This window comes from bacterium (genome assembly GCA_036524115.1).
In the GTDB taxonomy this organism is placed as follows: Bacteria; JAUVQV01; JAUVQV01; order JAUVQV01; family DATDCY01; genus DATDCY01.
In genome coordinates, this window is record DATDCY010000335.1 from 1 (window position 1) to 49938 (window position 49938).

The 49938-nt window shown below is 70.1% G+C and carries 45 protein-coding genes and 1 pseudogene; 24 read left to right on the forward strand and 22 right to left on the reverse strand.

All coding sequences use genetic code 11. From position 1 onward, the window contains the following. From VI078_16410 to VI078_16420, 3 genes are all read right to left on the reverse strand, one after another. Positions 1–1424 (reverse strand): hypothetical protein (locus VI078_16410; protein ID HEY6000871.1); only part of this gene is annotated, 1424 nt, incomplete at its 3' end. A 284-nt stretch (positions 1425–1708) separates the two neighbouring features. Next, the gene (locus VI078_16415; protein HEY6000872.1) at positions 1709–3118 is read right to left on the reverse strand and encodes an FAD-dependent oxidoreductase; all 1410 of its coding nucleotides are present in this window, start codon (positions 3116–3118) and stop codon (positions 1709–1711) included. 37 nt (positions 3119–3155) lie between these two features. Continuing rightward, complete coding sequence (locus VI078_16420; protein HEY6000873.1) at positions 3156–4034, reverse strand: GTP-binding protein; 879 nt, start codon at positions 4032–4034, stop codon at positions 3156–3158. A 387-nt stretch (positions 4035–4421) separates the two neighbouring features. Between VI078_16420 and VI078_16425 the strand changes: the two genes are divergently transcribed. The 14 genes from VI078_16425 to VI078_16490 all read left to right on the forward strand — a co-directional run bounded on the left by VI078_16425 (position 4422) and on the right by VI078_16490 (position 17901). Then, the gene (locus tag VI078_16425; protein HEY6000874.1) at positions 4422–4757 is read left to right on the forward strand and encodes a hypothetical protein; all 336 of its coding nucleotides are present in this window, start codon (positions 4422–4424) and stop codon (positions 4755–4757) included. Positions 4758–4801: 44 nt separating this feature from the next. Further along, entirely contained in the window at positions 4802–5845 is a 1044-nt protein-coding gene (locus tag VI078_16430; GenBank protein ID HEY6000875.1) for a uroporphyrinogen decarboxylase family protein, read from the forward strand. A 227-nt stretch (positions 5846–6072) separates the two neighbouring features. Then, positions 6073–6510: a carboxymuconolactone decarboxylase family protein gene (locus VI078_16435; GenBank protein ID HEY6000876.1), complete on the forward strand. Its 438-nt coding sequence runs from the start codon at positions 6073–6075 to the stop codon at positions 6508–6510. Between the two features lie 116 nt (positions 6511–6626). Then, on the forward strand, positions 6627–7574 hold the full coding sequence (locus tag VI078_16440) for a tetrahydromethanopterin S-methyltransferase subunit H (protein HEY6000877.1): 948 nt from the start codon (positions 6627–6629) through the stop codon (positions 7572–7574). 40 nt (positions 7575–7614) lie between these two features. After that, positions 7615–8646, forward strand: coding sequence for an MtaA/CmuA family methyltransferase (locus VI078_16445; protein ID HEY6000878.1), 1032 nt, complete (start codon positions 7615–7617; stop codon positions 8644–8646). A gap of 43 nt (positions 8647–8689) precedes the next feature. Then, positions 8690–9385 (forward strand): cobalamin-dependent protein, encoded by a 696-nt coding sequence (locus VI078_16450; protein HEY6000879.1) that lies wholly within the window; start codon positions 8690–8692, stop codon positions 9383–9385. A 7-nt stretch (positions 9386–9392) separates the two neighbouring features. Beyond that, a complete protein-coding gene (locus VI078_16455) occupies positions 9393–10085 on the forward strand; it encodes a 4Fe-4S double cluster binding domain-containing protein (protein HEY6000880.1) in 693 nt (230 codons plus the stop codon). 90 nt (positions 10086–10175) lie between these two features. Continuing rightward, the gene (locus VI078_16460; protein HEY6000881.1) at positions 10176–12152 is read left to right on the forward strand and encodes an ASKHA domain-containing protein; all 1977 of its coding nucleotides are present in this window, start codon (positions 10176–10178) and stop codon (positions 12150–12152) included. A 49-nt stretch (positions 12153–12201) separates the two neighbouring features. Continuing rightward, on the forward strand, positions 12202–13164 hold the full coding sequence (locus VI078_16465) for an ABC transporter substrate-binding protein (GenBank protein HEY6000882.1): 963 nt from the start codon (positions 12202–12204) through the stop codon (positions 13162–13164). Between the two features lie 25 nt (positions 13165–13189). Then, positions 13190–13969 carry an ABC transporter permease gene (locus tag VI078_16470; protein HEY6000883.1) on the forward strand — a complete coding sequence of 260 codons (780 nt, stop codon included), beginning with the start codon at positions 13190–13192 and terminating at the stop codon, positions 13967–13969. A gap of 2 nt (positions 13970–13971) precedes the next feature. Next, entirely contained in the window at positions 13972–14757 is a 786-nt protein-coding gene (locus tag VI078_16475; GenBank protein HEY6000884.1) for an ABC transporter ATP-binding protein, read from the forward strand. Positions 14758–15000: 243 nt separating this feature from the next. Next, complete coding sequence (locus VI078_16480) at positions 15001–15318, forward strand: hypothetical protein (GenBank protein HEY6000885.1); 318 nt, start codon at positions 15001–15003, stop codon at positions 15316–15318. 707 nt (positions 15319–16025) lie between these two features. Further along, positions 16026–16709 (forward strand): hypothetical protein, encoded by a 684-nt coding sequence (locus VI078_16485; protein ID HEY6000886.1) that lies wholly within the window; start codon positions 16026–16028, stop codon positions 16707–16709. Continuing rightward, positions 16702–17901: a (Fe-S)-binding protein gene (locus tag VI078_16490; protein ID HEY6000887.1), complete on the forward strand. Its 1200-nt coding sequence runs from the start codon at positions 16702–16704 to the stop codon at positions 17899–17901. Before VI078_16485 ends, VI078_16490 begins: the two co-directional genes overlap by 8 nt. A 12-nt stretch (positions 17902–17913) precedes the next feature. Here VI078_16490 and VI078_16495 read toward each other — a convergent pair whose 3' ends face one another. The 5 genes from VI078_16495 to VI078_16515 all read right to left on the reverse strand — a co-directional run bounded on the left by VI078_16495 (position 17914) and on the right by VI078_16515 (position 22276). Beyond that, entirely contained in the window at positions 17914–18609 is a 696-nt protein-coding gene (locus VI078_16495; protein ID HEY6000888.1) for a hypothetical protein, read from the reverse strand. A gap of 82 nt (positions 18610–18691) precedes the next feature. Next, the gene (locus VI078_16500) at positions 18692–19288 is read right to left on the reverse strand and encodes an ABC-type transport auxiliary lipoprotein family protein (protein ID HEY6000889.1); all 597 of its coding nucleotides are present in this window, start codon (positions 19286–19288) and stop codon (positions 18692–18694) included. Further along, on the reverse strand, positions 19285–20379 hold the full coding sequence (locus VI078_16505; GenBank protein ID HEY6000890.1) for an MlaD family protein: 1095 nt from the start codon (positions 20377–20379) through the stop codon (positions 19285–19287). The genes VI078_16500 and VI078_16505 overlap by 4 nt, the downstream gene beginning before the upstream one ends. Before the next feature lie 9 nt (positions 20380–20388). Beyond that, the gene (locus VI078_16510; protein ID HEY6000891.1) at positions 20389–21138 is read right to left on the reverse strand and encodes an ATP-binding cassette domain-containing protein; all 750 of its coding nucleotides are present in this window, start codon (positions 21136–21138) and stop codon (positions 20389–20391) included. 13 nt (positions 21139–21151) lie between these two features. Further along, positions 21152–22276, reverse strand: coding sequence for an ABC transporter permease (locus tag VI078_16515; GenBank protein HEY6000892.1), 1125 nt, complete (start codon positions 22274–22276; stop codon positions 21152–21154). Between the two features lie 277 nt (positions 22277–22553). Here VI078_16515 and VI078_16520 point away from each other — a divergent pair, with 277 nt between their 5' ends. The 8 genes and pseudogenes from VI078_16520 to VI078_16555 all read left to right on the forward strand — a co-directional run bounded on the left by VI078_16520 (position 22554) and on the right by VI078_16555 (position 31177). Next, positions 22554–25925, forward strand: a complete 3372-nt coding sequence (locus VI078_16520; GenBank protein HEY6000893.1) for a ribonucleotide reductase N-terminal alpha domain-containing protein — start codon at positions 22554–22556, stop codon at positions 25923–25925. 26 nt (positions 25926–25951) lie between these two features. Continuing rightward, positions 25952–26941 carry an ATP-dependent Clp protease proteolytic subunit gene (locus VI078_16525; protein ID HEY6000894.1) on the forward strand — a complete coding sequence of 330 codons (990 nt, stop codon included), beginning with the start codon at positions 25952–25954 and terminating at the stop codon, positions 26939–26941. A 40-nt stretch (positions 26942–26981) separates the two neighbouring features. After that, positions 26982–27257, forward strand: a pseudogene (locus VI078_16530) (type I restriction-modification system subunit M N-terminal domain-containing protein). Between the two features lie 122 nt (positions 27258–27379). Continuing rightward, a complete protein-coding gene (locus tag VI078_16535) occupies positions 27380–28309 on the forward strand; it encodes a DUF91 domain-containing protein (GenBank protein HEY6000895.1) in 930 nt (309 codons plus the stop codon). A gap of 21 nt (positions 28310–28330) precedes the next feature. Then, positions 28331–28996, forward strand: a complete 666-nt coding sequence (locus tag VI078_16540; GenBank protein ID HEY6000896.1) for a nucleotidyltransferase domain-containing protein — start codon at positions 28331–28333, stop codon at positions 28994–28996. After that, positions 28974–29402, forward strand: coding sequence for a hypothetical protein (locus VI078_16545; GenBank protein ID HEY6000897.1), 429 nt, complete (start codon positions 28974–28976; stop codon positions 29400–29402). The genes VI078_16540 and VI078_16545 overlap by 23 nt, the downstream gene beginning before the upstream one ends. A gap of 3 nt (positions 29403–29405) precedes the next feature. Then, a complete protein-coding gene (gene rsgA, locus VI078_16550) occupies positions 29406–30497 on the forward strand; it encodes a ribosome small subunit-dependent GTPase A (protein ID HEY6000898.1) in 1092 nt (363 codons plus the stop codon). Continuing rightward, the gene (locus tag VI078_16555) at positions 30494–31177 is read left to right on the forward strand and encodes an ATP-binding protein (GenBank protein HEY6000899.1); all 684 of its coding nucleotides are present in this window, start codon (positions 30494–30496) and stop codon (positions 31175–31177) included. Before rsgA ends, VI078_16555 begins: the two co-directional genes overlap by 4 nt. Here VI078_16555 and VI078_16560 read toward each other — a convergent pair. Both VI078_16560 and VI078_16565 read right to left on the reverse strand, forming a co-directional pair. Next, positions 31174–32082 carry a DUF362 domain-containing protein gene (locus VI078_16560; GenBank protein HEY6000900.1) on the reverse strand — a complete coding sequence of 303 codons (909 nt, stop codon included), beginning with the start codon at positions 32080–32082 and terminating at the stop codon, positions 31174–31176. The genes VI078_16555 and VI078_16560 overlap by 4 nt on opposite strands. A 10-nt stretch (positions 32083–32092) precedes the next feature. Further along, positions 32093–32410: a carboxymuconolactone decarboxylase family protein gene (locus VI078_16565; GenBank protein HEY6000901.1), complete on the reverse strand. Its 318-nt coding sequence runs from the start codon at positions 32408–32410 to the stop codon at positions 32093–32095. Between the two features lie 149 nt (positions 32411–32559). On the opposite strand from VI078_16565, the gene VI078_16570 reads away from it, so the two are divergent. Further along, positions 32560–33345, forward strand: coding sequence for an aldo/keto reductase (locus VI078_16570; protein HEY6000902.1), 786 nt, complete (start codon positions 32560–32562; stop codon positions 33343–33345). Between the two features lie 18 nt (positions 33346–33363). On the opposite strand, the gene VI078_16575 is transcribed toward VI078_16570, so the two are convergent. The 11 genes from VI078_16575 to VI078_16625 all read right to left on the reverse strand — a co-directional run bounded on the left by VI078_16575 (position 33364) and on the right by VI078_16625 (position 47417). Further along, entirely contained in the window at positions 33364–35058 is a 1695-nt protein-coding gene (locus tag VI078_16575) for a hypothetical protein (protein HEY6000903.1), read from the reverse strand. 51 nt (positions 35059–35109) lie between these two features. Beyond that, a complete protein-coding gene (locus VI078_16580; protein ID HEY6000904.1) occupies positions 35110–36318 on the reverse strand; it encodes an MFS transporter in 1209 nt (402 codons plus the stop codon). Next, positions 36315–37751, reverse strand: coding sequence for an efflux transporter outer membrane subunit (locus VI078_16585; protein HEY6000905.1), 1437 nt, complete (start codon positions 37749–37751; stop codon positions 36315–36317). The genes VI078_16580 and VI078_16585 overlap by 4 nt, the downstream gene beginning before the upstream one ends. Next, positions 37748–40909: an efflux RND transporter permease subunit gene (locus VI078_16590; GenBank protein ID HEY6000906.1), complete on the reverse strand. Its 3162-nt coding sequence runs from the start codon at positions 40907–40909 to the stop codon at positions 37748–37750. Before VI078_16590 ends, VI078_16585 begins: the two co-directional genes overlap by 4 nt. A 12-nt stretch (positions 40910–40921) precedes the next feature. Continuing rightward, entirely contained in the window at positions 40922–42370 is a 1449-nt protein-coding gene (locus VI078_16595) for an efflux RND transporter periplasmic adaptor subunit (GenBank protein HEY6000907.1), read from the reverse strand. 38 nt (positions 42371–42408) lie between these two features. After that, positions 42409–43020 (reverse strand): TetR/AcrR family transcriptional regulator, encoded by a 612-nt coding sequence (locus VI078_16600; GenBank protein HEY6000908.1) that lies wholly within the window; start codon positions 43018–43020, stop codon positions 42409–42411. Between the two features lie 128 nt (positions 43021–43148). Beyond that, complete coding sequence (locus VI078_16605; protein HEY6000909.1) at positions 43149–43592, reverse strand: hypothetical protein; 444 nt, start codon at positions 43590–43592, stop codon at positions 43149–43151. 190 nt (positions 43593–43782) lie between these two features. Beyond that, the gene (locus VI078_16610) at positions 43783–44922 is read right to left on the reverse strand and encodes an ABC transporter ATP-binding protein (GenBank protein HEY6000910.1); all 1140 of its coding nucleotides are present in this window, start codon (positions 44920–44922) and stop codon (positions 43783–43785) included. Next, complete coding sequence (locus tag VI078_16615) at positions 44919–45617, reverse strand: ABC transporter permease (GenBank protein ID HEY6000911.1); 699 nt, start codon at positions 45615–45617, stop codon at positions 44919–44921. The genes VI078_16610 and VI078_16615 overlap by 4 nt, the downstream gene beginning before the upstream one ends. 3 nt (positions 45618–45620) lie before the next feature. After that, positions 45621–46451: a substrate-binding domain-containing protein gene (locus VI078_16620; protein HEY6000912.1), complete on the reverse strand. Its 831-nt coding sequence runs from the start codon at positions 46449–46451 to the stop codon at positions 45621–45623. A 48-nt stretch (positions 46452–46499) separates the two neighbouring features. After that, positions 46500–47417, reverse strand: coding sequence for a helix-turn-helix transcriptional regulator (locus VI078_16625; protein HEY6000913.1), 918 nt, complete (start codon positions 47415–47417; stop codon positions 46500–46502). A gap of 148 nt (positions 47418–47565) precedes the next feature. Here VI078_16625 and VI078_16630 point away from each other — a divergent pair, with 148 nt between their 5' ends. Then, positions 47566–49626, forward strand: coding sequence for an LTA synthase family protein (locus VI078_16630; protein HEY6000914.1), 2061 nt, complete (start codon positions 47566–47568; stop codon positions 49624–49626). Positions 49627–49668: 42 nt separating this feature from the next. Here VI078_16630 and VI078_16635 read toward each other — a convergent pair. Beyond that, positions 49669–49938, reverse strand: a 270-nt coding sequence (locus tag VI078_16635; GenBank protein HEY6000915.1) for a glycosyltransferase family 9 protein, incomplete at its 5' end; no start/stop codon positions are given.

Consider the following 49938-nt stretch of genomic DNA (forward strand, 5'->3'; position numbering starts at 1 on the left):
GCGCCTCGGAGGTCTCCAACACCAAGGTAGTACCAAGCAAGCGAAGTATACGGAGGCACATAGTCAGGCTTGATGCTGATGGCCCGCTCGAGTGCGGCAACGCCTTCGGGCCGTTTCATGCCGACAAGCGCATTGCCGAGATTGGCCCACCCCATCCAGAAGTCAGGACGGATATTGACGGACTCCTCAAAGTACTTCGCCGCCTTCTCATAGTCTCGTTGCTGAGCAAGCACCAGTCCGACTCCGTTGACGGCGATCCAGTTCCCCTGCGTCGCCGCCATCATATGGGTAAAGAATGTCGCATCGTCCCTCCAATAGCCAACTTGCTGGCGAGTGAGAGGCGCGAAGACCAACACGCTCGTCAGTGCCGCAGCGCCTGCCGCCACACGGACTGCTCGATGGCTGGCAACGGCCTGTACTTCCCAGGCGATTATCAAAGAAGTGCCAGCCAAAGCCAGGTAGGCATAGCGATCAGCGTAACCCTGGTTCCCGACCTGAATGATGCCAAGAACGGGTGCTAAGCATGTCAGGAACCACACCCATCCCGTGAATAGCCAAGGCCGCCGTACCATCAGGACAACGACTACCCCAGATACGATTGACAGAACGACCGCCGCGCTCAAGACCGTGGTCAGATCAAGTGTCCCCTCGGGGTGCGGGTAGAAGGCGGTCAGGTCATGCGGCCACATCGTCTTTGCGAGATAACTGGGCACGGAATTCACGGCATTCGAAAGACGCCACGACAATGGGAGAGAATACATCATCTCACCACGGCTTTGAGCGATTACAGTGACTGCGCTCGATGCCCCTGCCACCGCCAAGAAGGGGATCTTCTCAACAAGAAGCTTGAGGGTGCCCGCTCGCCGACAGGACGACGTTCCCCGAGGCACCCTTCCAAGAGGCCAATAGTCCAAGACCAACAACAAGAGGGGGAGCGTTACGATCATTGGCTTCGCCATGGTGCCGGCAATGAAGGCAGCCAGACTCGAGTACAGTCTCGATGAACGGTTGGTTCTCAGCCAAGAGAGGTAACTACGCATGCTCAGAAGGCAGAATAGTGCCGCTAGAACGTCTTTTCGCTCACTCGCCCACGCGACCGACTCTACGTGCAGCGGATGAACTGCAAGGAGCGCCGCAACCAGAGCGCTAGGCAGCACGACACCCGTTGCGGCGTGCAGTAACGCGAACAACAACAGTGTATTCGCCAGGTGGAGTCCCAAGTTGACCAAGTGGTGTCCGGTTGGATTCATTCCGAACAGCGACACATCTATTTCGTGGCTGATCCAGGTCAAGGGGTGCCAGTTCCCGGCGTAGAAGGTCGTGAACGCCCAGCGCAAACCGGATGCACTCACTCCGGCGGCCAGGGCGGGATTTTCTGTAATGTAAGTATTGTCGTCAAAACTGACGAACTTGTTCTTGAGCATTGGAGCATATGCTGAAATAAGCAGCAGACTTAGGAAGATGAACATTGATCGGACGAGTCCCCTCGGTTGGCCAATTCGCGGCCTGTTTCCCTTTGACTCGGCGACACGGTGACTCGATGCGGGTGTCAACCGTTCCCCGAGGTCGGGCCGGGACGTTTCGCTCCTCGGAGTCTTCATGCGCCTCTTGTCGCCCAGGCGACGACGTCACGAGGGCGCCGTGAAGGGGACCCAACAATCCCCTTCACGGTTGCCCCAGTCGCTAAGCCCGTCTCGTCATGGGCACGTTACGGGCTGACATCCCTGATTGTAGTTTCTCCGCCGGCCGCCCTTCGCAGGATCCCCTCGGCGGCGAGCCCGCCGTTGAGCGCCGCGCCGACGATGCCGCGCGACTTGCCCACGCCATCCCCGGCGACGAACAGGCCGGGGACGTTCGTCTCGAGCCAGCGGTCCGTCCCGTACTTGGTGTCGTAGAACTTGATCTCCGGCACGTAGATCGTCGTCGAGGGGTGCGCGACGCCGGGGATCACGCGCGAGAGCAGCAGCAGGCTCTCACGCAGGTTGTCCACGATGCGCCCCGGGTACGCGAACGAGAGGTCTCCCGGCGTCACCCCCGGCCCCGGCGGCAGCGTCGGCGTCATCTTGTCGTAGCCGCGCTCGCCGGAAAAGAACGTTTCGCGCTTCGAGCGCCGCCCCGCCACCAGGTCGCCCCAGCGCTGCACCACCAGGCAATCGCCGCCGCCCCAGAAGTTGGCGAACTCCATGACCCGCCGCCCCATCTCGGCGGTGTCCTGCAGCGGCTCGGTCATCGACACCGTGTTGAGGATCGCGAAGTTCGTGCACCCGGTCTTGCGCATCTTGAGCGCGTCGCCGTTGACGAGCCGGCAGCCGTCGCGCGCCTCGGTGCGCACGCGCCCGCCGGGGTTCGTGCAGAAGGTGCGCGTGCGGTCCCCGTGCGTCGGCGTCACGAAGAGGAACTTCGGGTCGTAGAGCACGCGGGTGATCTCGTCGTAGACGGGCGCGGCGACCTCGACGCGGCAGCCGATGTCGATGGCGCCCCAGCGCGTCACGGCGCCGAGCGCGCGGGCGGTGTCGCGGAACCAGCGCGCGCCCCAGCGTCCCGGGGCGGCCAGCACGAAGCGCGCCTCGTGCCGCGCGCCCCCCTGGGTCTGCACGAGAAACCCGCCGCCGGGCGCGCGCTCGATCGACGCGACCCGCGTGCGCAGCTGGAACGTCACCCCGGCTCCGGCGAGTTCCGCCGTGATCCCGTCCACGACCGCGTGCGCCAGGTCGGTCCCCATGTGGCGCTGGCGCGCGGGCACGAGCGTGATGTCCCAGCGGCCGTCCCTCGTCCGCGAGCGCACCCAGGAGACGCGGTCCAGCCAGCCGCGGATGCCCTCCTCGTCCACGCCGTAGAGCGTCGGGTCGGCGCCGTTCGCGAGGAAGACCCCGTCGATGGCGCCGATGCGCTCGAGCGCCTCCTCCTCGGTCAGGCCAAGCTCCGCCAGGTCCAGGCCGATGTGCGGCGAGAGGTTGAGCTTGCCGTCGGTGTTGGCCCCGGCGCCGCCGGTGCGCGGCCGCTCGTCGAGGACGAGCACGGAGAGCCGCCCCGCCAGGCCGCGAGCCGCGAAAAGCCCCGCGGGCCCGGCGCCGACGATGACGACGTCCCACTCCCGGCATTCGGAAGGCGTCACCATCTCTGCCCCGAGGGGATAGCGCACTCCCGCCGCGCGGTCAACCCGCGATGCCCAGCGCCCGCTGGAGCGCCGCCGCGTCGAGCGCTTCGCCGATCACCACCAAGCGGCTCTCCGCGACCGGGTGCGGCCACGGCTCGTCCGCGACCTGGCTGAAGGAGAGGTCGAAGCGCCAGGGCCCGCGGTCGGTGTCGGCCAGCGCCTTGGCGCGCACCGCCTTCCCATGGCGGCCGGCGGCCAGTTCGCGCAACAGCTCCCGCATTGTCTCGACCGGCGTCCCGGGGGCCATGCGCAGCGAGAGCGTCTCGAAGCGGAAGTGTGCGTGGCCCGCGTGCACCACCCCCGCGGTGCGCCTTCCATCCGGCAGCGGCGCGTCGAGCGCGGCGCACACGGTCCGCAGGATCACGGCGCGCGGGTTCAGCCCCTCGATCACCGCCGCCGTCTCGCGCGTCGCTTCCTCGCCCGCGAGGTCGGTCTTGTTGACGAGGATCACGTCGGCGTTGACGACCTGGTCGAGGAAGAACGTCCCGTACATCTCGGCGCGGTACAGCTCGAGGAACTCGGAGGCGTCGATGAGCCCCACGACCGTCGCCGGCCCGACCTCCGCGCTCTCGAGGGCCTCGAGCACCCCCGAGGGCGAGGCGACGCCGCTGGGCTCGATGAGCAGGTGCGCCGGGTCGTACGCGGCGCGCACCCGCTGGATCGTCGTGATCAGGTCGAGCTTGAGCGTGCAGCAGACGCAGCCGCTCGGCAGTTCGACGGCCTCGACGCCACCGGCCGACACGATCTCGCCGTCGATGCCGAGCGCGCCGAAGTCGTTGACGAGCACGACTGCCCGCTCGCGCGCGTTGCGCAGCAGGTTGCCGATGAACGTGGTCTTCCCGGCACCGAGCATGCCGGAGACGACGGTGGTCCGCATGCGTCCTCCTTCAGCCATGATTCCGGCTTCCGAGCCTAGCACCGTTCGTGCCGACGCCGGAAGCCTGACAAATCCCGAAGTAGGGACGAAGTCGGGATCGCAGCCAATGGGGAATACTGCCCCGTCAGGCTGCGGCATTATGCCTCACGGCGGACACCACCAGCGGCCCGGATCCAGCGGTCGGCGGTGGCGATCGCATCGGCCTCAGAGACTCCCACGTCCAGCCACCCGCCGCGCACCTCGTGCCGAAATATCCAACCATGACAGCCGGTTGTGGCGCGAGCCGTGGAGCCTTCGTCGCCATGCCGGCCTGAGCGCCACGCGACCGCCCCCGGCCCGCGGACGGGGGATGGCGCTTGGCATCTTCCATGCAAGCACATACTCCTCATGAAGAGGATCCTCCTCTGCTCCTCAAACCCGCTGCTGGTCAAGTCCCTCTACGCGACGCTCCGGGACGAGGGGTACGCCGTCGAGGAGGTCGAGCATCCCTCGCTGGCGGTGCAGAAGGTCCTCGGCGGCTCCTACGACCTGACGATCATGGACGCGGAGCCGTTCGGGATGTCGGCCGAGGAGGCCGCGCGCGTCCTCGCGGCGATCGCCCCGGGGATGCCGATCCTCTGCACCGGCGGCGAGGGCTGCTGCGGCGCCGAGGGCCGTCAGCTGATCACGGTCCCCGCGGACCTGGACGCCATCAAGGAGATGATCCACCACGTCGCGGCCTGAAGGCTGCCGCGAGAGACCCCCAGACGACAGGAGGGAGCGCAGACATGGCATTGACACCGAAGCAAGGGATCCTCAAGGCGTTCGCACTCGAGAAGGCTGAGCGGGTCCCCGTGACCCTCTTCGGCGCCGGGATGTGGTCGATCAAGGACTTCGGCACGAGCTTCGAGGCGCTCGCGAACGACCCGAAGAAGATGGCGGAGATGTGCGTGACGGAGGCCGCGCGCATCCGCAGCGACGTCGTGTACGTCGGCTCCGGGTACAACAACTTCCACGCCGCGGCGCTCGGCAAGAAGTTCGGCGTGGGCATGAAGTACCGCGAGATGGGCGCCCCGGACATGACGGCGCACTTCGTGCACTCCGAGGAGGACCTCGCCAAGCTCGACATCACGGACCTCGACCGCGAGCCGGTCATCCAGACGGTGCTCGAGGCGACGCGCCTCGTGAACAAGCAGATCGGCGACACCTACCTCGTGACGATGACCTGCTGGGGTCCCTTCACGCTGGCGGCGCGCTTCGTCGGCGAGGAGACCTTCATGAAGGCGACGTTCAAGAAGCCGGCCTTCGTCGAGAAGATGGTGGACTTCTGCGCGGACCTGCTCATCCACCTCTACGAGCCGCTCGTGCGCGACGGCATCCAGTGCCTGAGCATCGCCGACCCGACCGCCTCCGGCGACCTGATCAACAAGAAGCAGATGGAGCGCTTCGCGGTGCCCGGCCTCAAGAAGCTCACCGACTGGGCCAGGAGCAAGGGCGCCTATTCGATCCTGCACATCTGCGGCGACACGAGCGACCGCCTCGACCTGTTCCCGCTGACCGGCGCGAGCACGATCTTCTTCGACCAGAAGGTGGACATGGCCAAGGCCACGGCGGCGCTGTCCGGGAAGATGAGCTTCGGCGGCAACGTCGCCCCGGTGCACGTGCTGCTCAACAAGGACGTCGCGGGCGTCGAGCAGGCCTGCCGCGAGGTGATCGAGGTCGCGGGCAAGGCCCCCGGCTTCATCCTCGTGCCGGGCTGCGACATCCCGCCGACGATCGCGTACGAGAACCTCAAGGCGTTCCACGACGTGGCGCTCGGCTGGAAGCTGTAGGTCGCTGACGATTGCGCCTGGAGCAGGACAGCGATTGGTCGCGGTGTAATGCCGGGGCTGGGGAAGCTCTAGCACCGGAGGTCGAGACTCCAGCCGGGAGGGGGTGAGCGTGACGCTGCCGCGGGAGCGGCGGGCAAGACGGTCGCAAGGCGGGAAGGCGACGGGAGGCAGGACAACCAGCGGCCGAACCGGGGCGTGAGGCGCCGGGGAGGCAAAAGGAGAGAGCGATGGCCCAGATGACGGTGGAGCAGGTCAACGAGTACATGAAGAAGCAGTGCGGGTTCGTCCCGCGCATGTTCCAGATCATCAACACCGTGACCCCGGAGCCCGGCCGGACGTTCGCGGACTTCTACGCGAGCATCTTCGGCGACGGCGCCCTCTCGCGCAAGCACAAGGAGCTGATGTTCATGTCCGGCGGCGTGGCCTACTGCTCCCCGCGCTGCATCATCCACGTGATCCCGGCGGTCAACGCCGGCGCCACGGACGCCGAGGTCTTCGAGGCGGCCGCGGTCGGCATGATCCTCGGCGGCTTCGTGCCGGGCGGCCCCGGCATCCCGTACGCCTTCGAGTACGCCCTCAAGTGCGTCGACATCGCCGCCAAGTACCGCAAGGGCGAGAAGTGGGAGTATCTGCCGGCGCCGCGCTTCGACCACGGCGTCTTCTAGACAGAGCCCGGGCGCGCCGGGAGGGCGGGGCGAGGCGCCCCGGCCCTCCCGGCGCTTGATCCAGCGTTCACGACGGCGCCCGGGGTCTGCCCCGGGGACGAGGAGAGGCGAGAACGATGTTCCGACTGGGTAAAGAGCAGAAGGTCAACGACTTCGCCGGCGCGAAGATCGGCGGCCAGCCGGGGGCGAACCCGCCCCTGCTGATCGCGTCGATGTTCCACAACAAGGACCGCATCCTCGCGGACCGCAAGGGCACCTTCGACCGCGCCAAGGCCACGGAGCTGATCCGCCAGCAGGAGGCGCTCTCGGCCTCCACCGGCATCCCGGGCATGGTGGCGATGGTCGCCAACTCCGCGGAGGAGGCGCAGATCTACATCGACTTCTTCCGCGAGACCACCTCCATGCCCTTCGGCATCGACATGTGGGTCGCGGAGAAGCGCGCGGCGGCCACCGAGTACGTCGCGAAGCTCGGCCTGCAGGACAAGTTCCTCTACAACAGCATCACCCCCTGGGACAAGGACATCCGCGGACAGGTCAACAAGCTCAAGGACCTCGGGATCAAGCACGTCGTGGTCCAGGCCTTCGACGACCAGGACCAGACGCCCGCGGGCCGGCTCTCCTCGCTGCAGAAGCTGCTCGACCAGGGCGCCGGGGAGTTCGAGACGGTGATCGTCGACACCTCGGTCATGAACCTGCCGTCGACGTCGTTCTCGCTGCTGGCCAACAAGCTGATCAAGGAGACCCTCGGCCTGCCCTGCGGCGGCGCCTACTCCAACGGCACGCACATGTGGCAGGAGGCCAAGACGCTCTGGAGCCTGGACGGCTTCAAGGCGATGGACGCCGTCGTCCAGGGGATGGCGAGCGTCCTCTGGTCGGATTTCAACTTCTACGGCCCGATCGTCACCGCGCCGCGCATCTTCCCGGCGGTGGCGGCGGCGCACATCATGCTGAGCACGCTCGTCTACAGCGAGAGCGGGCAGGTGCCCGAGAACGAGAACCTGCCGATCCGCCGCTACTACGGCGAGTTCCTCGGCAAGCTGGCCGCGGGCGGCAAGCGCAAGTGACCGCGGCGGGCGCCGCGCACCAACACGAGAAGGGGGAGGCATGGCACAGGAGATGACGGCAAAGCAGCGCGTGGCGAAGCTCTTCGCCGGGGAGGCGGTGGACCGGATCCCCTGCTTCAGCGGCATGGGCAACGTCACCACCGAGGGGCTCAAGTCCCTCGGCTACCGCTTCGCGGCGATCCACCTCGACGCGAAGATGATGGCTGCCTCGGCGGCGACGAGCTACAAGCTCCTCGGCATCGAGTGCGGCGTGGTCCCGTTCGACCTCTGCGTCGAGGCCGAGGCCATGGGGTGCGAGATCAACGTCTACGCGCACTCCGAGGACCTGCTCTACCCGACGATCAAGCAGAAGCTCATCCACAACGAGGCCGAGATGGAGGTCTCGTTCCCGACGGACATCGCCGGGCGCGGCCGGGTGCCGTTGATGGCCGACGCGATCGGGCTGCTCAAGAAGGAGCTGGGCGACGAGGCGCCGGTGGGCTCGTACGTGCTCGGGCCCTTCACGCTCGCCGGCCAGATCATGGAGCTCAACGACCTGCTCAAGCTCTCGTTCAAGAAGCCGGACAAGGTCGGCGCGCTCCTCGACAAGCTCGCGGGGGTGGCGATCCAGGTGGCGAAGGTCTACCAGAAGGCCGGCGTCGACTACCTGACGGTGCGCGAGATGGGGGCGACCTCCGACGTACTGAGCCCGCGCGTCTTCAAGAACCTGATCCTCCCGTATCTCCAGCGGATCTTCAAGGAGATCACGGTGCCGAGCGCGCTGCACATCTGCGGCAAGACCAACGACATCGTGCCCTTCATGGTCGAGAGCGGCGCCAGGGCGATCTCGGTCGACCAGAAGAACGACGTCGCCGAGACGCGCGCCAAGCTCGGGCCGAAGGCGCTGATCTTCGGCAATTACGACCCGTACAACGTGCTCGTCGCCGGCACCCCGGAGCTGGTGCGCACGACGGTGGGCAAGTGCATCGACGACGGGGTGAGCGCCGTCTGGCCGGGCTGCGACATCTGGCCGACCGTGCCGCCGGAGAACGTCAAGGCGATGCTCGACGAGGTCAAGAGCCATAAAAAATAGCCGCGGCCGCGCACGCGCGCGGACGTGAGGAGGGTGTGACGCGATGGTGACTGAAGAAAAGAAGGCCGAGTTGCTCGAGAAGCTCAAGAATTCCGTCATTCAGTACGACGAGGACGCCTCCAAGGAGGCCGCCAACGAGGTGCTCGCCGTCGGCATGAACGCCAACGACGCGATCTTCAACGGGCTGGTCGCGGGGATGGTCGAGGTCGGCGCGATGTTCGAGCGCCAGGAGTACTTCGTGCCCGAGCTGCTGATGTGCGCCGACGCGCTGTATGCCGGCCTCGACATCCTCAAGCCGCACGTCCAGCAGATGGACCTCGGCGTGAGGGGGTCGGTCGTCATCGGCACGGTCGAAGGCGACGTCCACGACATCGGCAAGAACATCGTCAAGATGATGTTCGACGTCGCCGGCTTCACCGTCTACGACCTGGGCCGCGACGTGCCGCTCGACAAGTTCGTCGAGGAGCAGCTGCGCACGGACTCCGACCTCGTCTGCCTCTCGGCGATGATGACCACGACGATGACCGGCATGAAGAAGGTCATCGACGATCTGCACAAGAAGAACCCCAACGTCAAGATCATGATCGGCGGCGCGCCGGTCTCCGCCGACGTCGCCGACAAGTACGGCGCCGACGGCTACGCCAAGGACGCGACCAACGCGCTCAAGGACGCCATCAACATGGTGGCCTCGCTCAAGAAGCTCAAGGACGAGGCCGAGGCCAAGAAGGCGGGGAAGTAGCGGCGCCATGCGGGAGGAGCTCCGGGGCGAGCTGCTCGGGCAGGGGGCGGCGGTCGTCGGGTTCGCCGCCCTCGCCGGGCACCTCGACGGCCAGATCGCGCACCTGGACCGCGCGGTCTCGATCGGCGTCGCGCGCAGGCTGACCGAGGACACCCTCGGCATCCTCGTGCGGCTCCAGAAGCGGGCGGTGCGCCACCTCAAGGTGCGGGGCTGGCGCACGCTCGCCATCCCCCCGGACTCCGACCGGCGCAAGGACACGTTCGTCTCGAGGCTCTACGCGCTATTCAACCACAAGATGGCCGCGACCTCGGCGGGGATCGGCTGGGTCGGCCGCAGCGGGCTGCTCATCAGCCCGGAGCACGGGCCGCGGCTGACGCTGGCGACCGTGCTCACGGACGCGCCGCTGGCGCCCGACGCGCCGGTCGAGGCCAGCCGCTGCGGCGCCTGCACGCTCTGCCGCGACCACTGCCCTTCCGGCGCGATCACCGGCACGGAGTGGTCCCGGAGCAACCCGTTCGCCGAGCTCGTGCGCCTCGGCGCCTGCCGCAACTACCAGGCGGCCGGGCGCCGGACGCCGGGCAAGCCCACCTGCGGGCTCTGCATCACGGTCTGCCCGTACGGGCGCGCCGGCGTGGGTACGCTCCGGCACAGCGGCGGGGTGGCGCGGAGCGGGGGGCCCCCGGCAGCGCGGAGCGCCTAGCGAAGCGGTGACGGGGGTGCGCAGTGACAGGACCCCGAAGCGCGCCCGGACACTGTTCACAATCATGCAACGTCCAAGGAGAGGTACGGAATGACCAAGAAGTTCAAGGTGATCTTTCAGCCCTCGGGCCGCCGCGGCGAGATCGAGGAGGGCAAGACGCTGCTCGAGGCCGGCCAGGCCCTCGGCGTCGACATCGAGGGGCTCTGCGGCAACAAGAAGGTCTGCGGCAAGTGCAAGGTCCGGATCGAGGAGGGCTACTTCGAGAAGGACAACATCGAGTCCGGCATGGCGCACCTCTCGCCGGTGACCGCGACCGAGAAGAAGCACATCAAGCCCGAGGACGGGCCGGGCATCCGGCTGGCCTGCAACGCCGAGATCCACGGCGACGTGAAGGTCTTCGTCCCCGAGCGCTCGCGCGCCGGCAAGCAGGTCGTGCGCAAGGCGGCCAAGGAGCTCTCGATCGCGCTCGACCCGGCGGTCAAGAAGTACAACGTGGCCCTGACGCCCCCGACGCTGCACGACATGACCGTCGGCGACTACGAGCGGGTGCTCCAGTCGCTGGAGGAGAACTACGGGCTCAAGAACCTCACCTTCGACTTCCTGGTCCTGCGCGACCTCCAGGACGTCCTGCGCCGCGGCGAGTGGAACGCCACGGCGACCGTCTGGATGGACCGCGAGATCATCAAGATGGAACCCGGCTTCGTCGACGCCACCTACGGCCTCGCGGTCGACATCGGCACCACGACCTGCGTCGGCTACCTGACCGACCTGTCCACCGGGAAGGTCGTGGCGACCGAGTCGATCATGAACCCGCAGGTCCCCTACGGCGAGGACGTGATGAGCCGCATCACGTACGCGATGAGCAACCCCGAGGGGCTCCCGACGATGCAGCAGGCGATCATCGCGGGCCTCAACGAGATCATCGAGCGCTCGGTCGCGGAGATTCGCAAGGACGGCCCGCACCCCGGTCACGTCATCGACGACCTGACGATCGTCTTCAACACGGCGATGCACCACATCTTCCTCGGCTTCAACCCCGCCTACATCGGCCGCTCGCCCTTCATCCCCGCGGTCCAGAACTCGCTCGACATCAAGGCGCGCGACCTCGGGCTGCGGATCAACCCGGGCTCGTACATCCACGTGCTGCCGATCGAGGCCGGCTTCGTCGGCGCCGACAACGTCGGCGTGCTCATCGCCGAGGAGCCCTACAACCAGGACGAGATGGTGCTGATCATCGACATCGGCACCAACGGCGAGCTGCTCCTCGGCAACCGGAACAAGGTCTGCTCGACCTCCTGCGCCACGGGACCGGCCTTCGAGGGGGCGCAGATCAAGTTCGGCATGCGGGCCGCCCCGGGCGCGATCGAGACCGTCAACATCGACCCGGAGACGCGCGAGCCGCGCTACAAGGTCATCGGCAAGGCCGACTGGCACACGAACATCGAGAAGGTCAACGCCAAGGGCCTGTGCGGCTCGGGGATCATCGAGGTCGTCGCCGAGATGTTCAAGGCCGGGATCATCGACAAGTCCGGGCGCTTCGTGATGGACCTCGGCACCAACCGCGTGCGCAAGGACGTCGAGGGCAAGCCGGAGTACGTCCTGGCGTGGTCGGACGAGACCTCCATCGGCACGGACATCACGATTACGCAGGCCGACGTGCGCGCGCTCCAGCTGGCCAAGGGCGCGCTCTACACCGGCGCGAAGCTGATGATGCAGCGGCTCGGGATCAAGCAGCTCGACCGCGTCGTGCTCGCCGGCGCCTTCGGCAGCCACATCAACAAGGAGGCCTCCATGGTCCTCGGCATGTTCCCGGACTGCGACCTCGACAAGGTCTACGCGGTCGGCAACGCCGCCGGGGACGGCTCGCGCATGGCGCTGCTCAACCGCCACAAGCGCACCGAGGCCAACGAGCGCGCCCGGTGGGTGGAGTTCGTCGAGATCGCGACCGACCCGAAGTTCGAGAAGGAGTTCATGATGGCGATGCACATCCCGCACATGAAGGACCCCTTCCCGAACGTCAAGAAGCTCCTGGCCGGGACCAAGAGCAAGGTCGTGATCAAGGGCTGATCTGGGCGTATATTGGGGTGGTGCGGGAACGGCCGCGAAAGGAGAACCCATGAAGAGGATCGTCGCTCTCCTGTCGTGTTGTGCGGTGCTCGGGGCATGGCTCGCCCCCGGCGCCGCCGCTGCGGAGAAGCTCCGGCTGGGCTATCTGCGCAGCGACCTGCACCACCTCGCCGCCTGGGTGGCGCTCGAGAAGGGCTACTTCAGGGACGAGGGGCTCGACGTCGAGGTCGCCGGCATCTTCAACGCCGGCGCCGAGGAGATGGGCGCCTTCGCGGCCAACTCGCTGGACGTCGGCTACCTCGGGATGGCCCCGAGCGTCACGGGGGTCGCGAACAAGGCGGCCAGCGTCAAGGCCGAGGCGCTGGCCAACGCCGAGGGATCCGCGATCGTCGTCAGGGCCGGCTCCCCCGCGCGCTCCCTCAAGGACCTCGAGGGCAAGACCATCGCCATACCGGGCTTCGCCAGCGTCCAGGACTTCCTCCTCCACCGCGCCCTGGAGAGCGCGAAGATGGCGCCGGGCGCGGTGAAGATCATCGTCATCAAGCCGCCGGAGATGATCGGGGCGCTCGAGACGGGCCAGATCGACGCCTTCATCGCCTGGGAGCCCCACGCGACCAAGGCCGTGACCAAGGGCGTGGGCCGCGTCCTGCTGCGCTCGGCCGACATCTGGCCGAACCACCCGTGCTGCGTCGTGGCCTTCCAGGGCGACGTCGCGCGGCAGCGCCCTGCCGTGGTCCAGGCGTTCCTCAGGGCGCACGCGCGCGCGACCGCGTTCATCCTCGCCAACCCGGCGCAAGCGGTCGCCGTCGGCGTGAAGTACAGCGGCATGGACGAGACGACAGTCCGCGCCGCCCTCGGGAACATCATCTACCGCACCGAGCTCGAGCGCGCGCCGATCCTCGAGTACGCGTCCTACCTGGCGCGCCTCGGGTACATCAAGGAGACCGATCCGGACGCGCTGCTGCGCGAGTACCTCGATCCGGCGGGGTCCCTCAAGGGACAGCGTCCCTGACCCGCACGCCCGCCGGAGGCCTTCCGTGAGCGCTGGCGCGCGCGACAACCGACGACTCCTGCAGCTGCTGCCCGTTATCGCCGTCGCGGCGCTCTGGGAGGGGCTCGGCGCCGCCGGGATCATCCCCGCCAACCGCCTGCCGCCGCCCTCGAGCGTCCTCGCCGGCGTCGCCGAGCTGCTCTCCCGCGGCCTGCCGCCCGGCGCCGGCCTGCTCGGCCACTGCGCCGCCAGCCTGCGCCGCGTCGCCGGGGGCGTCGGCGTCGCCCTCGTCCTGGCCATCCCGCTCGGGCTTCTCGCCGGCCGCTCCGCGCGGCTGCGCGCGCTCATCCAGCCTTTCGTCGAGCTGGTCCGCCCGGTCCCGCCGCTGGCCTGGGTGCCGCTGGCCATTCTCTGGTTCGGCATCGGCGATCTCTCGGCGGTCTTCATCATCTTCCTGGGGGCCTTCTTCCCGATCCTGCTCAACACCGTCTCCGGGGTGCTGTCGATCGAGCGCGGGCTGCTCGAGGCGGCGATCCTCCTCGGGGCCACCCGGCGCGACCTCTTCCTGAAGGTCCTCGCGCCCGGGGCGACGCCCGCGATCATGACGGGCGTGCGCATCGCGCTGGGGGTCGGCTGGATGACGCTCGTCGCGGCCGAGTTCACGGGCGTCAAGAGCGGGTACGGGCTCGGGTACCTCATCATGACGGCGCGCGACATCCAGCGCGCGGACCTCATCGTCGCCGGCATGCTCGTCATCGGCCTCGTCGGCTTCGCGATGGATGCGCTGATCCGCGTCCTCGAGCGGCGCCTGCTGCAGTGGCGGTGAGCATGGATCTTCGCGTCGAGGGGATCGAGAAGGGCTTCGCCGGCGTCGGCAACGGCGGGCGGCGCCAGGTCCTCGGCGGGGTCTCGTTCACCGCGGCCGCCGGCTCCATCGTCAGCGTGCTCGGGCCCAGCGGCTGCGGCAAGACCACCCTGCTGCGCATCATCGCGGGCCTGGAGACCCCCGACCGCGGGCGCGTGGTGGTCGGCGAGCGGACGGTCGGCGGCCCGCTGCGGGAGATCGGCTACATCACCCAGGAGGCCACCCTGCTGCCCTGGCGCACCGTGCTCCACAACGTCGAGCTCGGGCTCGAGATCGCCGGCGTCACGCCGGAGGAGCGACGGCAGACCGCGCGGCGTCACCTGGACCTCGTGGAGCTGGCCGGCTTCGACGACTACTTCCCCAAGCAGATCTCGGGCGGGATGAAACAGAAGGCGGCGCTGGCGCGCGCCCTCGCGGTCGGGCCGCGCGTGCTGCTGCTGGACGAACCGTTCGCCGCCCTCGATGCCCAGACCCGCAACTCGCTCCAGGAGGTGCTCCTGCACGTGCAGGCGCAGACGCGCACGACGATGGTCTTCGTGACGCACAACGTCGACGAGGCCGTCTTCCTGGGCGACGCCGTGGTCTGCCTGACGGCGCACCCGGCGCAGGTGGGGAAGTCGGTCGCCGTCGAGGCGCCCCACCCGCGCGACCGGACGGGCACCGAGCTCAACGCGCTGCGCAAGGAGCTGCTGGGCTTCCTCGCCGAGGAGCGGCTGCGGGCGCGCCCAGGCGGGCCGAGTCAGCCCTGAGCGTCGGGAGGCCCTTGCGCGCCCTGGCGGCGTTGCGCGGAGGGCTGCTTGTGCGGCGGGCACCAGCCCGCCTCCGCGCGCCCATCCTTGCTGCCTTGCCAGGACCCGCAATGACGCTCCCGCCGCGGCAGGGCAGCTGAGGCGGCACGAAGTCACGACACACGAATCGATCGGCAGAAACGGCCTGCGGGTCACTGGCGCTGCTGCTCATTGTTAGAATGGCGCGGAGAAGGGAGGGCGGGGATGACGAAAGTGACGGTGAACTCGGGCGCGTGCGGCTTCACGTCGGTGATCCGCGCCACGAAGGGCCCGGAACGCACGGTCGACATCACGATCGAGAGCGGCTGCGCGATGGTCCAGAAGCTGGCAGCGGAGGTCACGCGCCTGGCGCGGCGCGACGCCCTGACGGGAATCCTGCAGAACCCGGTCTACCTCGCCGCGGCGCGGCACCTCAAGCACGCGGCCTGCCCGGTGCCGGCGGCGGTGCTCAAGGCGCTGGAGGTGGAGGCGGGGATGAACGTGAGGAAGGATGCGGCGATCACCTTCGAGAAGGACGGGTGAGATCGCAGGCCCTGTGACAGCGCCCAGGGGCGGGACGGCGCCGTGATCAGTGCCGGGCCCCGACCCGGGGGCGCCTGTTCACTTCCGTCTCGCCCTGTTGCCCTCAGCACGTGGACTCCCTCAGCAGCCCGCTCGACTGTCAATGCGCCGGCCACACTCAGCCGCCACAGCAGGCGGCCGGCGCATTATGACCGTTCACAGGCGCCCCCGGGCCGGAGCCCTCAGGGCAAGACCGTACCGAAACAGCGTACCCGCTAAGCTCGGTATGGCCAGCAGGGGCGCACGATCACGGTCTTCAGCAGCCCGCGGGCCGGAGCCCCGAAGACGAGGTTGGAATGGGCCAGAGCGGGGGCGGGGCGCTGTCGGGCGCGCGCATTGTGGAGCGCGGACGCTGCTCGGGGGGTGACAGCAGCGAAGCTGCGCCAGAGGGGGGCGAAGCCACCCTATGGAAGCGCCCGCTGGGTGCCCAGCAGACATGCCGCGTTTCGGGCGCTGCGCCAGTGGCCGGACGAGCTGCGGTCGAGCGCGCAACTCAGCGCACGCCCGACAGCGCCCCGCCCCCGCGGGCACGTGAACGATTGGCGAGACGGAAGTGAACAGGCGCCCCCGGGCCGGGGCCCGGCACTGGAATGGCGAGCGACGTGTACGGGGCGCCAACGGCGCAGGTCGTGTGACATACTGACGATGGTGGATCGGGATGAGCGACCATGGGGTGGCTGATCGTCGTCGCGACGTACCTCGCCGTCGCCGCGCTCTACCTGCGGCTGGCGGCGCACGCCCTGCGGTGGGCGGAAGCCGCGTGGCGCGCGCCGGCCGCACCGCGACGCGGCGCGGCGAGCACGCTCCGTGCCGCCGCCGGCGCGGCGCTGGACATCGCGCTCCTGCGCCGCCTCTTCCTGGTCAACCCCGCCCTCTGGCTGGGCGAATGGGTCTTCCATGTCTCCCTGCTCCTCGTCCTCACGCGGCACCTGCGCTACTTCCTCGAACCGGTGCCCGCCTGGGTCGCCGGAACCCAGACCCTGGGCTGGATGGCGGGCTTCGTCCTCCCGGCCGCGCTCCTCTACGTCCTCGCGTGGCGGCTGATCCCGGGGCGCGAACCGTTCTCCTCGCGGGCGAACCTGCTCGTCCTGCTCGACCTCCTCGGGCTGGCTGCCACCGGCCTGCTCCTGGCAACGCGTCACCGCGTGGACCTCGTGCAGGTGAAGGCTTACGCGCTTGGGATCGTGACGTTCCGGCCCGCACCGCCCCCCGCGGACTGGCTGCTCGCCACGCACCTGGCCCTGGTGCTCGCGCTGGCGCTCTACGTTCCGAGCCACGTGCTCACGGCGCCGTTGACGCTGCTGGACGCCCGCCGGCGCGACCGCGAGCGGGAGGGGATTCTCCATGACTGAGCGGCGCCTCGGCGCCGGGCTCTCGCCCGCGCAGCTCATCGAGATCGACGCCTGCACGCAGTGCGGCGAGTGTCTCAAGCGCTGCCCGGTGCAGGACGTGACCGGGAACCCCTCGATCTCGCCGCCGGAGAAGATCCGCATGTTCCGCGAGTTCCTGCGCGCCAGCGGCGGGCTCAAGGCGCGGCTGTTCGGGCCGGGAGCCATGGACCCGCGCCTGCTGCAGGACTTCGTCCGCGCCGTCTACGAGTGCACCACCTGCGGCGCCTGCGGCCAGGCCTGCCCCGTGGGCATCTTCACCCAGCGGCTCTGGCCCATGCTGCGCGCCGAGATGGTCGCCAGCGGCCTCGGGCCGATCGGGCCGCAGACGGAGCTGCCGGGCGCCATCGCCCGGACCGGCAACCCGTACGACAAGCCGGCGGCCGAGCGCTTCGCGCCCTGGTTCCCGCCGCACGTGCGCGTCGCGGAGCGCGCGGAGATCGGCTACTACGCCGGCTGCACCGGCTCCTACGAGGCGCAGCCGATGGTTCGCGGGGATGCGCTGGTGCTCGGCGCGATCGGCGAGCCGTTCACGATGCTCCCCGCCGAGGAGGAGGTCTGCTGCGGCTTCCCGCTGTTCATCACCGGCCAGTTCGGGCCGCTCGCCGACCTCGTGCGCCGCCTCGTGGAAGGCTACCGCGCCCGCGGCGTGAAGACCCTCGTCTGCTCCTGTCCCTGCTGCGTGAACATCATGGCGCGCGATTGGCCCGCGCTCTACGGTGCGGAACTGCCCTTCCGGATCCGGCACATCACGCAGTTCGCAGTCGAAGCCCTGCGGGCCGGGAAGCTGCGCGTCCCCCGGCGCCTCGAGGAACGGGTGATCTACCACGACCCGTGCTACCTCAGCCGGGGTGTCGGCGTGATCGAGGAGCCGCGGGAGGTGCTGCGCGCGATCCCCGGCCTCGAACTGGTGGAGTTCGAGCGCCACGGCCTGGAGTCGCGCTGCTGCGGCTCGGGCGGGGCGGCGCGGAAGGTCTTCCACGAGAACGCGATCGCGATGGGCCGGCTCACGATCGACGAAGCGGTGGCGAAGCGCGCCGATCGGCTGATCCTCGCCTGTCCGGCCTGCCACGCGAAGGTCAACGAGGCGATGCGCGGCTACGAGCGCCAGGTGAAGATCTCGGACATCATGGAGCTGCTGGCGTCGCTGCTTTGAGGGGGAGGCCTGCTACAGGCGCCCCGTCCTCCGGTACTCCTCGACGTAGAGCTTCACCGCCCGCAGCAGCAGCCAGTCAACCGTGACCTGGTTGTCGGCGGCGACGCGGATCAACTCGTCGATCAGCGCCTGATCGATGCCAGGCTGAGCGCGGTCCGCCGCGGACGGCGCCGTGAGGACCGGGGCGCCCTCGTCCGCCGACGCAACCGGCGGGACCGGCGCGGACGTCTCGCTTGGCGGCGCGCAGACCCCGCCGCGCCGCTCGTGCTCCGCCCTCAGCAGCGACATGAGCCCCGCGATGTCCGCCTGCATCGTCGCGGCCAGCACCTCGGGCGGCAGGGCTGCGGCCGGCGCGCCTGTGGCGTCGGCACCGGGCGCATCGAGAAAGCCCGGGACCTCCGGCGGTCCATCCGCCGGCGCGCCCGCCGTCCCGGCGAGTGCGGCCATCCCCTCGACGCCGGGCATCCCCGCCGGCCCCGCAGCCCCCGGCGGCATCATCCCGCTCATACCCAGCATCATCATGGCGAGCGTGCGGGCGTGCTCGCCCTCCGGGATCTCGTGCTGCAGGACCTCGTCGAGCCGCCCCTCGGCGGCGGCCTGGGCCAGCCGGTCGGCGGTCAGGTCCGCCCCGCCCTGCTCCTGCCCTGGGATCTGCCTTCCGAACCGCGAGCGCGGCGGGTTCGGCAGCGGACGATCGTGCTCAGCCATCGCATCTCCTCCCGGCGGCTTTCTCCAGCCTCGTGCGCACCATGATGCCACGCCATCGCAACCCCGGCCAGCCGCAGCCGGGCTAGGGCGCCGTCGCCGCGATCGCGCCCGCGACGTCCCTGCCGACGTCCCCCGTGAGTTGCGCGAGGCCCTTCGAGGCGGCCGCCAGGTAGTCCTCCACTCCATCACCGCCCACCGGCATCGCGACGCGGCGCACCCAGAACCCCAGCAGCCGGGACTGCGCCCCCACCAGCGAGACCTCGACCTCGATGACCGCCGAGCGCGCCGCGCGGTCCCACCAGAGGCCCCGCACGGTGCCGCAGAGGCGATAGTCGGCGTCGATGGGCGCCGGCGCGACGAAGACGGCCCCGAACAGGTCCAGGCGCCCGAGCGCCTCCCGCAACCGTGCAGCCACCATGTCCCCGGGCGGCGCCGCCCAGCGGTGATACGCGGCGAACGCCCAGCGCGACGCCGCCTCCCGCGTCGCGACGCGGTCGCTGTCGAACGGCGCCACGCCGGCGAACCTCGCGACCTCGATCGTCGGCCCCCCCGCGCGCAACCCCCCGCTCGGCAAGGCCGGCTCGAACGCAAACCACACCGTGGGACGCGTTTCCTGTGACAGGCCGGCGCAGCCCGCGAGCAGCGCGGCGGCGGCCAACGCCACGATCCGTTCCTTCATCGGAAGTCCTCCTTCGGCGGCTTGCCGAGCAATTTCGCCGGATTGGCCTCGATCGACGTTGCCAGGCTCTCGAGCCGGCCGGCCGCCCTGTCGAGCCGGGACACCGCCTCCCCCAGCGAACGATTGAGGTCCGTCGCCAGCCGCTCCCAACGCTCCGCCGTCCTCGTCGCAGCCGCACCGGTATCTCCCACGCTCGCGGCCGCCGACTGCGCGGCCCCGCTGACGCCGGCCATCGCGTCCTCGATCTTGCGCTGCATGCTGTCGAGGCGCGCCCCGGCGTGCACCGCGGCGACCTCGGCCCTGATGTCCTCGGCGCCGCGTCGCAGGACCGCGGCGGCCGCCCGGGCGTCCTCGAGCGTCTGCGCGACCCGCGGGTCGCCGGCGACCGCCTCGACCGCGCGCGCGGCGCCCCCCACGCGCTCCGCGGCCCCGACGACGCCGTCGAGCGCGCGAGAGAGACGGGGGTCCTCGACAAGCGCGGCGGCCCGGCGGGTCAGGACCTCCAGCGAGTCCGCCGCCGCGGCCACCTTTGCCAGCGCCCGGTCGACCTCGGGCGCCTCGAAGCGCTGGCGGACGGCCGCGGCCGCGGCGCGGAATTCGGCGACGAGGCCGCCGACGTCGGTCCCGCGAAGGCTCTCCGCGATGCTGCCCAGCGCCTCCGTGAGACCGGAGAGGAACGAGGGCTGCGAGGGGATGTAGCGCTCCGGCGGCGCAAACGCGAGCTTCAGCGGGGCCGCGCCCGGCCGCGCGAAGTCGATGTCGATGACGCTCACGCCGGTGAGCCCCGAGGTCGTGACGCTCGCGCGCACCTGCTCCCCGGCGCGAAAATCCTGCTCGATGTCCATGCCCACCTCGACGAGCCTGCCGTCGGGGGCGATCCCGATCGCGGCGACGCGCCCGATCGGCACCCCCCGGAACTTCACCGCCGAGCCGACGTTCAGGCCGTGCACGCTCTCGTCGAAGTAGCTCACGTAGCGCAGGCGCCGCTCGAGGACGTGCGAGGCCCCGATCCAGACGAGCGCCGCGCAGAAGACCAGGAGCCCCCCGAGCAGGAAGGCCCCGACCTTGAGTTTGTCGGCCTCGGTGGCCATGCGTCCCTCCTAGACCGTCCGCTCGAAGAAGGCGCGGACCTTCGGGTTCGGGTGCCTGGCGCGCAGCTCGGCGGGCGGCCCCGCCGCGACGATGCCGCCGGCGCGCGCGTCGACCAGGATGCAGCGGCCGGCCACGGCGAAGGTGCTCGCCAGGTCGTGGGTGACCATCAGCACGGTGATGCCGAGGCCGCGGTTGAGCGTGAGAATCAGCCGGTCCAGGTCCGCCGCCGTCAGCGGGTCGAGGCCGGAGGTGGGCTCATCGAGCACGAGGATCTTCGGGTCCAGCGCCATGGCGCGCGCGATGCCCGCCCGCTTGCGCATCCCGCCGGAGATCTGCGCCGGCAGCAGGTCCGCCGCGTCCGCGAGGCCGACGGTGGCGAGGGTCACGCGCGCGAGCAGGGCCGCCGTCGACGCCGGCAGGTCGGTGCGCGCCCGGATCGGGACGAGGACGTTCTCGGCAAGCGTCAGCGAGTCGAAGAGCGCGCCGGACTGGAACGCCACGCCAATGTCGCCAAGGACCGCATCGCGCGCGTCCTCGCCGGCGCCGACCAGCTCCCGCCCGGCCACGCGGAGGCTGCCGCCGAGCGCGGGCAGCAGGCCGAGGAGCGTCCGCACGAGCGTCGTCTTGCCGGCGCCGCTCTCGCCGAGGATGGCGAAGACCTCGCCCGCTGCGACATCGAAGGTGACCTCGCCCAGCAGCGGGGAGCCGGCGTAGCCCACCGCCAGCTGCTGCGCCTCGATCGCCGCGATCGCCCCCATCCGCTCCCCCGTTCTAGAACGGCAGGTACGCCAGGATCACCGCGAACAGGGCGTCCGCCAGCACGATCAGGAAGATGCCGGCCACGACGGAACCGGTCGCGGCGCGCCCCACCTGCTCGGCGCCGCCGCGGACGCCGAGGCCCCGGTAGCAGCCGACGGCGCTCACCAGCAGGCCGAACGTCAGGGACTTGACGATGCCGATCATCAGGTGGCGCACGGTGAGGATGGAGCGCGTCTCGGCGAGGTACTGGGGGATCGTGAGGTCCAGCTGCAGCACGCCCACGACCAGGCCGCCGGTGATGCCCGTCAGGTCCGAGAGCATGGCCAGGCACGGCATGGCGAGCACGACGGCCATCACGCGCGGCACCGCCAGGTGCGACACCGGCTCGAGGCCCATGGTCACCAGGGCGTCCACCTGGTCGTCGACGGCCATCGAGCCGAGCTCCGCGGCGAAGCCGCTGCCGGAGCGCCCGGCGACCAGCACCGCCGTCATGATCGGCCCGAGCTCGCGCACCATCGCGAGGGCCACGCCGTCGGCGACGTAGATGTTGGCGCCGTACTGCCGCAGCTGCAGCGCCCCCAGGAAGGCCATGATGAGCCCCATCAGCGTCGAGATGAGCGCCACGATCGGCGCCGCGTCGACGCCCGAGGTCTCGATCAGGCGGAAGGTCTCCGCCCAGCGCAGGCGGCGGCGCGCCAGATCGCGCGCGAAGGCGAGTGCCAGCGCGCCGGTGAAGGCGATGAGCCCCCGCGCATCGGCGGCGACCGCAAGGATGCCGCCGCCGACCTGCGCCACCACGTTCTGCCGGCGGACGGGCGCCCGCCCGGGCGCACCGACCAGCGCCTCCCAGTCGACCAGCGAGAGGATGCCGGCGGCGGTTCCCGCCCCCGTGATCTCGAGCCTGCCTCCGGATGGCCGCAGCGCGCGGTCGACCTCCAGGAGCACGGCCGCCCCCGCGCCGTCGAGGTACGCCACGGACGAGAGGTCCACGGACGCCGGCCGCGGCGCGCCCGCGAACCCCGACAGCAGGGCGCCGCGGGCGGTGGCCGCCGTCCGGTGCGAGAGGACGCCGGAGACGACGGCCCTCGTGCCGGCCGCCCCCCGCTCCCACGAAACAAGAAATCCGCTCTCTTCCACCGACAGGCACCACCATCCAGGGTTGTCCACGCGGAGTCAGCAGAGCCACCGCGGCCGATCAAGCGCATTTCCCGCGGCGCGCCGCGCTTGCCGCCGCGGTCCGCCGGGGCTTACAACGCAATATATATCGCCCCGGGAGCGGCCGCCGCGGGGCCCCTTGACATGTCCATATCTTGTGATTACAGTTCGCCCGTCCACAACATATGGTAGGGGGCAGGGGCCCCTCACGATATCGGATTCGGGTAGCGAAGAGCGGTCTTCGAAGGAGAGTCACGCAATGTCGACGCAGGCAGCCAGTGCAGTGGTCCCGTCTCTCACCAGCAACGCCCTCACGGTGCTCAAGAAGCGCTACCTGAAGAAGAGCCCCCAGGGCGAGCCCCTGGAGAGCCCGGCCGACATGTTCCGCCGGGTGGCACGCGTCATCGCGGGCGCCGAGACGCTCTTCAACCCGGCCGCAGATGCCGAGGCCCTGGCGGAGACCTTCTACGCCCTGATGACGAACCTCGAGTTCCTCCCCAACTCGCCGACGCTGATGAACGCCGGCCGCGAGCTCGGCCAGCTCTCGGCGTGCTTCGTGCTGCCGGTCGGCGACTCGATCGAGGACATCTTCGACGCGGTGAAGTTCACGGCGCTGATTCACAAATCAGGGGGCGGTACTGGCTTCTCCTTCTCGCGGCTGCGGCCGGCCAACGACGTCGTGATGAGCACCACCGGCATCTCCAGCGGCCCGATCTCGTTCATGCGCGTCTTCGACCTCGCGACCGAGACCATCAAGCAGGGCGGCACGCGGCGCGGCGCGAACATGGGCATCCTGCGCGTCGACCACCCGGACATCATGAACTTCATCCGCAGCAAGTCCGACCTCAAGTGCTTCAACAACTTCAACATCTCGGTGGGGCTGACCGAGGCCTTCATGCAGGCGGTCGCCGCCGACGGCGAGTACGACCTGGTCAACCCGCGCAGCCGGGAGATCGCCGGGCGGCTCAAGGCGCGCGAGGTCTTCGCGAGCATCGTGCACCACGCCTGGGCGACCGGCGAGCCGGGGATCGTCTTCCTCGACCGCCTCAACCGCGACAACCCGACGCCGCAGGTCGGCGAGATCGAGAGCACGAACCCGTGCGTCACGGCGGAGACCTTCGTGCAGACGGCGGAGGGGCCGCGGCAGGTGCGGCAGCTGATCGGGCGGCCGTTCACGGCGCTGGTGAACGGCGCCGCGTTCGCCTCCGGGCCGCAGGGCTTCTTCGCGACCGGCACGAAGCCGGTCTTCCGGCTGCGCACCCGCGAGGGGCACTCGCTGCGGCTGACCGGCGATCATCCGGTGCGCCGCGCCGCGAGCGTGACGCGCGCCCGCGTCCTCGAGGAGTGGGTGCCGGCGGCGCAGCTCGAGCCCGGCGACCGCATCGTGCTGCACCGCCACGAGAGCCTCTGCTGGCCGGGGAAATACGGCGAGGCCGAGGGGTACCTGCTCGGCCTGCTGGTCGGCGACGGCACGCTCAAGGCCGACAAGGCGGTCCTCTCCGTGTGGCCGATGCGCAGCGCCGTCAACGGCGACACGACGGCCGACGGCATCGCCGGGGTGATGCGCGCGGCCGCGGGGTACGCCGAGGCGCTGCCCCACCGCAGCGACTTCGCCGGCTGGACCGAGGTCGCTGGGCGCGGCGAGCACCGGCTGGCGCTCGGCCACGTGAAGCGCGTCGGGGAGGACCTGGGCCTGGTCCCGGGCGCCAAGGCGATCACGCCGGCGCTCGAGCAGTGCTCCTCGGACTTCTGCCGCGCCTTCCTGCGCGGGCTCTTCGACGCCGACGGCTCGGTGCAGGGCTCGACGGCCAAGGGTGTGAGCGTCCGTCTCGCCCAGAGCGACCTCGCCACGCTCGAGGCCGCGCAGCGCATGCTGCTGCGCCTCGGGATCGCGAGCACGATCTACCGCGACCGGCGGCCCGCAGGGACCTCGGTGCTGCCGGACGGTCGCGGCGGGAGCGCCGCCTGCGCTGTCCGCGCGCAGCACGAATTGGTCGTCGCGCGCGAGAATCTCGCGGTCTTCGCCGAGCGCGTCGGCTTCCACGACACGGCGAAGGCGGCGCGACTGACCGCGGCGCTCGGCAGCTACCGCCGCACCCCCAACCGCGAGCGCTTCCTCGCGACGGTCGAAGCCCTGGAGGCGGACGGCACGGAGACCGTCTACGACGTGCAGGTCCCGGGTGCGAACGCCTTCGACGCCAACGGCCTGTTCGTCCACAACTGCGGCGAGCAGCCGCTGCTCCCGTACGAGTCCTGCAACCTCGGCTCGATCAACCTCGGGCGGATGGTGCGCGACGGCCGGGTCGACTGGGCGCGCCTCGCGGAGGTCACGCGCCTCGCCGTGCGCTTCCTCGACAACGTCATCGAGGTCAACAACTACCCGCTGGACAAGATCCAGGAGATGACGCACGCCAACCGCAAGATCGGCCTCGGCGTCATGGGCTGGGCGGACATGCTGATCGCCCTCGGCGTCCCCTACGACTCGCCCGAGGCGGTGGCCCTGGCCGAGCAGGTGATGCGCGCGGTGCGCGAGGAGGGGCACGCGGCCTCGCGGGGGCTGGCGCGCGAGCGCGGCGCGTTCCCGAACTTCAGGGGCTCGATCTTCGACCGTCCCGGCGCCGAACCGATGCGCAACGCGACGATCACGACGATCGCGCCGACGGGCACGATCTCGATCATCGCCAACAGCTCCTCGGGCATCGAGCCGCTGTTTGCGGTCTCGTACGTGCGCACCGTGCTCGACAAGAACCGGCTGATCGAGGTCAACCCCGCCTTCGAGTGCATCGCCCGCGAGCGCGGCTTCTACAGCGTGGAGCTGATGGAGCGCATCGCCGAGGCCGGCACCGTCCGCGGCATGGAAGGCGTGCCCGAGGACGTGCAGCGGGTCTTCGCGACGGCGCACGACATCACCCCCGAGGTGCACGTGCGCATGCAGGCCGCGTTCCAGAAGCACACGGACAACGCGGTCAGCAAGACCGTGAACTTCTCCACCGAGGCCACCGAGGCCGACGTCGAGAAGGTCTTCCGGCTGGCGTACGAGCTGGACTGCAAGGGCGTCACGATCTACCGCGACGGCTCGCGCGAGGACCAGGTGCTCTCGACCGCGAAGAAGCACGAGGCGCCGCCGCTGCCCGGCATGACCGCGCCGGGCGCCGCGCCGGAGGCGCCGCGCGCGCCGGTGATCCGCCGCCGTCCCAAGGCGCTGCGCGGCTCGACCTACCAGATGGACACCGGCTGCGGGCCGCTGTACGTGACGATCAACGAGGACGACGAGGGCATCTTCGAGCTGTTCACCACCATGGGCAAGGCCGGCGGCTGCGCCTCCAGCCAGTGCGAGGCCATCGGCCGCATGGTCTCGCTCGCCTGGCGCAGCGGCGTCGAGGCCGCGCCCGTCATCAAGCAGCTCGTCGGCATCTCCTGCCACCAGCCGGCCGGCTTCGGCGTCGAGAAGGTCCTCTCCTGCGCCGACGCGGTCGCCAAGGCGATCGAGCGGCATCTCTGCGAGGACGGCGGCACCGCCAACCGCAAGCGCGCGCTGGACCGCGGCGCCTGCCCGGACTGCGGCGGCACCGTCGAGCACCTCGAGGGCTGCGTCGTCTGCCGCGGCTGCGGGTATTCGGAGTGCGCGTAGGCGGGGCCCCCCAGCGAGCCAAGACGATGGCTAAGAAGAAGTCGACCACTGACAACGCGGCTCCCGAGGTTGAGACACCTTCAGGCGAACAACCCACCAACCCCAGAGGATCCGACTCCCAGAGCCCCCCCAAGGCTCCATTCTATGAGCTCTTCGCGCTCAGTCCGGAGAATGCCACCCAGCAGGTCATCAAGGATGTCGCCAGTAGGCAGATCGTCTCAATTCTTGAAGAGTCGCCAATATCAGCCGGCTACAACGTCCTGTTTCTGTACGACGAGAACTCAATTACTCGAGGCGACTCGAACAGAATCTACGAGTCACTTTCGAAAGCAGACGCCGAGAAGCCGATCTTGTTGATCATTAGTTCCCCCGGGGGAGAGATACCCGCCGCTTACTTCATCGCCAAGCTCTGCCGGGACGCAACAAAGCACGAACTTCATGTTTCCGTCCCGCGACAGGCCAAGTCTGCCGCGACGCTGATTTGTTGCGGGGCGGACAAGATCCACATGGGAAGCCTGAGTGAACTTGGCCCGATCGATCCGCAGATTCGCCGCATGCCTGCACTGGCGGTCAAGCACTCTGTCGAACACTTGGCGCAACTTGCTGCGCAGTACCCTGGTGCTAGAGACATGCTCAGCGACTACCTTACAAAGTCTCTTCCAATTGAGACGCTTGGCTACTACGAGCGAGCAGCTGAATCGGCTGTTCAATACGCTGAGCGGCTGCTGTCAGCGCGGATTGCTGTTCGATCTTCGAAGGAAGCCAACGCCGAAATTGCGAAGAGACTCGTCTACTTCTACAAGGATCACGGTTTCGCAATCGACGCGGCGGAAGCCACGACCATTTTTGGGGCAACTGTGATCCAGCGCAATACGGGCGAATACCTTCTCAGTAACCGACTCTATTCGTCTCTCGATCTGATGTCGTGGATCCTTCGAGATCGATTCAAGAAGGTCCTTAGCGTCGCCGGCAACTGCAGCGATGGGATATGGACCTACAGTGCGCAGACTGGGTGACGCCAGCCTTTGGGCTCATGCCGGCGGCTCGTGACTGTAGATGCCCCTGAAGAAGTCTGAACTCTACTCCTCCCTCTGGAGCAGCTGCGACAAGCTGCGCGGGGGAATGGACTCTTCGCAGTACAAGGACTACGTCCTCGTGCTGCTGTTCATGAAGTACGTCTCCGACAAGTGCGCCGGGCGGAAGAACGCGCTGATCGATGTCCCCAAGGGCGCCGGCTTTGCCGACATGGTGGCCCTCAAGGGCGATAATGAGATCGGCGACAAGGTCAACAAGATCATCGGCAGGCTCACCGAGGCCAACGACCTCAGGGGAGGTGCCGTCGCGGCATACTTGTTCGCGACGGCATCCGACACTCTTGAACATCCTCCTGCGTCTGTCCCGGTCCGAGGAGGCAGGACCTGGGTGCCGCGTCGCGTTGGCCGAGGAGATGACACATGAAGAACTATGTCCGGCTCATGCTCGGCAAGAAGAGCGTCCATGCCGCCGAGTGCTTCGCCGGCGGCTTCGTCGGCGTCGATTTTGGCATCGCCCAGGATCTGACAGGCAGGCTGCCCGAGGGTTTTCGCACCTTCAACCGGGAGTTCATCCCGATCTACCTTGCGACGCACCCGGACGTCACCTCCAAGATCGCCGCGGGCCTCTCGTGCGGCTTTCTCTGGACGGTTGCCAAGTGGATCAAGATCGGCGACGTCATCCTCTCCCCGGACGGCGGCGGCCGCTACCGCGTGGGAGAGGTGACGGGCAACTACGCTTATCAGCCCGGAGGCGTATTGCCGCACCGGCGCCCCGTCCGCTGGTCCGACACGTACATCGACCGCGCCGACATGAGCGAGTCCCTGCAGAAATCGACCGGCTCCATTGGCACCGTCTCCGATGTGACGCGATACCGCGAAGAGATTGAGAAGTTGATGGGCGGCATAGTGGTACACCCCGTCGGCCCTGACGCTGAGGTCATTGAGGACCCAGCGGCTTTCGCCATGGAGAAACACCTCGAGGACTTCCTGGTGCAGAACTGGGCCCAGACCGACCTCGGCAAGGAATACGACATCTTCGAGGAGGACGGCGAGCGAGTCGGTCAGCAGTATCCCTCCGACACAGGGCCGATCGACATCCTCGCCGTCAGCAAGGACAAGAAGCGGCTCCTGGTCGTGGAACTGAAGAAGGGCCGGGCCAGCGATGCAGTCGTGGGCCAGACGCTGCGCTACATGGGCTTCGTGCAGGAAGTGCTCGCCGAGAACGGGCAGCTCGTACAGGGGGCGATCATCGCGCTTGAAGACGATCAACGCATCCGCCGGGCGCTGGCCATGGCACCGAGCATCATCTTCTACCGCTATCAGATCAGCTTCAAGCTGCTGCGGGCATAGAGGGTCACTGAAGAATTTGGCTTGAACATTCCCATATTGGGGTTTATCGTACCCAATATGGGAATGGAGAAACGTACTTCGGAGAGCACTGCATCCTCCCCGTTGGGTCTCGGGGATGCGCTCTTCACCAAGGTACAGCAGCGCGTGCTGGGCGTGCTCTTCGGCAATCCGGCCCGGAGCTTCTTCGCCAACGAGATCATCGCTCTCGCTGAGTCCGGCGTCGGAGCGGTCCAGCGAGAACTTGCGCGGCTCGCCGCTGCGGGGCTGGTGACGGTCACGCGGGTCGGCAAGCAGAAGCACTACCAGGCCAATGCAACGTCTGCCGTCTTCAGCGAACTGCGCGGGCTCGTGCTCAAGACCTCCGGCCTCGCCGACGTCGTGAGGAGCGCCCTTGCGCCCTTGCGATCGCAGATCCGGTGTGCGTTCGTCTACGGCTCCGTGGCCACGGGCCAGGACACGGCCGCCAGCGACGTCGACCTGATGGTCGTGAGCGACAGCCTGACCCATTCCGATCTCTTCTCGACTCTCGAGGCAGCGTCGGCAAGACTTGGCAGGCGTGTCAATCCCACGGTTTACTCGCACCAGGAGATCGGAAGGCGCATCCAGGAAAGGAACGCCTTCGTCACGCGAGTGCTCCAGCAACCCAGAATCTGGTTGATCGGCAATGACAACGACCTCGCCACTTGAGAATCTGTGCGGGCCCGGGAAGCCGCTGCGGGCAGAACCGGCCGATGCACGGGAGTTCGAAGGTCTCAAGCGCTCGGGCCTCGCGCGACTTGCTGACGCCGGGAATCCCTCGAATTCGCTGGAGAGCAGATTTGACCTCGCGTATAACGCCGCGCACGCGCTCTGTCTCGCAGCGCTGCGTCGGCTCGGATATCGACCGCCCAACCGCTACGCGGTCTTTCTGGTGCTTCCGCACACCCTCGGCCTCGGGCCCGAGGTATGGCGCGTGCTCGCCAAGTGTCATGACATCCGCAACCGCGCCGAATACGAAGGGGACCTGGAGGTCAGCGAGCGCATTGTCGCCGATCTGATCGTCGCCTGCCGCGCAGTCTCCACGGCCCTTGGCAATATGTCCCCACCGACCTGACCAATGCCCTCCCTGCACGCTCCTGCGCTCCAGGCCCTCGGCCTCTCCCCGCGCTGGGAGGCGCTGTTTGCGCCGCACGCCCGCGACGGCGTCGTGCTGGCGCGCGTGGTGCGCGGCGACCGGGGGAGCGCGCTCATCGCCTTTGAACGCGGCATCGCGCGCGCCAAGCCGGCAACGCGTTTGCTCAAGCAGGCCGGGGGGGCGGCCGATCTGCCCGCCGTCGGCGACTGGGTCGCGGCGCTGGCGCGCGAGGACCTCGACGTCCCCCTCATCGAGGCGGTGCTCGAGCGCGCAAGCGCCATCACCCGCGGCGACGCGGGACGGGGTTCGGACCTGCAGGTGCTCGCGGCGAACGTCGACACCGTCTTCGTCGTGCACCCGATCGCGGACGGGCCGAACCTGCGGCGGCTCGAGCGCGAGCTGTCGCTGGCCTGGGTCTCGGGCGCCGTGCCGGTCGTCGTGCTCACGAAGGCCGACCTCGCGGCGGATCCGGCAGGGGCGCGCATCGCAGTCGAGGCGGCCGCCCCTGGCGCGGACGTCCTGCTCGTCAACGCGCTGGCCGGCGACGGCGTCGAGCCGCTCTTCGGGTATCTCGCCCCCAACCGCACGGCAGTCCTCATCGGCCCCTCGGGCGCCGGCAAGTCCACGCTCATCAACGCGCTGCTCGGCGAGGAGCGCCAGGCAACGCGCAGCGTGAGCGTGCACGACGGCCGGGGGCGGCACACGACGGTGGCGCGCGAACTGGTCCAGGTGCCGCGCGGCGGCGTGCTCATCGACACCCCGGGGCTGCGCGCCGTCGGGCTGACCGGCTCCGAGGAGGGGATCGCCTCGGCCTTCCCGGAGATCGACGAGGCGGCCGCCTCCTGCCGCTACCGCGACTGCACGCACCGCGACGAGCCGGGCTGCGCCGTCGCGGCAGCCGTGGCCGCCGGGACACTGCCCGCCGAGCGCCTCGCCAGCTACCACAAGCTGCGGCGCGAGGCGCAGGTCGTGGCGGCGAAGACCGACGCCCGGGCCCGTGCCGAGGAGGAACGCAAGTGGAAGATCATCCACAAGGCGGCGCGGGAGTTCTACAAGCGCGGAGGCCGCGGGTGACGCGGGCGGCCGCGCCGCGCAGGACGCTGCTGAGCTGGAGCAGCGGGAAGGACGCCGCCTGGGCGCTGCACGTGCTCCGCGACGACCCGGCGATCGAGGTTGCGGGACTCTTCACCGTCGTGAACGAGCGGCACGGGCGCGCGGCGATGCACGCCACGCGGGTGGAGCTGCTCGAGCGGCAGGCCGGCGCCGTCGGCCTCCCGCTGCGGACGATCCCCATCCCGGACCCCTGCACCGACGAGCAGTACCGGGCGGCGATGGGCGGCTTCGTGGCAACCTGCGTCGCCGAGGGGGTCGCCTGCATGGCGTTCGGCGACCTCTTCCTGCAGGACGTGCGCACCTACCGCGAGACGCAGCTCGCGGGCACCGGGATCGAGCCGATCTTCCCGCTCTGGGGGATTCCCACGGCCGAGCTGGCGCAGCGCATGCTCGACGCGGGGCTCGCGGCCTACGTGAGCTGCGTCGACCTCGCGAAGCTTCCCGCGGACTTCGCCGGGAGAAGGTGGTCGCGCGAGCTGCTCTCCGCGCTGCCGCCGGGGTGCGACCCCTGCGGCGAGAACGGCGAGCTGCACACGGTGGTCGTAGACGGACCGATGTTCCGGCACGCCGTGCCGGTCGCGATCGGCGAGCGCCTGGAACGCGCCGGCTTCGCCTTCGCCGACATCGTCCCCGCGAGCTAGCCCTTTTCCAGCGCCTCCCGCACGCGATCCGCCACTTCACGGCTCACGGGATCGTCGGTCACCAGCTCGATCTGCTCGGGCCCGGTCGCCCCGAGGCCGAGCTGCGCGGCGCGCGCGATCTGCTCCTGCCCGAAGACGCGCCCCGCGGAGATCGTCCGGTTGCCGCCGTGCAGCCGCAGCAGCGCCACGCCCACCGCGTCGATGGCGACGCGGTCCGCGCCGAGGAGCAGCACCCCCGGCTTCACGAGCGTCCCGCGGTCCGGGCCGCCGTCGCTGAAGCCCTCCAGCCCGTCGAGGACGACGAGGGCCGGCCGGTAGAGCTGGTTGATCTCCGCGATCATGAGGCGCTGGTGCCGCGAGCCGTGCAGCTCGTGCATGTAGTCGTAGCCGTCGCGCGGCGACTCCTTGGCGACCATGCCGACGGAGTTCTTGAGCGAGAGCGTGAAGTGGCCGCCGAAGCGGTGCGTCTTGAGGCAACAGGTCTGGGCGATCAGGTCCGCGTCGCGAAACAGCCGCGGGAAGAGCACCCCGCGCTTCCAGTGGCCGCCGGTGAGCGGCTCCTCGACCCAGCCCGCCGCCGGCGTCTCGTCCAGGACGGCGACCTCGCAACCCGTCTCCTTCGCCAGGGCAGACACACCCAGGTGCTCGAGGACCCGGCGGGTGTCCCCCATGCCGCTGCGCTCGGCGATCGTCACCGACGCGGCCCCGGCAGCCTGGAAGGCGGCAATCAGCGCACGCAGCGTGTCCAGGTGCGTCGACGCGGGATACGGGTCGGCGCTGTTGAAGTTGGCCTTGACGGCGATACGCCGGCCGCGCGCGGCGGGCGCACCGAGGGCCGCCAGACCGCGCCGGATCCCGGCGGCGCGATCGTCGGTGCGGACGAGGAAGACGGGCGAGGCGCCCATCCGAACGCCCCTACTTCTTCTTCTCGATGGTCTCCCGGGCCCAGGAGAGCGCGGCCGACACCGCCGGGAAACCGATCGTGCTCACCACGAGCACGAGGGCGTGGTAGATCTCCTCCGGCTTGGCGCCGGCGTCGAGCGCGCGCCGCACGTGCGAGTGCACCGCCCCCTCCGAGCGCGTGGCCGCGGCGGCCGCCAGCTGCACGAGGTGCGCGTGCTTCTTCTTCAGCGGGCCCGCGGCGAGGACCTCCTCGCCCAGCTTCTGGTGCGCCTTCATGACCTTGCCGAACCGCGCCGTGATCCAGCGATAGTTCTTCGGGTAATTCGCCATCGTGCGCCTCCTTGGATTCCGGGGAAATTGCCCGGGATCATCGTCGCAGCCGGCCGGCGCGCCGTCAAGCGGGCGAACGCCCCTGCCCGCCGCCAGACCCGCCCGGACCGCGGCTTCCCGTCACCGGGCTTCCATGGTAAGGATGGTCCATGCCTGCGGACGATTTCCTCGTGCGCGAGGTGCCGCGCTTCGGCCGGCCCCTCTTCCGGCTCGGGCTCTCCGGGTCGTTCAAGCTGGACGAGCACGGCTGCCGCGAGGCGCTCGAGCGCATGCAGTACGTCTTCTGGGCGCCGCTGATGAAGGGGCTCACGCCCGCGCTGCGCGATGCCCTGGCGCGCGACCGCCAGCGCTACGTCGTCGCCACCGGCCCCATGTTCGGCTTCTTCCCGGGGTCCCTGCGAAAGGCCGTGGAGCACGCGCGGCGCACCCTCGGGACCGACGTCATCGACGTCTTTCAGCTCTTCTGGCTCGGGAAGATGTCGGCGTTCACCGGCGCGGTCCAGCGCGAGATGGCCGCGCTGCGCGACGCCGGAACGGTGCGCTGGCTCTGTGTCTCCATCCACGACCGGCCGCGCGCCGGGCGCCTGGCGGCCGACTCCATCCTCGACGCCCTGATGATCCGCTACAACGCGGCGCACCCGGGCGCGGAGCGGGACATCTTCCCGCACCTGGCCGCGCGCCGGCCCGCGGTCATCGCGTACACGGCGACCGCCTGGCGCAAGCTGCTGGCCGCGCCGAAGGGGTGGGCCGGCCGCGTGCCGACGGCGGGCGACTGCTACCGCTTCTGCCTCTCCTCGCCGCACGTCGACGTCGTGCTCACCGGCCCGCGCACGATCGGGCAGCTGCGCGAGAACCTCGCGGCGCTCGAGCGCGGGCCGCTGCTGCCCGAGGAGGACGCCTGGATACGCGAGATCGGCCGGGCGGTGCACGGCTGACGCGCCCCGGCTTCGGCGTCACTCCGGGACGCCGAGGATGAGACGGCCCGGCTCCGCGCCGACCCGGAAGATCCTCTCGGGCAGCCGCGTGTAGGCGCCGCCTGCGGTCAGGAGCACCAGGCCGATGCGGTGGTCGCCGAGACCGAAATCGCGCAGCGGGACCTCCCGTTCGAAGCGCAGCGGCCCCTCGTCGTCGCGGCCGCTGCGCGTCAGGCCCGCCCGCCACGGACCGACCGTGGCCGGATAGGGGCGCCCGTCGATCGCGATCCACGCCCCTTCGATCCTCCGGCCGCCGATCGCGTTCGCCGCCCAGGCAGTGAAGCGCACGATCGACGGGTTTCGCGGGTCGGTGAAGACGGGCCGCTGAAACGCGTGGTGGACGTCGCCGGGGAGCTCCCGGCGGCCGTGCAGGGGTGCGTCCCCACGCGGCGGCGTCTTCTTGCGCAGGGTCATCGCGGGATAGCGATACGGCGGCAGCGGGATCGAGAAGCTCTCCCCCTGCGCCAGCGTCTCGAAGACGGCCATCTGGTCGCGCCAGCGGGTGTCGGGCATCAGCGCGTAGTGTCTGAAGTCCACCGGTATGCCCACGACCAGCAGCGCCAGTGCCGCGGGCATGCCGGCCCAGCGCCAGCGCCCCCCGCGCACGACGACGAACAGGAGCGCGTATGCGACGAACAGCGAAGCCAGGTAGTAGTAGCGCGGCCCGAAGGAGGGCTTGAGCCACTCGGTGCGTGTGTTCAGCGGGAAGAGCAGCGAGAGCAGGATCACCGCCGACGCAAGGTAGAGGAGGGAGAGCAGCGCGCGGTGGCGCCAACGCACGGCGACGGCCACCAGGAAGGCGATCCCGCCCCAGCCCGCGAGCAGCGCCGCCGCTTTCCCGGCCCAGCCGGCGTCGAACATGTATTCGATCCCGAGCACCGTGTTGAAGAAGACGTGGGTCGAGACGATCTGCAGGATCTCCCGCAGGGTCAGCCCGCCGGGCGGGGCCGCGGCGGACGTGAGACGCTCGGTACTGAGCACGACGAAGGCCTGCACAGCGGCCCCCAGGACGCACACCCCGGCCTGGACGAGCCGCCAGCGCCTGGCCTCGGCGCCGTCCTTGCTTTGCCAGGCGTTGAGTGCGGCGCACGGGAGCAGCAGGATGCTGAACGGCCCCGTCAGCATGGCGAGGCCGAGCAGCGCACCCTCGGCGACCCGCAGGATGACGGCGCCAGGGCGCTCCGCGAACAGGATGAGCAGGGCGAGGAAGCAGAGGTGCCACTGGCTGTTGCTGACGTTCGCGAACGTCTCGTAGGAGTTGGGGACGAGCACGTAGAGCGCCGCAGCGAGCGCGCGCAGGCGCGGATCGGGAAGCAGGCCGTGCAGGCGCGCGCTGAGCAGGTAGAGCACCGGCAGCAACTGGATCGCGAAGGCGGCGAGCGCGAACACCAGCGGGACCGTCTCCAGGGGGAAGAGCTGCGCCAGGCCGGCGACGAGCCGGGGGAAGGTGTGCAGGTACCCCGACGCAGGCGTGAGCAGCGGCCGCAACGCGCCCTGCTCATAGGCCTGCTTGAAGAACACCGAGCCGTCCTCGGCCCAGAGCTGGGCGTTGAGGAAGCGCTGCGGTTCCCTCAGGAACAGGACCAGGGCCAGGAGGACGAAGACGCCAGCGACTGCCCGCCACGACCACGCGGCGGGTGCAGCGGCCTTACCCTCGGGTGCGGTCCCGGACACGATGCGATCTTACAACGGCTCGCTGCGTCGCGACAGCCGTGCGCCCCCGCCTCAGGCGCAGGTGCGTCGCGCGGGGACGAAGAGCATCAGCACCCCGGCCGCCGCCATGAGCGCGGCGCTCACGGCGAACGGCGCCGCGTGGCCCACGGTGTCCCAGAGCAGCCCCGCGACGGCGGACGCGGGCAGCGCCGCCAGCCCGAGCGCGAAGGTGTAGCCGCCGACGGCCGTCGCACGCACGTCGGCGGGGACGAGATCGCAGACGAAGGCCCGCGCCATTCCTTCAGTCGCCGCGTAGGGGATGCCGTAGAGCGCGAACAGCAGCCAGGCGACGCGCGGCTCCCCCACCAACGCGAAGCCGGCGTAGACCAGCGCGTAGCCGGCGAAACCGCCGCAGAGCATCGTCCGGCGGCCGATCCGATCCGAAAGGGCCCCGAGCGGCACGGCGGCCGCGGCGCCGACGACGTTGAAGACGAAGTACATCAGCGGGATCAGCGCCGCCGCGGCGCCCACGTCCTGCGCGCGCAGGATCAGCAGCGCGTCGCTGGAGTTGCCCAGCGCGAAGACCGCGCTCGCGCCCGTGAAGAGGACGAACGGCCGGCCGAGGTGGCGCAGGCGCAGCACCGGTCGCCGCTGCCCGGCCCCGGCCTCGCCGACGGCCGCCCGGCGGCCCCGCACCTCGCGCACCGCCGCGAACACCACGATGATCGCGAGCGTCCCCGGGACCGCCGACATCCAGAAGATCGTCCGGTACCCGCCGGGCGCCAGGGTCAGGATGGCCCACGCCGCCAGCGGGCCGATCGCGGCGCCGACGGTGTCGAGAGCGCGGTGGAAGCCGAAATCGCGCCCGCGCCGCGCCGCGTCGCCCGAGTCGGCGATCAGCGCATCGCGGGGCGCAGTCCGCACGCCCTTGCCGAAGCGGTCGGCGAAACGCAGCGCCAGCACGGAAGGCCAGCTGGCGGTGAGCGCGAGCAGCGGCTTGACGACGTTCGAGATGGAGTAGCCGAGCGCAATCAGGGGCCGGCGGCGGCCGACGCGGTCCGAGAGCCATCCCGAGAAGACCTTGAGGAAGCTCGCGGTGCCCTCGGCGACCGACTCGATGACGCCGATCGCCGTCACCGGCGCGCCGAGCACGTTCGCGAGGAACAGCGGCAGGACCGGGTAGACCATCTCGCTGGACGCGTCCGTCAGCAGCGAGACGGCGCCGAGCGCCTTGACGTTGCGCGGGACGCCGGCGCCCGGCGACGGCGCGGCCCCGCTCACTCGGCGGCCCCGCCCCCCAGCACCTTGTAGAGCGTCGCCTGGTTGAGGAGCCGGGTGAGCCGCGTCGAGATCAGGCTCTGCCGCGACTGGTACACCGCGCGCTGGGAGTCCAGCACCGCGAGGTAGCTGTCGACGCCCTTGTCGTACCTGGCCTGCGAGAGGCGCATGGTCTCGGCCGCCGCCGCCGCGTTCGACTGCTGCGCCGCCAGCTGCCCGTCGATCGTGCCGCGCTGGGCCAGCGCGTCGGCGACCTCGCGGAACGCCGTCTGGATCGCCTGCTCGTAGCGCGCCACGGCGACGTCGCGGTCGACCTCGGCCGCCTTGAGGTTCGCCCTGTTGCTGCCGGCGTCGAAGATCGGCAGGTTGACGCGCGGCGCGAACTGCCACGCCCCGCTGCCCCCGCCGAAGAGCCCGCCGAGCTCGGTGCTGCCGACGCCCGCGGACGCGATCAATGTGATGCTCGGGTAGAACGCCGCCCGCGCCGCCCCGATGTTGGCGCCGGCGCCCTTGAGCCGGGCTTCCGCCTGCAGGATGTCCGGGCGGCTCAGCAGGACCTCCGAGCCCAGGCCCGGGCGGAACTCCTCCAGCGCGCTCACCTCGTCGGAGAGCGCCTGCGGCAGCAGCTCCGCGGGCACCGGCGAGCCCACCGCCAGGTTCAGGGCGTTCTCGTCCTGGGCGGCCATGGTCGTGTAGCGGAAGGCCTCCGCGCGCGCCGTGTCGCGGATGGTCTGCGACTGGTAGAGGTCGAGGGCGGACGTGACCCCCGCGTCGAACCGGCTCTTGTTGAGCTGGTAGGCCGACTCGAGCGCCGCCAGGGTCTCGTTGGCGACCTGCAGGCGCTCGCGGTCGGCGGCCAGCGACAGCCACGTGGCCGCCACCTGGGAGACCAGCGCGATCTGCGCGGCGCGCCGGGCGTGCTCGCTGGCGAGGTACTGCTCCAGCGCCGCGTCGCGCAGGCTGCGCACCCGCCCGAAGAAGTCCACCTCCCACGCCGCGACCCCGAGGCCGACGGTGTACTGGTGCAGGGTCATCGCCTTGCCGGTGCTCGAGAAGTCGGCCGGCAGGCGCTGGGCGTTGGCCGTGGCGGTCGCGCTCACCTCCGGGTAGAGCACCGCCTCCTGGATCTGGTATTGCGCCCGCGAGCGCTCGATCGCCAGCGCGGCGACGCGCAGGTCGCGGTTGTTCTGGAGCGAGAGCGCGATCACCTGCCGCAGCCGCTCGTCGAGGAAGAACTCCCGCCAGGGGATGTCGGCGACGGCTGCTGCCCCCGCCGCCGGCGCGCCCCCGCCCCCCTGGTACGCCGCGCCGGCGGGCCACGCCTCCGGGACGGGGGCAGCCGGCCGGCTGTACTTCGGTGCGAGGTTGGCGCAGCCGGTCAGCGCCACGGTTGCCGCGAGCGCGGCGAGAAGAAGACCGCTCCTGGATGTCGTCATGACTTCACCTCGGGTGCGACGGCGGCGCCGGCAGTCGCCGCCGGCGCTCTTGCCGGGAACAGCCGCCGCACCACCACGAAGAAGACCGGGACGAGGAAGATCGCGAGGACGGTCGCGGTCGCCATGCCGCCGTTGACCGCGGTCCCCATGGCGTTCTGGGCGCCCGAGCCGGCCCCCCTGTTGATCGCCAGCGGCAGCACGCCGAAGAAGAACGCGAGAGAGGTCATCAGGATCGGCCGCAGGCGCAGCCGGGCCCCCTCCATGGTCGCCTCGATGAGCCCCTTGCCGTGCTCCATCTGCGCCTGGGCGAACTCCACGATCAGGATGGCGTTCTTCGACGAGAGGCCGATGGTCGTCAGGATCGCGATCTGGAAGTAGACGTCGTTCGCGTAGCCGCGCGACGTCGAGGCCAGCACCGCGCCGACGACGCCGAGCGGCACCACCAGCATGACGGAGAACGGCACCGCCCAGCTCTCGTAGAGCGCGGCCAGGCAGAGGAAGACGACCAGCAGCGAGATCGCGTACAGCGCCGGGGCCTGCGCGCCCGCCGCCCGTTCCTCGTAGGAGAGCCCGGTCCACTCGTAGCCGACGCCGGCGGGCAGCTGCGCCGCCATCTTCTCCATCTCCCGCATGGCGACCCCGGAGCTCAGGCCGGGGGCCGCCTGCCCCATGATCTCCATCGACGGCATGCCGTTGTAGCGCTCCAGGCGCGGCGAACCGTAGTCCCAGTGCGCGGTCGTGAAGGCCGAGAACGGCACCATCTCGCCGGAGCTGCTGCGCACGTGCCAGTTGTTGATGTCCTCCGGCAGCATCCGGTCCTTCGCGTCGGCCTGCACGTAGACCTTCTTGACGCGGCCGTTCTGGACGAAGTCGCTGACGTACGAACCGCTCCAGGCGGTGGAGATCACCGCGTTGGCGTCGCCCGCCGTGACGCCGAGGGCGCCCGCCCGCACGTCGTCGATGTCGATCCGGTACTGCGAGGTGTCGTCCTGGCCGTTCGGGCGCACCGCCACGAGCGCGGGGTTCTTCGCCGCCATCCCGAGGAGCTGGTTGCGCGCCTCGGTCAGGCGCTCGTGCCCGAGGCCGCCGCGGTCCTGCAGCTGGAAGTCGAAGCCGTTGGCCTGGCCCAGCTCCGTCACCGCGGGCGGCACGAAGGCGAAGACCAGGCCGTCCCTGATCCGCGAGAACGCGCCCATGGCCCGGCGCGCGATCGCCGGCGCGCGCAGCTCCGCGCTGTGGCGCACCTTCCAGTCCTTGAGCTTGACGAAGGCCAGGCCCATGTTCTGCCCCCGGCCGGCGAAGCTGAAGCCGGAGATCGTCAGCACCGAGTCGACCGCGGCGGTCTCGTTCTCGGCGAAGTGCCGCTCGAGTTGCTCGATGACCTTCAGCGCCCGCTCCTGCGTCGCGCCCGACGGCAGCTGGACCTGGCAGACGAGGTAGCCCTGGTCCTCGTCGGGGAGGAACGCGGTCGGCAGCCTCAGGAAGAGAACGGCCATGACCGCGACGATCGCGGCGTAGACGAGCATGTGCCGCCAGGGCCCGGCGAGCATCCGCGCGACGACGCCGCGGTACGCGCCGCTGCCGCGGTCGAACCAGCGGTTGAACCGGCAGAAGAACCAGTAGAACGGCCCGCCCTCCGCGCACCAGTGCCCCTTCTCGACCGGCTTGAGCAGCGTGGCGCACAGCGCGGGGGTGAGGATCATCGCGATCAGCACCGAGAGGATCATCGCCGAGACGATCGTGATCGCGAACTGGCGGTAGATCACGCCGGTGGAGCCGCCGAAGAAGGCCATCGGCACGAACACCGCCGAGAGCACGAGCGCGATGCCCCACAGGGCGCTGGTGATCTGCCCCATCGACTTGACCGTCGCGTCGTGCGGCGACAGCCCCTCCTCCGACATGATCCGCTCGACGTTCTCGACGACGACGATGGCGTCGTCGACGAGCAGCCCGATGGCCAGGACCATCGCGAACATCGTCAGGGTGTTGATCGAGAAGCCCGCGGCGGCGAGGACCCCGAAGGTGCCGAGGAGCACGACCGGCACCGCGATGGTCGGGATCAGCGTCGCGCGGAAGTTCTGCAGGAAGATGAACATCACGAGGAAGACGAGGCCGATCGCCTCGACGAGGGTCTGCACGACCTCCTCGATCGAGACCTTCACGAACGGCGTGGTGTCGAAGGGGTAGATGACCTTCATCCCCGGGGGGAAGAACCGCGACAGCTCCTCCATCTTCGCCTTGATCCGCTCGGCGGTGGCCAGGGCGTTGGCCCCGGCCGCGAGCCGGATCGCGATCCCGGAGGCCGGCTTGCCCCGGTAGCGGGACTCGATGTCGTAGTTCTCGGTGCCGACCTCGCTGCGGGCGACGTCCCGCAGCCGCACCGTCGAGCCGTCGGCGTTGGTGCGCAGGACGATGGCCTCGAACTGATCGGTGGTCTGGAGCAGGCTGCGCGCGGTGATCGTCGCGTTCAGTTGCTGGCCGTGCGGCGCGGGCGTGGCGCCGAACTGCCCGGCGGAGACCTGCGCGTTCTGCGCCTGGAGCGCCGCGATCACGTCGGCCGGCGTCAGCCGGAACTCGTTCAGCCGCTCCGCGTCCAGCCAGATGCGCATGGCGTTCTGCGAGCCGAAGATCAGCACCTCGCCGACGCCCTCGACGCGGCTGATGATGTCCTGGACGTTCGCCACGAGGTAGTCGGAGAGGTCGAAGCGGTTCATCGACCCGTCCTCCGAGACGAGCCCGACGATGATCAGGAAGTTCCGGGTCGACTTCACCACCTGGATGCCGGTGCGCTGCACGATCTGGGGGAGCAGCGGGATCGCCAGCTGCAGCTTGTTCTGCACCTGCACCTGGGCGACGTTCGGGTCGGTGCCGGCCGCGAACGTGAGCGCGATGGAGACCGCCCCCGCCGAGTCGCTGCTCGAGGACATGTAGATCAGGTTGTCGATCCCGTTCATCTTCTGCTCGATGACCTGGGTGACCGTGTCCTGGACGGTCTGCGCCGAGGCGCCGGGGTACATCGCGTTGATGGCGATCTGGGGCGGCGCGATCTGGGGGTACTGCGACACCGGCAGCGTGTCGATCGCGAGCACGCCCGCCAGCATGATGATGATCGCGATCACCCAGGCGAAGACCGGGCGGTCGATGAAGAACCTGGCCATCGGGCGCGCTCCCTATTTCCCGGCCGCGGCGGGCTGCGGCCCGCCGGCGCCAGGGGCGCCCGCGGCGGCGCCGAACGGCACGGCCTTCACCGGGACGCCCGGGCGCACCCGCTGCAGCCCCTCGAGGATGACGCGGTCCCCTGCCGCCAGCCCCCCGGTCACCAGCCACTGGTCCCCGAGGGCCCGGTCGACCTTCAGGACGCGCGCCTCCACCTTCTCGTCGGCGCCGACGGCCATGGCCACGGGCTCGCCCTTCTGGTTGCGCGAGACCCCCCGCTGCGGCACGAGAATCGCGCTCTCGTTGACCCCCTCCTGCACGACGGCGCGGACGAACATCCCGGGCAGCAGGAGCTTGTCCGGGTTGGGGAAGACCGAGCGCAGCGTCACGGAGCCGGTCCCCGGCTGCACGGTGACGTCGGAGAACTTCAGGCTCCCCTCGAGCGGGTACGCGGCGCCGTTCTCCAGGACCAGCCGCACCGTCGCCTGGCCGGGGCCGTCCTGCCTCAGGTGGCCGCTGGCCAGGCTCTGCCGCAGCCGCAGCACGTTGGCCGAGGACTCGGTGGCGTCGACGTACACCGGGTCCAGCCGCTGGATGGTCGCGAGCGCCGCGGCCTGGTTGGCGGTCACCAGCGCCCCGGTCGACACCGCGGACCTGCCGATGCGCCCGGAGATGGGGGCGGTGACCTCGGCCCGGCTCAGATTGATGCGCGCGGACTCGAGCGCCGCCTCCGCGCCGGCGATCTCCGCCCCGGCCACCTGGATCGCGGCCTCGGCGCGTGCAATCTCGGCCTCGGCGCCGGTGACGGCGGCCTCGGCGCGCGCGATCTCGGCCTTCGCGCCGCTGACGGCCGCGTCGGCGCTCTGGATCTCCGCCTCGGACTGCTTCACGGCGGCCGCGGCGTCGTCCGCGTCCTGCCTGCTGACCGCGTTGATCGCCACCAGTTCCTGGAACCGCGCCGCCTTGAGCCGGCGGGGCACCGCGTTGGCCTCCGCGCGGGCGCGCCCGGCCAGCGCGTTCTCGTGCGCGGCCCTGGAGGTCGCAAGGGCCGCCTGCGCGCTGGCCTGCGTCGCCCGCGTCGTGCCGAGCGCCGCCTTCGCGCTGGCCTGGGCCGCCTGCGCCCTGGCGAGCGCCGCCTGCGCGCTCGCGTACGCCGAGCGATAGGTGGCGGGGTCGATCCGGTAGAGCACGTCCCCCGCCTTCACGTCGCTCCCCTCGGTGAAGAGACGCTCCTGGACGATGCCGCCCACCTGCGGGCGCACCTCGGCCACCAGGTAGGCGGAGATCCGGCCGGCGAGCTCCGTGGTCACCGCGACCCGCTGCGGCTGGATGGTCACGACGCCGACTTCCGGCGGGGGCGGGGGCGCGGCGGCGGGCTTCGACTTGCCGCAGCCGGCGAGCAGGGCGCCGGCGGCGATGAGCGCCGGGATGACGGCGCGGACGGTCCTGGGCGATGGTCGCATGCGTGCTTTCCTCCGGGGATGGGTCTCGTTTTCGGGCGTCATTTCCGCGCGCCGGCGGGCCCGCACGACCCACCCGGCTGCCTCCGTATCGCGTCCCAGCAGGCCTCGACGGTCCGCTCGATGAGCCGCTCGTCGAGGGTGACGAACTCCAATATATGGTCCCGGCAGACTTCGATCACCGGGCCGAAGGCCAGCGCGTACAGGATCGGCAGCGGCAGGTCCTTGACGATCCGCTGGGCAAGCCCCTCCTCGATGAGGTCCGCGATGAGGTTGCGCCGCTTCTTTCCGAAGACCTGCTCGCGCCGCGCGTCCAGGCCGTACGGGGAGAAGTGGAACTGCTCGAGGAAGCGGAACTGCAGCGGCGAGGCGACGAAGTAGCCGATCACCCGCCGCTGGACGTGGAGGAAGCGCTCGCGCACCGACCCGCCCGCCGGGTATCCCTGGGCCACGGCGTCGAGGATCTGCCCGTCGAGCGAGGTCTTGATCTCCCGGATCAGCGCGTCCTTGCTGTCGAAGAAGCGGTAGATCGTCCCCGCCGCCACGCCGGCGCGCTCGGCAATCTGGGCCATCGGTGAGCCGTGGAACCCGTGCTCGCCGACCAGCTCCAGCGCCGCCCGGATGATCGCCTCCCGCTTCTCGCCGCCGTCCACCCCGCCCTCGCTGAATGAATATTCATTCCAATGATGGGCGGCGCTCGCGGAATTGTCAATGGCGGGGACACCTCATCCCAGCGCCTTATACCGGCGATGGCAGGCGAGGACGGATGCGCGCCAAACGGTCAATCTGAGACAACAACGAACTTTATCATCTCGTTGTTGGCATCAAGAACCTTGATCTTGTGCTTCTTGAAGCCGATGATCGGTGAACTTGCGAGATCATAGGTTAGTGTCTGAAAGAACGCCGGCCTAGCTAACTCGCCAGAGGACTCGCCGGTGAACTCACGGTACGTCAGTGTTATCACGGACCCCGACCGTCCTGTGTAGATAAGTTCATCACTCCCGGTGACCTCATCTGTGACGTATGGCTTCGTTCCATCTTTGTAGAAGTACGTAAACTTGTCCACCTCTGAGATCATTGGGGCGCCGACACCGGCCGAGTATGGTCGATCGATTTCATAGAGTCTGATCCTTGTCGAACCCTCGGAGTAGCCGCGCCCACAGCCCACGGACGCGCTGAGGAGCGCAAGCAGCAGAACACACGCCGCGAACTTGTCCAGCCTCATCGTCCTTCCTCCTGGATGCCGCCCTTATGTCCTGACGCCGCCTTCGACCGCGTTGGGCCCTTGCCCCAACACGGTGGTGTACAGTAAGCGGTCGCACCCTAGCACTCTGGCTGCTAGCCGACAAGACGACGTCCCGCGCATGGTCATCGCGCGCGATGGCCCAGCGAACGGTCCGCGTTCACCAGGCGCCTCATCCCCCGGGAATCACGTAGAGATCCGCGGGGCGCAACCCCACCCGGACCGTCAGCCCCGGCTCGAGCGCCAGAGCGCGGGTCACCTGGCCGGGCACCGCGGCGACGATCGGCACGCCGCAGTCGATGGTCGCCTTCAGGAGCGGCCCCTGCGGGACAGTCTTGACGACCCGGCCGGTGAGATGGTTCCCCGACCACGAGCCGCCCCCCTCGCCCACCGCGGTGACGACAAGGTCCTCGGGGCGCACGCAGAGCAGGCCGGACGCGCCGTCCGCCAGGCCCGGCGCCACCCCGCCGACCTCGAACACCGCCGGCCCGGCGTCGTCTCCGGCTCCCGCGCCGCCGCGCTCAAGCACCGCACAGAGGCCGCCCCGCGAAGGCCCGAGCGTCATCCTCACCGGCAGCAGGTTCTCCACACCGACGAAGGCCGCGACAAACGCGTCCGCCGGACGGCGCAGGACCTCGTCTGCGGCGCCAACCTGGCGCAGGCGCCCGCAGTCGAGCACGGCCACGCGGTCGGCGATGCGCTGCGCCTCGATCCGGTCGTGCGTCGCGAAGATGGTGGTCGTGCCCGTCTCGCGCAGCGTGTGGGCCAGGTCCTCCAGCAGCCCCTCGCGCGAGAGCGGATCGAGGGCCGCGAAGGGCTCGTCGAGCAGCAGGACCTCCGGCGTCACGGCCATGGCCCGCGCCAGGCTCGTGCGCTGCGCCTCGCCGCCCGAGAGCGTCCGCGCCGAGCGCGACGCGAGGTGCTCCACGCGGAAGCGCTCCAGGTTCTCGCGGACGCGGCGATCGATCTCCGCCTTGTCCAGACCGCGCAGCCGCAGGCCCGAGGCGACGTTCCCGAACACCGTCGTGTCGAAGAGCAGCGGCTCCTGGAAGACCATCGCGACCCGCCGGCGGAAGGCGAGCGCGGCGGCGCCGCCGGGGACGCGCTCGCCGCGAAAGCGCAGCTCGCCCGCGGCCGGCGCCTCGATCCCCGAGAGCGCCAGCAGCAGCGTGCTCTTGCCGGCGCCGTTGGGGCCGATCAGCGAGAGGGTCTCGCCGGCGGCGACGGCCAGCTCCCGGACGTCGAGCAGGTCGGCGCCGCCCTTGCGCACGCGCAGGCCGCGCACCTCCAGCAGCGGCGCGCCGGCGTTCACCGCGGTCGCTCCCGCTGCTGGATGCGTGTCAACAGATAGTTCACGGCGAAGGTCAGCAGCAGCAGGATGACGCTGAGCGCGATCGCGACGTCGAAGTTGCCGCGACCCGTCTCCATGACGGTCGCGGTGGTCAGCACCCGCGTCTGCCCCTTGACGTTGCCGCCGACCATGATCGAGGCGCCGACCTCGGAGATCACGCCGCCGAATCCGGCCATGACAGCCGCCAGCAGCGGCAGCCTCGCCTCGCGCAGCAGCAGCCCGACCATCTGCCCGCGCGTCGCGCCGAGGGCGAGGATCTGCAGGCGCAGCTTCGGCGGGAGCTGCTGGATCGCGGCAAGGCTGATGCCCGTGACGATGGGCGTGGCGATCACCGCCTGCGCGATGATCATCGCCGCCGGCGTGTAGAGCAGGCCCAGCACCCCGAGCGGGCCGTTGCGCCAGAGGAGGATCGAGACGAAGAGGCCGACGACCACCGGCGGCAGGCCCATGCCGGTGTTCACGAGGCTGACGAGGACGCGCCGGCCTGGGAAGCGGGTGAGGGCGAGGGCGGTGCCGGCGGACACGCCGAGGACGAGGCTGATGAGGGTGGCGGTGCCGGAGATGCGCAGCGAGAGGAGGCAGATCCGCCAGACTTCGGCGTCGAGCCCGAAGATGAGGCCGAAGGCCTCGCGGATCCCCTCCCAGATCAGATCCACACGCTATTCCCCCTTGCCCGCGTCCGGGAAGAACAGCGGCGCCCCGAACTTCTCGACGCCGAAGCCGCCGATGGTCTTCTGCGCGTCGGCCGCGACCACGAAGTCCGCAAAGGCCTTCGCGCCGGCGGCGTTGACCTTGGGCCACTTCGCCTGGCTGACCTCGATGACGTGGTAGACGTTGAGCAGGCCCTTGTCGCCCTCGACGAGGACCTCGAGCGCGAGGTTCTTCTTCAGCGCGAGGTAGGTGCCGCGGTCCGCGAGCGTGTAGAAGCCCTTCTCCGAGGCGACGTTCAGCGTCTGGCCCATGCCGAGGCCGGTCTGCTGGTACCAGGACTGGCCCTCCGGCACCACGCCGGCGGCCTTCCACAGGGTCAACTCCTTCGCGTTCGTCCCCGACTTGTCGCCGCGCGAGATGAAGGTGCCGCCGTTGGCGCCGACCGCCTTGAAGGCCTCCGCTGAGTTCGTCATCCCCTTGATCTTGGCGGGGTCCGCCGCCGGGCCGACGACCACGAAGTCGTTGTGCATGACGGGCAGCCGCCGCGTGCCGAAGCCCTCGTCCATGAACTTCTTCTCGGCGTCCGGCGAGTGCACGAGCAGCACGTCGGCCTCGCCCTTCCGGCCCATGGTCATCGCCTGGCCGGAGCCGACGGCGATCGTCTTGACCAGGTAGCCCGAGGCCTTCTCGAACTGCGGCACGAGCACGTCGAGCAGGCCGGTGTCCTGGGTGCTCGTGGTCGTCGCGAGGATCAGGTTCTTCTCCTGGGCAAACGCGGGGCTCGCGGCGATCAGCGCGACAATGCCCAGTGTCCGGAGAATCTTCGCGCCCAGATTCATGATCGTGGCTCCTCTTCCGCGGCGGGGACGACTGCGGCCGTGCGCCGGCTACGGCGCCGCGTAGACGATCTTCCCGGCGTCGCGGAAGTCGTAGTGCCCGAGGTTCGAAACGCGCCGGCGGAAGTCCTGATCGTGCAGCGCCTCGAGGATCGCCTGCACGCCGGGGCCGAAGTAGGCGTCCTTCGTGGTCACCAGGTCGAAGCGCTCCTGGACGACCTGGATGAACTCGAGGCCGAGCATCCGGGCGACGGACCCCGACGCCAGCCCCGTGTCGGCCTCCCCCGAGAGCACGGCGAGCCCGACCTCGTAGTGCGTCGCCGCCTCGCGGCCGTAGCCCGTCACGGCGGACGGCGCGATCGCCAGCTCGTCCAGCCGCCGATCCAGCAACAGGCGCGTCCCCGCGCCGGCCTGCCGGTTGATGAGGCGCACCCCGGGGCGCCCCAGGTCCTCGAAGCCGCGGATCGCGTGCGGGTTGCCCGACGCCGTGACGAACCCGAGGTCGCGCCAGAGCAGGTTCGCCACGACGGCCGGCGCCGCGGTCACGGTGCGCTTGACGTGCGGCACGTTGTACTCCCCGGTCGCCGGGTCGACGAGATGGCTCCATGCCAGGTCCGTGTGGCCGAGGTTGAGCATGCGCAGCCCCTCGGAGCTGCCGGTCGCCGCGGAGAAAAGCACGATGCCGGTGCGCCGCGACGCCAGGTGACTCTGAAGGATGTCCAGCACCGGGTCGTGGCTCCCGGCAGCGAGCAGCACGCCCTCGATGTGCTTCCCGCGCTCGCGCGCCTTCGCCAGCCCCTCCATCGCGTTCTTCTCGATCCACTCATCGAGCAGCCGCCGCGGGAAGAGCCACTTGCCGGTCACCCGCGAGGCCGGGAGCTTGCCTGCCTTCACGAGGGCATAGATCTGCTTCTCGTGGATGCCGAGAAGCTCGGCCGTCTCCCGGGTGCTCAGGAAGCTGTCGGGCACCACAATCCCCCAGAATATTACTTGGAATTACTAATTCTTACCACGGACTCCAATAACATACAGGCGCGCTTGCGGTCAATGACTGCAAGTCAGTCAATAGATCCGGCCCACTTCTTGACGCCCGCCCCCTTCCGCCGATAATGCGTGGGTGATCCGCCGCCTGATCGATGCGATCCCCCGCCCCGTGCGACTGTTCGTCCTGGTCGCCGCGGCCGATGTCGCCCTCTTCTCGCTGCTGCGCCTCGTGTTCGCGGCCGTGTTCCGGGCCGAGTTTGCCGCCCTGCCCGCCGGCGTCGCCGCCCGGGCGCTCTGGCTCGGGGTGCGCTTCGACGCGCGGCTCGCGGTCCTCGTCGCCCTGCCGGTGCTCGCGCTCGGCGGCTTGGGACCACTATCCCTCTTCGCGCCCGCAGCCTCCGGCACCCCGCGGACCGGCGCGCGGCGCGGGTGGGCCTGGTATCTGGCGGCGACGCACCTCGCGCTGCTCTTCGTCTACCTCGTCGACATCGGCCACTACGCCTTCGCCGCGAGCCGGGTCAACGTCACCATCCTGCAGTTCCTCTACAACCTCGACACCTCGGCGCGGATGGTCTGGGAGACGTACCCTGTGGTGCGCGGGGCCATCGCGCTGGCGTTCGCTGCGTGGGGGATCTTCCGCGTCGCGGACGCGGCGCTCGCCCGGGCCGCGCGCTGGGACCCGGCCGGCGCGGGACGCCTGCACCGCGCCCTGGCGACGGCCGCCGTCGTCGCGCTGGCCGCCGGCGCGGTCTACGGCAAGATCTCCTGGTACCCGCTGCGCTGGTCGGACGCGCACTTTTCGACCAACACCTTCGCCGCGGATCTCGCGCACAACCCGGTCCTCTATTTCGCCGAGACGGCGGGCAAGCGCCCGGCGGCCTACGACCTCGCGAAGGTGCGCGAGGCGCGGCCGCTGGTCGGGCGCTTTCTCGGCATCGACGACGGGGCCGACCCGGCACGTCTCTCCGTCGCGCGCCCCGGCGTCCCGCTGGGCGCCCCCGCGCGCCGGCCCAACGTGGTGATCGTGCTGCTCGAGTCCTTCGCCGCCTACAAGACCGGCGCCTTCGGCAACCCGCTCGACCCGACGCCGCGCTTCGACGCGCTGGCCCGCGAGGGGACGCTCTACACGCGCTTTTTCACGCCGACGTGGGGCACGGCGCGCTCGGTGTGGGCCACGGTGACGGGCCTGCCCGACGTCGAGCCGCAGCTGACCGCGACGCGCAACCCGCTCATCGTCTCGCAGCACACGATCCTCAACGACTTCGCCGGCTACGAGAAGCTCTACTTCCTCGGCGGGAGCCTCAACTGGGCGAACATCCGCGGGCTGCTCGCGGCGAACGTCGACGGGCTGCGCATCCACGAGGAGGGGAGCTACAGCGCGCCGCGCGTGGACGTCTGGGGGATCTCGGATCTCGACCTCTTCGCGGAGGCCAACCGCGTCTTCTCCGCCACGCCGCGGCCCTTCGTGGCGATCGTGCAGACCTCGGGGAGCCACCGCCCCTACACCATCCCGGCGAACCGCGGCGGCTTCGAGACGCGGCCGGTCGCCGACGCCGAGGCGCGGCGCAACGGCTTCGTCTCAGCGGCCGAGTACAACGCGTTCCGCTTCCTCGACCACGCGCTGGGCGCCTTCGTGGACGGCGCCCGCCGCGAGCCGTGGTTCGCCGACACGATCTTCCTCTTCTACGGCGACCATGGCCTGCCCGCGAGCGCGCCGCACATCCCGGCCGGCGACGCGGCGGCGGACCTGACGCACTTCCACGTGCCGCTGCTGATCTGGAGTCCGGGGCTCGTCCCCGGGGGCCGGCGCGTCGACACGGTCGCGAGCGAACTGGACGTGCTGCCGACGGCGGCCTCCCTCGCGGGCGTCCCCTACCTCAACACCGGGCTCGGGCGCGACCTGCTCGATCCGGCGTTCGACGCCATGCGCTTTGCCTTCACGGCCGGCGACCAGGGGTCGAGCCCCAAGCTCGGCCTCGTCGGGCCGGAGCGCGCGTTCGGCATGTTCGGCAACGGCACCGGTCGGAGGCTCGTCGCGCTCGGCGGCGCCCAGGCCGGCGCGGACGTGCTCGCGCGCGAGCCCGAGACCGCGACGCGGATGGAGGCGCTCTGCCGCGCGCTCTACGAGACGGCCCGCTACCTGCCGTACGCGGGCTCGCGGGGCGCGGAGCACAAGGACACCGTCAGCCGCTGAGGTCTACCGTGCGGCGCGATCGCGGCCGTCCCCGCCGCCGGGTCACGGCCCCGCCAGCAGCTCCCGCGCCGCCGCCAGCACCTGCGCGGGGGCGATGTCGTCGAGGCAGGCGCGGTGCCCGCGCGGGCAGCGCGTGCCGCCGTGGACACTGCACGGACGGCAGGGCCGATCGCGGCTGACGACGCGCACGCGCTCGCCGCGCGGCGCGAAGCCGAACGCCTCGTGGGTCGGGCCGAAGAGCGCCACGACGGGAGCCCCCACCGCGGCGGCGATGTGGGCGGGACCGGAGTCGTTGGCGATCACGATCCCCGC

What these genes read in the sequence shown, in the direction of transcription:
- VI078_16415 (HEY6000872.1), bottom strand. Translation starts at nt 3,118, where the DNA reads ATGGTGACGCCTTCCGAATGCCGGGAGTGGGACGTCGTCATCGTCGGC.
- VI078_16420 (HEY6000873.1), bottom strand. Translation starts at nt 4,034, where the DNA reads ATGCGGACCACCGTCGTCTCCGGCATGCTCGGTGCCGGGAAGACCACG.
- VI078_16425 (HEY6000874.1), top strand. Translation starts at nt 4,422, where the DNA reads ATGAAGAGGATCCTCCTCTGCTCCTCAAACCCGCTGCTGGTCAAGTCC.
- VI078_16430 (HEY6000875.1), top strand. Translation starts at nt 4,802, where the DNA reads ATGGCATTGACACCGAAGCAAGGGATCCTCAAGGCGTTCGCACTCGAG.
- VI078_16435 (HEY6000876.1), top strand. Translation starts at nt 6,073, where the DNA reads ATGGCCCAGATGACGGTGGAGCAGGTCAACGAGTACATGAAGAAGCAG.
- VI078_16440 (HEY6000877.1), top strand. Translation starts at nt 6,627, where the DNA reads ATGTTCCGACTGGGTAAAGAGCAGAAGGTCAACGACTTCGCCGGCGCG.
- VI078_16445 (HEY6000878.1), top strand. Translation starts at nt 7,615, where the DNA reads ATGGCACAGGAGATGACGGCAAAGCAGCGCGTGGCGAAGCTCTTCGCC.
- VI078_16450 (HEY6000879.1), top strand. Translation starts at nt 8,690, where the DNA reads ATGGTGACTGAAGAAAAGAAGGCCGAGTTGCTCGAGAAGCTCAAGAAT.
- VI078_16455 (HEY6000880.1), top strand. Translation starts at nt 9,393, where the DNA reads ATGCGGGAGGAGCTCCGGGGCGAGCTGCTCGGGCAGGGGGCGGCGGTC.
- VI078_16460 (HEY6000881.1), top strand. Translation starts at nt 10,176, where the DNA reads ATGACCAAGAAGTTCAAGGTGATCTTTCAGCCCTCGGGCCGCCGCGGC.
- VI078_16465 (HEY6000882.1), top strand. Translation starts at nt 12,202, where the DNA reads ATGAAGAGGATCGTCGCTCTCCTGTCGTGTTGTGCGGTGCTCGGGGCA.
- VI078_16475 (HEY6000884.1), top strand. Translation starts at nt 13,972, where the DNA reads ATGGATCTTCGCGTCGAGGGGATCGAGAAGGGCTTCGCCGGCGTCGGC.
- VI078_16480 (HEY6000885.1), top strand. Translation starts at nt 15,001, where the DNA reads ATGACGAAAGTGACGGTGAACTCGGGCGCGTGCGGCTTCACGTCGGTG.
- VI078_16485 (HEY6000886.1), top strand. Translation starts at nt 16,026, where the DNA reads ATGGGGTGGCTGATCGTCGTCGCGACGTACCTCGCCGTCGCCGCGCTC.
- VI078_16490 (HEY6000887.1), top strand. Translation starts at nt 16,702, where the DNA reads ATGACTGAGCGGCGCCTCGGCGCCGGGCTCTCGCCCGCGCAGCTCATC.
- VI078_16495 (HEY6000888.1), bottom strand. Translation starts at nt 18,609, where the DNA reads ATGGCTGAGCACGATCGTCCGCTGCCGAACCCGCCGCGCTCGCGGTTC.
- VI078_16500 (HEY6000889.1), bottom strand. Translation starts at nt 19,288, where the DNA reads ATGAAGGAACGGATCGTGGCGTTGGCCGCCGCCGCGCTGCTCGCGGGC.
- VI078_16505 (HEY6000890.1), bottom strand. Translation starts at nt 20,379, where the DNA reads ATGGCCACCGAGGCCGACAAACTCAAGGTCGGGGCCTTCCTGCTCGGG.
- VI078_16510 (HEY6000891.1), bottom strand. Translation starts at nt 21,138, where the DNA reads ATGGGGGCGATCGCGGCGATCGAGGCGCAGCAGCTGGCGGTGGGCTAC.
- VI078_16520 (HEY6000893.1), top strand. Translation starts at nt 22,554, where the DNA reads ATGTCGACGCAGGCAGCCAGTGCAGTGGTCCCGTCTCTCACCAGCAAC.
- VI078_16525 (HEY6000894.1), top strand. Translation starts at nt 25,952, where the DNA reads ATGGCTAAGAAGAAGTCGACCACTGACAACGCGGCTCCCGAGGTTGAG.
- VI078_16535 (HEY6000895.1), top strand. Translation starts at nt 27,380, where the DNA reads ATGAAGAACTATGTCCGGCTCATGCTCGGCAAGAAGAGCGTCCATGCC.
- VI078_16545 (HEY6000897.1), top strand. Translation starts at nt 28,974, where the DNA reads ATGACAACGACCTCGCCACTTGAGAATCTGTGCGGGCCCGGGAAGCCG.
- rsgA (HEY6000898.1), top strand. Translation starts at nt 29,406, where the DNA reads ATGCCCTCCCTGCACGCTCCTGCGCTCCAGGCCCTCGGCCTCTCCCCG.
- VI078_16560 (HEY6000900.1), bottom strand. Translation starts at nt 32,082, where the DNA reads ATGGGCGCCTCGCCCGTCTTCCTCGTCCGCACCGACGATCGCGCCGCC.
- VI078_16565 (HEY6000901.1), bottom strand. Translation starts at nt 32,410, where the DNA reads ATGGCGAATTACCCGAAGAACTATCGCTGGATCACGGCGCGGTTCGGC.
- VI078_16570 (HEY6000902.1), top strand. Translation starts at nt 32,560, where the DNA reads ATGCCTGCGGACGATTTCCTCGTGCGCGAGGTGCCGCGCTTCGGCCGG.
- VI078_16585 (HEY6000905.1), bottom strand. Translation starts at nt 37,751, where the DNA reads ATGACGACATCCAGGAGCGGTCTTCTTCTCGCCGCGCTCGCGGCAACC.
- VI078_16590 (HEY6000906.1), bottom strand. Translation starts at nt 40,909, where the DNA reads ATGGCCAGGTTCTTCATCGACCGCCCGGTCTTCGCCTGGGTGATCGCG.
- VI078_16595 (HEY6000907.1), bottom strand. Translation starts at nt 42,370, where the DNA reads ATGCGACCATCGCCCAGGACCGTCCGCGCCGTCATCCCGGCGCTCATC.
- VI078_16605 (HEY6000909.1), bottom strand. Translation starts at nt 43,592, where the DNA reads ATGAGGCTGGACAAGTTCGCGGCGTGTGTTCTGCTGCTTGCGCTCCTC.
- VI078_16620 (HEY6000912.1), bottom strand. Translation starts at nt 46,451, where the DNA reads ATGAATCTGGGCGCGAAGATTCTCCGGACACTGGGCATTGTCGCGCTG.